The 57,671-nt window shown below is 35.8% G+C and carries 54 protein-coding genes and 1 riboswitch (2 of these 55 only partly in view); of the genes, 28 read left to right on the top strand and 26 right to left on the bottom strand.

The genetic code is table 11. The features are described from left to right. A protein-coding gene (locus GQR59_RS07705; RefSeq protein ID WP_160061404.1) for a branched-chain amino acid ABC transporter permease crosses the window boundary here: on the bottom strand, positions 1–124 show its start. It extends 746 nt beyond the left edge of the window; 124 of the gene's 870 nt are visible here — the first part of the coding sequence; its start codon is at positions 122–124; its stop codon lies off the left edge, out of view. A 45-nt stretch (positions 125–169) separates the two neighbouring features. Continuing rightward, entirely contained in the window at positions 170–1,354 is a 1,185-nt protein-coding gene (locus GQR59_RS07700) for an ABC transporter substrate-binding protein (RefSeq protein WP_160061403.1), read from the bottom strand. Positions 1,355–1,821: 467 nt separating this feature from the next. On the opposite strand from GQR59_RS07700, the gene GQR59_RS07695 reads away from it, so the two are divergent. After that, entirely contained in the window at positions 1,822–3,699 is a 1,878-nt protein-coding gene (locus GQR59_RS07695; protein ID WP_160061402.1) for a DUF294 nucleotidyltransferase-like domain-containing protein, read from the top strand. An 8-nt stretch (positions 3,700–3,707) separates the two neighbouring features. Continuing rightward, entirely contained in the window at positions 3,708–4,424 is a 717-nt protein-coding gene (locus tag GQR59_RS07690; RefSeq protein WP_160061401.1) for a 3'-5' exonuclease, read from the top strand. A gap of 570 nt (positions 4,425–4,994) precedes the next feature. Here the strand turns inward: GQR59_RS07690 and GQR59_RS07685 are convergent. Continuing rightward, the gene (locus GQR59_RS07685) at positions 4,995–6,575 is read right to left on the bottom strand and encodes a BCCT family transporter (RefSeq protein ID WP_160061400.1); all 1,581 of its coding nucleotides are present in this window, start codon (positions 6,573–6,575) and stop codon (positions 4,995–4,997) included. 741 nt (positions 6,576–7,316) lie between these two features. Here GQR59_RS07685 and epd point away from each other — a divergent pair. Beyond that, positions 7,317–8,336, top strand: a complete 1,020-nt coding sequence (gene epd, locus GQR59_RS07680) for an erythrose-4-phosphate dehydrogenase (RefSeq protein ID WP_160061399.1) — start codon at positions 7,317–7,319, stop codon at positions 8,334–8,336. 141 nt (positions 8,337–8,477) lie between these two features. On the opposite strand, the gene GQR59_RS07675 is transcribed toward epd, so the two are convergent. Both GQR59_RS07675 and ubiT read right to left on the bottom strand, forming a co-directional pair. Then, positions 8,478–8,780 carry a YkgJ family cysteine cluster protein gene (locus GQR59_RS07675; RefSeq protein WP_160061398.1) on the bottom strand — a complete coding sequence of 101 codons (303 nt, stop codon included), beginning with the start codon at positions 8,778–8,780 and terminating at the stop codon, positions 8,478–8,480. Between the two features lie 258 nt (positions 8,781–9,038). Continuing rightward, a complete protein-coding gene (gene ubiT / locus GQR59_RS07670; protein ID WP_160061397.1) occupies positions 9,039–9,575 on the bottom strand; it encodes a ubiquinone anaerobic biosynthesis accessory factor UbiT in 537 nt (178 codons plus the stop codon). Positions 9,576–9,784: 209 nt separating this feature from the next. Between ubiT and ubiU the strand changes: the two genes are divergently transcribed. Then, the gene (gene ubiU / locus GQR59_RS07665) at positions 9,785–10,798 is read left to right on the top strand and encodes a ubiquinone anaerobic biosynthesis protein UbiU (RefSeq protein WP_160061396.1); all 1,014 of its coding nucleotides are present in this window, start codon (positions 9,785–9,787) and stop codon (positions 10,796–10,798) included. A 36-nt stretch (positions 10,799–10,834) separates the two neighbouring features. After that, a complete protein-coding gene (locus GQR59_RS07660; protein WP_160061395.1) occupies positions 10,835–11,713 on the top strand; it encodes a U32 family peptidase in 879 nt (292 codons plus the stop codon). Positions 11,714–11,766: 53 nt separating this feature from the next. On the opposite strand, the gene modC is transcribed toward GQR59_RS07660, so the two are convergent. The 14 genes from modC to moaA all read right to left on the bottom strand — a co-directional run bounded on the left by modC (position 11,767) and on the right by moaA (position 22,742). After that, complete coding sequence (modC, locus tag GQR59_RS07655; RefSeq protein WP_160061394.1) at positions 11,767–12,846, bottom strand: molybdenum ABC transporter ATP-binding protein; 1,080 nt, start codon at positions 12,844–12,846, stop codon at positions 11,767–11,769. Continuing rightward, a complete protein-coding gene (gene modB, locus GQR59_RS07650) occupies positions 12,839–13,525 on the bottom strand; it encodes a molybdate ABC transporter permease subunit (RefSeq protein WP_160061393.1) in 687 nt (228 codons plus the stop codon). The genes modC and modB overlap by 8 nt, the downstream gene beginning before the upstream one ends. Then, positions 13,525–14,244 carry a molybdate ABC transporter substrate-binding protein gene (modA, locus tag GQR59_RS07645; RefSeq protein ID WP_160061392.1) on the bottom strand — a complete coding sequence of 240 codons (720 nt, stop codon included), beginning with the start codon at positions 14,242–14,244 and terminating at the stop codon, positions 13,525–13,527. The genes modB and modA overlap by 1 nt, the downstream gene beginning before the upstream one ends. A 289-nt stretch (positions 14,245–14,533) precedes the next feature. Beyond that, positions 14,534–14,986, bottom strand: coding sequence for a molybdopterin synthase catalytic subunit MoaE (gene moaE / locus GQR59_RS07640; protein WP_160061391.1), 453 nt, complete (start codon positions 14,984–14,986; stop codon positions 14,534–14,536). Continuing rightward, complete coding sequence (locus GQR59_RS07635) at positions 14,987–15,235, bottom strand: MoaD/ThiS family protein (protein ID WP_160061390.1); 249 nt, start codon at positions 15,233–15,235, stop codon at positions 14,987–14,989. It abuts the gene before it with no gap. 9 nt (positions 15,236–15,244) lie between these two features. After that, a complete protein-coding gene (gene moaC, locus GQR59_RS07630) occupies positions 15,245–15,727 on the bottom strand; it encodes a cyclic pyranopterin monophosphate synthase MoaC (RefSeq protein WP_160061389.1) in 483 nt (160 codons plus the stop codon). Further along, positions 15,727–16,245, bottom strand: coding sequence for a molybdenum cofactor biosynthesis protein B (moaB, locus tag GQR59_RS07625; protein ID WP_160061388.1), 519 nt, complete (start codon positions 16,243–16,245; stop codon positions 15,727–15,729). The genes moaC and moaB overlap by 1 nt, the downstream gene beginning before the upstream one ends. A 48-nt stretch (positions 16,246–16,293) precedes the next feature. After that, complete coding sequence (locus GQR59_RS07620) at positions 16,294–16,905, bottom strand: molybdenum cofactor guanylyltransferase (protein ID WP_160061387.1); 612 nt, start codon at positions 16,903–16,905, stop codon at positions 16,294–16,296. A 232-nt stretch (positions 16,906–17,137) separates the two neighbouring features. Continuing rightward, the gene (locus GQR59_RS07615; RefSeq protein WP_025563132.1) at positions 17,138–17,716 is read right to left on the bottom strand and encodes a NapC/NirT family cytochrome c; all 579 of its coding nucleotides are present in this window, start codon (positions 17,714–17,716) and stop codon (positions 17,138–17,140) included. A gap of 15 nt (positions 17,717–17,731) precedes the next feature. Continuing rightward, positions 17,732–18,199, bottom strand: a complete 468-nt coding sequence (locus GQR59_RS07610) for a nitrate reductase cytochrome c-type subunit (protein ID WP_160061386.1) — start codon at positions 18,197–18,199, stop codon at positions 17,732–17,734. A gap of 118 nt (positions 18,200–18,317) precedes the next feature. Beyond that, a complete protein-coding gene (gene napA / locus GQR59_RS07605; protein WP_160061385.1) occupies positions 18,318–20,813 on the bottom strand; it encodes a nitrate reductase catalytic subunit NapA in 2,496 nt (831 codons plus the stop codon). Further along, the gene (locus GQR59_RS07600) at positions 20,810–21,085 is read right to left on the bottom strand and encodes a chaperone NapD (RefSeq protein ID WP_160061384.1); all 276 of its coding nucleotides are present in this window, start codon (positions 21,083–21,085) and stop codon (positions 20,810–20,812) included. The genes napA and GQR59_RS07600 overlap by 4 nt, the downstream gene beginning before the upstream one ends. 35 nt (positions 21,086–21,120) lie before the next feature. Beyond that, the gene (gene napF, locus GQR59_RS07595; RefSeq protein WP_160061383.1) at positions 21,121–21,597 is read right to left on the bottom strand and encodes a ferredoxin-type protein NapF; all 477 of its coding nucleotides are present in this window, start codon (positions 21,595–21,597) and stop codon (positions 21,121–21,123) included. Between the two features lie 167 nt (positions 21,598–21,764). Next, on the bottom strand, positions 21,765–22,742 hold the full coding sequence (gene moaA, locus GQR59_RS07590; protein WP_160061382.1) for a GTP 3',8-cyclase MoaA: 978 nt from the start codon (positions 22,740–22,742) through the stop codon (positions 21,765–21,767). Beyond that, positions 22,733–22,883: riboswitch (molybdenum cofactor riboswitch) on the bottom strand. (Overlaps the previous gene by 10 nt.) A gap of 222 nt (positions 22,884–23,105) precedes the next feature. On the opposite strand from moaA, the gene GQR59_RS07585 reads away from it, so the two are divergent. The 6 genes from GQR59_RS07585 to GQR59_RS07560 all read left to right on the top strand — a co-directional run bounded on the left by GQR59_RS07585 (position 23,106) and on the right by GQR59_RS07560 (position 29,117). Then, positions 23,106–24,650, top strand: a complete 1,545-nt coding sequence (locus GQR59_RS07585; RefSeq protein ID WP_236546685.1) for a histidine kinase — start codon at positions 23,106–23,108, stop codon at positions 24,648–24,650. A gap of 107 nt (positions 24,651–24,757) precedes the next feature. Next, positions 24,758–25,393 carry a two-component system response regulator NarL gene (narL, locus tag GQR59_RS07580; RefSeq protein WP_160061380.1) on the top strand — a complete coding sequence of 212 codons (636 nt, stop codon included), beginning with the start codon at positions 24,758–24,760 and terminating at the stop codon, positions 25,391–25,393. Between the two features lie 162 nt (positions 25,394–25,555). Further along, positions 25,556–27,613: an ATP-dependent DNA helicase DinG gene (dinG, locus tag GQR59_RS07575; RefSeq protein WP_160061379.1), complete on the top strand. Its 2,058-nt coding sequence runs from the start codon at positions 25,556–25,558 to the stop codon at positions 27,611–27,613. Position 27,614: 1 nt separating this feature from the next. Next, positions 27,615–28,397 (top strand): TSUP family transporter, encoded by a 783-nt coding sequence (locus GQR59_RS07570; protein WP_160061378.1) that lies wholly within the window; start codon positions 27,615–27,617, stop codon positions 28,395–28,397. After that, a complete protein-coding gene (gene priC / locus GQR59_RS07565) occupies positions 28,382–28,945 on the top strand; it encodes a primosomal replication protein PriC (protein WP_160061377.1) in 564 nt (187 codons plus the stop codon). Before GQR59_RS07570 ends, priC begins: the two co-directional genes overlap by 16 nt. Next, a complete protein-coding gene (locus tag GQR59_RS07560) occupies positions 28,938–29,117 on the top strand; it encodes a DUF2496 domain-containing protein (protein ID WP_160061376.1) in 180 nt (59 codons plus the stop codon). The genes priC and GQR59_RS07560 overlap by 8 nt, the downstream gene beginning before the upstream one ends. Before the next feature lie 181 nt (positions 29,118–29,298). Here the strand turns inward: GQR59_RS07560 and cysS are convergent, their stop codons facing one another. Then, a complete protein-coding gene (gene cysS, locus GQR59_RS07555) occupies positions 29,299–30,696 on the bottom strand; it encodes a cysteine--tRNA ligase (protein WP_160061375.1) in 1,398 nt (465 codons plus the stop codon). A 286-nt stretch (positions 30,697–30,982) separates the two neighbouring features. Here cysS and GQR59_RS07550 point away from each other — a divergent pair, with 286 nt between their 5' ends. Both GQR59_RS07550 and GQR59_RS07545 read left to right on the top strand, forming a co-directional pair. Then, complete coding sequence (locus GQR59_RS07550; RefSeq protein WP_025563144.1) at positions 30,983–31,477, top strand: peptidylprolyl isomerase; 495 nt, start codon at positions 30,983–30,985, stop codon at positions 31,475–31,477. A gap of 5 nt (positions 31,478–31,482) precedes the next feature. Next, a complete protein-coding gene (locus GQR59_RS07545) occupies positions 31,483–32,223 on the top strand; it encodes a UDP-2,3-diacylglucosamine diphosphatase (RefSeq protein ID WP_160061374.1) in 741 nt (246 codons plus the stop codon). 158 nt (positions 32,224–32,381) lie between these two features. Here the strand turns inward: GQR59_RS07545 and GQR59_RS07540 are convergent, their stop codons facing one another. The 3 genes from GQR59_RS07540 to proQ form a co-directional block, all read right to left on the bottom strand. Further along, a complete protein-coding gene (locus tag GQR59_RS07540) occupies positions 32,382–34,043 on the bottom strand; it encodes an AMP-binding protein (RefSeq protein WP_160061373.1) in 1,662 nt (553 codons plus the stop codon). Positions 34,044–34,111: 68 nt separating this feature from the next. Beyond that, the gene (gene prc / locus GQR59_RS07535) at positions 34,112–36,106 is read right to left on the bottom strand and encodes a carboxy terminal-processing peptidase (protein ID WP_160061372.1); all 1,995 of its coding nucleotides are present in this window, start codon (positions 36,104–36,106) and stop codon (positions 34,112–34,114) included. A 12-nt stretch (positions 36,107–36,118) separates the two neighbouring features. After that, positions 36,119–36,748, bottom strand: coding sequence for an RNA chaperone ProQ (gene proQ / locus GQR59_RS07530; protein ID WP_160061371.1), 630 nt, complete (start codon positions 36,746–36,748; stop codon positions 36,119–36,121). Positions 36,749–37,015: 267 nt separating this feature from the next. Here proQ and trhP point away from each other — a divergent pair, with 267 nt between their 5' ends. The 13 genes from trhP to GQR59_RS07465 all read left to right on the top strand — a co-directional run bounded on the left by trhP (position 37,016) and on the right by GQR59_RS07465 (position 51,193). Beyond that, a complete protein-coding gene (gene trhP, locus GQR59_RS07525) occupies positions 37,016–38,359 on the top strand; it encodes a prephenate-dependent tRNA uridine(34) hydroxylase TrhP (protein WP_160061370.1) in 1,344 nt (447 codons plus the stop codon). A gap of 17 nt (positions 38,360–38,376) precedes the next feature. After that, the gene (locus tag GQR59_RS07520; RefSeq protein WP_160061369.1) at positions 38,377–38,625 is read left to right on the top strand and encodes a YfhL family 4Fe-4S dicluster ferredoxin; all 249 of its coding nucleotides are present in this window, start codon (positions 38,377–38,379) and stop codon (positions 38,623–38,625) included. Between the two features lie 2 nt (positions 38,626–38,627). After that, entirely contained in the window at positions 38,628–39,956 is a 1,329-nt protein-coding gene (locus GQR59_RS07515; RefSeq protein WP_236546684.1) for an MATE family efflux transporter, read from the top strand. Between the two features lie 133 nt (positions 39,957–40,089). Then, the gene (locus GQR59_RS07510; protein WP_160061367.1) at positions 40,090–41,694 is read left to right on the top strand and encodes an ABC transporter substrate-binding protein; all 1,605 of its coding nucleotides are present in this window, start codon (positions 40,090–40,092) and stop codon (positions 41,692–41,694) included. 1 nt (position 41,695) lies between these two features. Beyond that, the gene (locus GQR59_RS07505) at positions 41,696–42,673 is read left to right on the top strand and encodes an ABC transporter permease subunit (RefSeq protein WP_160061366.1); all 978 of its coding nucleotides are present in this window, start codon (positions 41,696–41,698) and stop codon (positions 42,671–42,673) included. Continuing rightward, the gene (locus GQR59_RS07500) at positions 42,660–43,550 is read left to right on the top strand and encodes an ABC transporter permease subunit (protein ID WP_160061365.1); all 891 of its coding nucleotides are present in this window, start codon (positions 42,660–42,662) and stop codon (positions 43,548–43,550) included. Before GQR59_RS07505 ends, GQR59_RS07500 begins: the two co-directional genes overlap by 14 nt. Beyond that, positions 43,550–44,560 carry an oligopeptide/dipeptide ABC transporter ATP-binding protein gene (locus GQR59_RS07495; RefSeq protein WP_160061364.1) on the top strand — a complete coding sequence of 337 codons (1,011 nt, stop codon included), beginning with the start codon at positions 43,550–43,552 and terminating at the stop codon, positions 44,558–44,560. Before GQR59_RS07500 ends, GQR59_RS07495 begins: the two co-directional genes overlap by 1 nt. Then, positions 44,560–45,342 (top strand): ATP-binding cassette domain-containing protein, encoded by a 783-nt coding sequence (locus tag GQR59_RS07490; protein ID WP_442966189.1) that lies wholly within the window; start codon positions 44,560–44,562, stop codon positions 45,340–45,342. The genes GQR59_RS07495 and GQR59_RS07490 overlap by 1 nt, the downstream gene beginning before the upstream one ends. A gap of 272 nt (positions 45,343–45,614) precedes the next feature. Next, positions 45,615–47,468, top strand: coding sequence for an EAL domain-containing protein (locus GQR59_RS07485; protein ID WP_160061362.1), 1,854 nt, complete (start codon positions 45,615–45,617; stop codon positions 47,466–47,468). A gap of 210 nt (positions 47,469–47,678) precedes the next feature. Further along, positions 47,679–48,608, top strand: coding sequence for a tRNA 2-thiocytidine(32) synthetase TtcA (gene ttcA / locus GQR59_RS07480; RefSeq protein WP_160061361.1), 930 nt, complete (start codon positions 47,679–47,681; stop codon positions 48,606–48,608). A gap of 172 nt (positions 48,609–48,780) precedes the next feature. Further along, positions 48,781–49,533, top strand: coding sequence for a triose-phosphate isomerase (gene tpiA, locus GQR59_RS07475; protein ID WP_160061360.1), 753 nt, complete (start codon positions 48,781–48,783; stop codon positions 49,531–49,533). Between the two features lie 236 nt (positions 49,534–49,769). Beyond that, positions 49,770–50,426: a Bax inhibitor-1/YccA family protein gene (locus GQR59_RS07470; RefSeq protein WP_160061359.1), complete on the top strand. Its 657-nt coding sequence runs from the start codon at positions 49,770–49,772 to the stop codon at positions 50,424–50,426. Positions 50,427–50,590: 164 nt separating this feature from the next. Continuing rightward, the gene (locus tag GQR59_RS07465) at positions 50,591–51,193 is read left to right on the top strand and encodes an arylesterase (protein ID WP_160061358.1); all 603 of its coding nucleotides are present in this window, start codon (positions 50,591–50,593) and stop codon (positions 51,191–51,193) included. 74 nt (positions 51,194–51,267) lie between these two features. Here GQR59_RS07465 and lolE read toward each other — a convergent pair whose 3' ends face one another. Genes lolE through GQR59_RS07450 form a run of 3 tightly spaced genes read right to left on the bottom strand, consistent with a single transcriptional unit; the run spans position 51,268 to position 54,411 of the window. After that, the gene (gene lolE, locus GQR59_RS07460) at positions 51,268–52,509 is read right to left on the bottom strand and encodes a lipoprotein-releasing ABC transporter permease subunit LolE (RefSeq protein WP_160061357.1); all 1,242 of its coding nucleotides are present in this window, start codon (positions 52,507–52,509) and stop codon (positions 51,268–51,270) included. Further along, a complete protein-coding gene (gene lolD, locus GQR59_RS07455) occupies positions 52,509–53,192 on the bottom strand; it encodes a lipoprotein-releasing ABC transporter ATP-binding protein LolD (RefSeq protein ID WP_160061356.1) in 684 nt (227 codons plus the stop codon). Before lolD ends, lolE begins: the two co-directional genes overlap by 1 nt. Continuing rightward, positions 53,185–54,411, bottom strand: coding sequence for a lipoprotein-releasing ABC transporter permease subunit (locus GQR59_RS07450; RefSeq protein ID WP_160061355.1), 1,227 nt, complete (start codon positions 54,409–54,411; stop codon positions 53,185–53,187). The genes lolD and GQR59_RS07450 overlap by 8 nt, the downstream gene beginning before the upstream one ends. 215 nt (positions 54,412–54,626) lie before the next feature. Between GQR59_RS07450 and GQR59_RS07445 the strand changes: the two genes are divergently transcribed. Beyond that, entirely contained in the window at positions 54,627–55,184 is a 558-nt protein-coding gene (locus GQR59_RS07445) for a PilZ domain-containing protein (RefSeq protein ID WP_160061354.1), read from the top strand. Positions 55,185–55,278: 94 nt separating this feature from the next. Beyond that, positions 55,279–57,671 carry the 5' portion of a transcription-repair coupling factor gene (gene mfd / locus GQR59_RS07440; RefSeq protein ID WP_160061353.1) on the top strand. 1,087 nt of this gene lie beyond the right edge of the window, so only the first 2,393 of its 3,480 coding nucleotides appear in the window; it begins with the start codon at positions 55,279–55,281; its stop codon lies off the right edge, out of view.

Raw genomic sequence — 57,671 nt, 5'->3', positions numbered from 1 at the left:
TCATTGCACTACCTTGAGCAAAATTAACGGTTTTACTAACGATATAGGTTATATGAAAACCTAAAGCTAACAGGGCATACATGCTGCCTAGCCCTAAGCCTGTGATAATAGCGGCTGATAACATAACTTCTCCTAAATATATAAATAGCGTCCCTGCTGATTTATAAAATTACTTAACTGGTACTATTTGGTTATCTACAAAATGTGTAAATAGATAATCATTTGCACCAATCGCGTCATGCTGATCTTTATCAAAAGGTTTGTTATAGTTTTTAATCAAACCGTCATATTCGCCAATAGCATAATATCCATTACGAATATCTTTACCTTTAGTACTTCCCGCTTTTTCAATCGCTAAAGCCGTTAAATGCATTGCATCATAAGCATTAGCGATACCAACCGCAGGCGTAACATCAGCTATAGATTTAATTTCAGGAAACTTAACTTGTAATTTTTTAAATATTTCACCACTTTTACCGCTTTGTGTATCAGTAAAAGTAAAGGTTTGAATGAAATGCACACGATCTGCAGTTGGCCCTGCTAATTCACCAAAACGACCTCCAGCGGGTCCCCAATGTGAAACAACTGGAACATCCCAACCCATTCGTTCAAGTGATTTAACAACTTGTGCAGAAGGGGCAACATTAGCGACCATAAATAATGTATCTGTCCCTTTTTCTTTTAATCGGCTTAATTGCGGAATAACATCAAGATCGCTTGACTCAATTCTTTCAATTCCTGTGTATTCAATACCACGTGATGACAGTGCTTGCTTTAATCCTTTTTCATTTGACTCACCCCAAGGATTATTAATTAAAATCATGCCTGGCTTTTTCATCGCATACTTATCAACGCTATATTGAACTAAAGCCTCATCAACCACTTCATCTACCGCAGAAACACGAAAGGCATAATTATCTTTTGCCCCATTTTTGGTAATAGGAGTACCCGCAGCCCACACACCCATAAACGGTATTTTTAATTGGTTAATTACCGGTACAATTGCCAATGAAACTGGAGTATCTAACCCACCAAATAGTACCGAGACTTTTTCCCTTTGAATCAATTCTCTTGATGCCAACAATCCTTTAGATGGATTACTCTCATCATCACGTCGTATTAACTCTATTGGACGACCCAATACGCCACCAGCTTCATTAATTTCATCTATTGCAATAGTAAGTCCACGAGTAATTGCTTCTCCTGACTTCGCAGATTGGCCTGATAAAGCGGCTACTAAACCAACTTTAATAGGCTCAACAGCTTGAACAGTGACGGCGCCCATAGTGAAGACACTATAAATGCTGATATAAAATCCTTTTTTTAACGCTTTATTAATGATTGATAAATTCATAAATTACCTCTTCCCTTTCATTGCTAAGACAAAACCCACACTGCTAGCTAAAAACGAACTATTGCTAGCAATCACAAGATAATAGCTAGCAATAACAATGCCAATCTCATATGCCTAGTTTTACTGGCTTTGTCATCAGCGTAACGCACTGCAAAAGAGCAAAAAGGTTAAAAAACGCACTTTAATTGTTCATTTATTGCTAGTTATGAATATAAATAGAGGCATGAAATAAATGATTGGAAATTTAAATTCAAAGGTTAAAAATAAGCTTTTATTTAGACGATTATAAATTTAGAGAGTAAAATACAAGTAACAAATACATTGATTTTATACATAACCTTTTTGCTATTAACTTATGTACTGAACAGCTGATAAAATGACTACATTTATTAATTCTCGACTAACATAGTCAATAGAAGTTGTGTAATATCAGATCATTATCTACCCACCTATATATCGAGCTCCTCATGGAAGTTGAACTATTAGAAATCCAAGATTTTATCAGCCAATACGCCCCTTTTGATGAGCTTCCTGAAGAAGCATTAATAGATGTTGTACGCAGTGTTGAAATATCTTATTACCGCTCTGACACTAATATTATTGACTTTAAAGATGATATTAATGAGCTGTATATGATTCGCAGTGGTGTAGTTGAAATTTATAGACGAAATGGCAATCTTTATAACCGTTTAGATCAAGGTAAATTATTTGGACAAATGGGCTTATTAACCAGTAATAAAGTTCGTTTCCCTGCAAAAACCACCAAAGATACGCTTTTATATTGTATTCCTGGATCGGTATTTTACGATTTATGTGATCGTTTTGAAAATTTTGCTGACTTTGTAGAAGCAGAAGATAGTACCCGACTGAAACAAGCAGTAGAAAATAAAAGCGATAATGCCAACGCACTAACAACCTCTAAAGTTAAAACATTATTAACGAGAGAGCCGCTAATATTACCTAGCGATAGCAGTATTCAATCTGTTGCAAAAATCATGGCGGAAGAAAGCCACTCAGCAGCGCTGATTAAAGACACGAGTATTGATGAAGAAGAAGGCTTTAGCTTTGTTGGTTTAATTACCGAACATGACCTTTGTGCAAAAGTGATTGCATCAGGTTTAAGTGTTGAAACACCGGTATCCGAAGTGATGTCTACTGAGCTAATGTCATTAGATCATAATGCTTATATCTTTGAAGCGATGTTGTTGATGTTACGTCATAACGTACACCATTTACCGATTATGAAAAATAAGCGACCAATTGGTTTAATTGAAGTCTCTGACATTATTCGTTATGAATCTCAAAATAGCTTGTTGTTTGTAAGCAGTATTTTTCAGCAACAAAGTACAGAAGACCTGGCCCAACTGTCGGTTCAATTAAAAGATTGTTTTGTACGTATGGTCAATGAAGATGCTAACTCTCATATGGTGGGACGAGCGATGTCTGAGATTGGACGCAGCTTTAAACAACGTTTATTAGAATTAGCAGAAGAGAAGTTTGGCCCGCCTCCTATCCCTTATTGCTTTTTGGCGCTCGGTTCAATGGCTCGTGATGAGCAACTATTAGTAACAGACCAAGATAATGGTCTCATTTTAGATAATAGTTATGATCAAAAGTTACATGGAGAGTACTTTGAAAAACTATCTCATTTTGTATGTGATGGTTTAGATGCCTGTGGTTATGTTTATTGTACTGGCGAAATTATGGCAACCAATCCAGAATACCGTAAAACGCAAATACAGTGGGAAACCTGCTTCACCGATTGGATTGATAACCCTAATCCTAAAGCATTGTTAAATTGTAATATATTCTTTGATTTAACCGGTGTATACGGCCGAGTTAAGTGGGCTGAACAACTTAATGCCTTTATATTACGTCGTGCAAAAAAGAATAATCGATTTTTAGCATGTATGGCACGTAACGCGCTAAATAGAAAACCACCATTAGGTTTCTTTAAAGATTTTGTAATGGAGAACGATGGTCGACATAACAATTCTATTAATCTTAAACGTCGTGGTACCGCCCCACTTGCCGATCTTATCCGTGTTCATGCTTTAGCGATTGGATCTCAATCTCAAAACTCCTTTGATCGATTAGAGGATATTATTGAAGCTGGCATATTACCTAAGTCTAAAGGTGCAGATTTAAGGCATGCAATGGAGCTCATCTCTTTAGTGCGTTTACGCCACCAATCATTGGATGTTGAGTCCGATATTGAGCCTGATAATAATATTGAACCAGAGAATATGTCTGACCTTGAAAGACGTAATCTTAAGGATGCATTTTTAGTATTAAGCAATGCTCAAAACTTTTTAAAATATCGTTACACAGCAAACAAGTTTTAAGGTTATAGATGCATAATTTCACTAATAAAAAAATCTTAAATTGGCATGCTTATTTACAATTACAAGCACAACATTGTAAAGATTCACGACTTAAGACCTTTTATAAAGCAGGTACTTATCATGATGATGCTCTATTAAAAGACGTAGAATTTGTTGCTTTAGATTTTGAAACAACAGGTTTAGACCCTAAACAAAATAGTATTATTAGCATTGGTTTAGTGCCTTTTACTTTAGACAGAATTTTCTGCAGTCGAGCCAAAAAATGGTATGTAAACCCACAGGATAATCTTGAGGAAGAATCAGTAATTATCCATGGTATTACTCATTCTGACTTGAAAGGTGCACCAGATTTACGACGTATTTTAAACCAGTTACTTGATGAATTAACCGGTAAGGTTGTGGTGGTACATTATCGTAATATCGAACGTGATTTTTTAGATTTAAATTTACGTGCTTTAATTAATGAAGGCATTATCTTCCCCGTCGTTGATACGATGCAAATTGAAGCAGAAATTCAGAATAAACAAATACAAGGCTTTTTTAATTGGTTAAAAGGTAAGAAACCTGGCTCCATTCGTCTAGGGAATAGTCGTCTACGTTATAATTTACCGGGTTATCAACCACATGACGCATTAACCGACGCTATTGCGACAGCAGAGTTATTACAAGCTCAAGTTAGTTATTATTACAGTCCTGAAACACCGATTAAAAACTTATGGTTATAAGCTTTTAATCGTACTGAATGTACTATTTACCTTATTGTAAATTGCGATAAGGTAATACTTTAAAGCCTGTGTGATGGGTATAAAGGTGAAATATCGTAAGAAGGAAGCACAAGCAAAGAGTCCCCATAATAAAACTCGTTAAAGTAAAGATCATCAACAAACCTGCCAATAAATAATCTCAATTTTGAATCCCCCTTCAGTTCATCACTCTTTGATTTATGGGTTTCAACTAAAAATCTTAATAGAGCTAAATTTAATCACTCAATTTTTGTAAGACTAATACCAACAAAATTAATAAGATGATCATTCTTGCTGGTTAAAATCCCCCCTAACTGCGTTGTGAGTTTTGAAGTGAGAACAACTATCTCCTACAACTCACGCCTTATTAGTGTTAATTTTTCCTGCGCAATCTATGATCACTTATTTAATTCCATTGGTATAAATCCCCTATTGTCACTTTTATAACTAAAGCATTAGCCATAAAAAAAGCGGAATCACTTTTAATGATTCCGCTTTAATACAACGAATATAACTAATATTGTAAGCTAATACTTGAAAGTAACAGCCAAACTAGTTTTTATTATGTTTTTCAGTACGCATACCCATCAGCAAGCTCACACACATTATTAACAGAATAATAGTGAATGGTAATGCCGTTGAGATAGCTCCTGCTTGTAGTGCCTGAATAGCGTTTGTTCCGCCAACCCAAAGCAATGCGATTGCAATAGCACCTTCAATTAATGCCCAGAAAATACGTTGTGGCACTGGCGCATCAACTTTACCACCAGCAGTAATACTATCGATAACTAGTGAGCCAGAGTCAGAAGAGGTAATAAAGAATACCAATACTAAGACGACTGCTAATAGTGAAAGAATGTTACCAAATGGTAATTGGTCAAACATTTGGAACATCGCAAGTGGTACTTCAGTTAACCCGTTTGCACCTAGCTCACCAACGTTATTAATGATTTGATCAATCGCGACACCACCAAACACTGACATCCAAAGAATCGTTACCACTGTTGGAATAATCAATACGGCAATCAGGAACTCACGAACTGTACGACCACGTGAAACACGTGCAATGAACATACCTACGAAAGGAGACCATGAAATCCACCAAGCCCAATAGAACACAGTCCAACCGTGCATCCAAGCTTCATCTTCACGACCAATCGGGTTACTCAGCGGGATAATATTTTCAATATACCCCATCACAGTAGTAGGGATAGTGCCCATTGAAACAGCCATTGTCACTAATGCAACAAAAACAATTAATACAATCGCTAGTAACATATTAATGTTACTGATGACTTTAACACCACCATCTATACCACGTACAACCGACACAACGGCTAACAGTGTGACGACAACAATAATAATGATTTGCGTTAATAAGCCATCATCAATACCAAATACATGATGGAAGCCACTTGCAGCTTGTTGTGCACCAAGACCTAAAGACGTTGCAAGTCCAAACAAGGTTGCGATAACAGCAAAGATATCAACAACATGACCAGGCCAACCCCATGTACGATCACCAAGAATAGGATAGAACACAGAACGCATTGAAAGTGGTAAACCTTTGTTATAAGCAAAAAAGGCTAATGACAATGCAACCACACCGTAAATGGCCCAAGGATGTAAACCCCAATGGAACATAGTTGCGCCTAATGCTAATTTAGCCGCTTCAGGTGTATTAGGTGTTACGTTCAATGGTGTTTCATACCAACCAGTGAAGTAAGCAACAGGTTCTGCAACCCCCCAAAACATAAGACCAATACCCATACCAGCAGCAAATAACATTGCTATCCATGACATGGTTGAGTAGTCACTTTTAGCGTCATCACCACCAAGGCGAATTTTACCAAATGGAGACACTACTAACGCTAAACAGAAAATAACAAATATATTAGCAGACCACATAAATAGTCCATCAAACATACCAATAATTTGCCATTTTAAACCGTCTAATGCTGCTTTTGAAACTTCAGGATCAACTAACATGATTGCAATTAAAAACAGTGCAATGAAGCCTGCACTAAACCCAAAAACAGGATTGTGAACATCAAATCCCCATTTTTGAACATTATCCTGACCTACAGTGTAATCGGTATTATCTATACTGTACTTATCTTTATTTAAACTCATCATTCCTCATTTAGAGCAAACCGCTCTTCATTGTTAATCCATTTGACCGAATTCATAATAATACCAATCACACTAATTAACTGATCTGTTTTCTTGGTTAAAATGACTGTTTTCTTCATTGTAAGTTTCGCAAAAGGAGCAACCGTTAAAGCATTAGCCTTTTTTGGTTAACTCCCCCGACAGACGTTAATCGTCGAAAGGCCTCAATTTACATCTTAAATTAAGCCATTGTTCCCACACAAAATTTAAATCACTTATTTAATATAGTTGGTATAACAAACATATGTCGGTAAAACATGATAGCAAAATCAATATCACATTTCAGTGGAACATTATCAATTAACTCATATTTACCTGAAATCAGTGTAAAAAGACCCTTTATAAGAGAACTTAAACAACGATCTTTTGTCATGATGTCTTTATTTAACTTTAATGAGTCAACATATTGAGATGCAAAGCCTTAAATTCAACAAAACAAAGGTGAAGCACTAACGTCTAACAACATAATAATCATTCTCTAGTTGAATCTGAATAACTCAACAGGGTCATAAAAATCATCACGTTTCTGCTGACTTTAACTATTTTCCTGATAAAGTAATTAATGCAAGTAACTCATTGTTATGATTATCTAATTAGGTTTTGTCATTAATATATCAGCACTGCTTTATACTAAGCTAAATGATAGATAATTAATTGTTTTGGCATTACAATACTTTTTTACCTTTTTTATGTGGGATGTTAATGGCACTTCGAATTGCAATAAATGGTTATGGGCGTATTGGACGTAGTGTTGTAAGAGCACTATTTGAAGGTCATCATCAAACACAAATCGATATAGTCGCGATCAATGAGCTAGCGACGCCTGAGGCGATTTGTCACCTCACTCAATATGACTCAACGCATGGACGCTTTCCTTTTGAAGTAACACAAAACCATGACTTACTTATTATTGAGCAGCATCCAATTCAATTACTCGCTTATAAAGAAATCAGTGAATTACCTTGGCAAGCACTGGATATTGATATTGTTATCGATTGTACGGGTATCTTTGGTTCAAAAGTTGATGCCGATGCGCATTTGTTGGCAGGCGCTAAGAAAGTTATCTTTTCACACCCAGCTGATCAAGATGTTGATGCTACGGTTGTTTATGGTGTTAATCATCAACAATTAACTGGCCAAGAAAAATATATTTCCGGCGCATCCTGTACAACTAATTGTATTGTGCCTGTGATTGCGATTTTAGATGCCGCCTTCAGTATTAAGTGCGGCACAATTACCACTATTCATTCAGCCATGAATGATCAACCGGTAATCGACTCTTATCACCATGATTTACGTAGAACACGTGCAGCAAGCCAATCAATTATCCCCGTTGATACAAAATTAGCCGCGGGTATAGAGCGAATATTACCTAAGTTTGCTAATAAGTTTGAAGCAATCGCAGTACGTGTTCCAACGATTAATGTCACAGCAATGGACCTGAGTATTACGGTCGATAAAAGTGTTTCAATTGCTGATATAAACCAATGTTTAAAGCAAATGGCAGAAGGTGAATTAAAAGGCATTTTAGGTTATACGGAAGCACCACTAGTATCAGTGGATTTTAATCATGATCCGCGCTCTTGTATTATCGATGGGACTCAAACGCGCGTCAGTGATGGTAATTTAGTTAAACTATTAGTGTGGTGCGATAATGAATGGGGCTTTGCTAATCGTTTATTAGATACTTGCTTACACTTAAAGAAATTATCAGAGCAGTAAGTTTCAGATTGGTCTTTATGGCATTGGTGAAGTCATGAAGTTGGTGTAGCTTAGGGTTGATTAATAATCGAAAAATCCTAAGCTGCATAAATTTATAACGTTATTGATACACGTTTAAGTCTTATTCGCACTCAATGCCTTCTATTTAGCTGCCACAAATTCAACACTACATTCGTAAGAGCCCATTTCAAATATTCGACACACCCAAGGTCTATTTTCATAGATAGTGCAGAGCTTTGTATCTCGGTCGACACAGATACACCAGCCATCATCTAAACGTTTCATGGTTTCACCGCCCCACTGATCATGTTCGATATACTGTTCAGGAACACCAGTATCCGTGATTAGCATAACTTCTAACTGGCAACATGCTGCATTGCATTTAGCACAGGTTAGGTCAGGACTATTTACTTCTTTTATTGCTATAGGGTTAGAGTCAGTCATTCATCCACAATGTATTAATTAAAATGTAAAGTGCTAAGCCTATAGCGCTATGCCTCTAAAAGATACTTTGTTTTAACCGACAGACTATTATTATACCAATCTGATTAAATAAACTGCCTATTTAGGGGTTAGGGAAAATGGATGCTGCAAGGCGTTGATTGCAGTAACTAGGTATTCTCATTACAAAATCAACAACGAAGCTAGCATTCATTTTAACAAGCATAAATGACGAGATAATTACTTAGATTGGGATTGCTATCAAATTTTAATATTGAGTGCTTCTGTATTTGGCAAAGCTTGTTTCGTTACCCCTATTTTCACTAAATCAGACAATGTTACGATCATCTTTTCAATTAATGGTGATAACTGATCAAACTCAATATTATCCAATAGATTTTTAACTTCTAAGCCTAATTCTGTATCGCCTTGTATGTTTAAACGTCGTTGAAAAAACAACGTATCTGGATCTTCTTTGCGCCCAGCAACTAAAATAAGATCATTCATCGTCGCACTGAATGACACATCAGTATGCGTCGTTTTATCTTTAACGATAATATGTTGGTCAAAACTGATAAACCACGTTAGCTTTAAATCAGTTACTGTCACTTTTAACCATTTCCCTTCTAAAAAAGCGAGATCTCCGTCTTCAATCGCCTCTTTAAAAATACTGCTTATGATTGAGTGCAAACATTTTTGTTGCACACTAAATGGAACAAATTGACTGGGTATCGCTAATAACTTAGGCGTAGTGACCACCAGATTTTGCAGTATCTTATTCCGTAATGAGATCAGCATAGTCTTCCTTTGGATAATCATGTGTTTAAATATAAAACAAATTATAAGCACTCGAAAAATTCACAACTTGGTTTAAATCAACATACATTCCATTATTAACGTTTATTTTCTTTAAATATCATGATGAATAAGAGTTGCATGCCCTACATCAATAAACAGTTTAGATAATTTTTTACAATAACGGCCATTAATAAATTTGGAGTTATTGTATGGAATTATTATGTCCAGCAGGCAGTTTACCCGCATTAAAAATGGCCATTGATTGTGGTGCAGATGCCGTCTATGTAGGATTAAAAGATGATACTAACGCACGCCATTTTGCAGGATTAAATTTTAATGATAAAAAGCTAGCAAAAGGTGCTCAATATGTAAGAGATCACAATAAACACTTACACGTAGCCATTAATACATTCGCTCACCCAGGTGAAGAAAAGAGATGGTTTAATGCCGTTGATAAATGTGTTGATTTAGGGGCGAGTGCAGCCATTATTGCTGATATTGCCACACTTGATTATGCCGCTAATAAATACCCTGATTTGGAGTTACATTTATCGGTTCAAGCTTCCGCTACTAACACTGCTGCTATCGATTTTTATCAAAAGAACTTTAATGTTAAACGAGTCGTTTTACCTAGAGTCTTATCATTACATCAAGTAAAACAACTATCACGTAATACCTCAGTTGATTTAGAAGTTTTTGCTTTTGGTAGTTTATGTATTATGGCTGAAGGCCGATGTTATTTGTCTTCTTACTTTACAGGCGAATCCCCCAATACGGTTGGTGCTTGCTCGCCAGCTAAATATGTTCGTTGGCAAGAAACAGACAAAGGCTTAGAGTCCCGTTTAAATGACATTTTAATCGATCGTTACCAGCCAAATGAAAAAGCCGGCTACCCTACCTTATGTAAAGGTAAATTTACCGTAGACAACATTGATAATGAAGAAAAAGCCCTTTATCACGCACTTGAAGAACCCACCAGTTTAAATACGTTATCTATATTGCCTGAATTATTTATGGCGAACGTCAAATCAGTCAAAATTGAAGGTCGTCAACGCAGCCCTGCTTATGTGGAACAAATAACCAAAGTATGGCGTGCAGCCATTGATAACTATAAACACTCACCAACAGATTATAAAGTCGAAGCTGATTGGGATGACGTGTTAGCGAATGTATCAGAAGGCAGCCAAACAACCTTAGGTGCTTATCACCGTGATTGGCAATAGCCGCCCTATTTTAACGCATCAAAGTTAGGAGCAAATATGAAATTATCATTAGGGCCTTTGTTATATTATTGGCCAAAACAAACAACCGAAGACTTTTATCAACAAGCGATGAGTAGCGATGCTGATATTATTTATTTAGGCGAAACGGTCTGTAGTAAACGCCGGGAATTGAAAGCGCGTGATTGGATAAATTTAGCTAAAGAGCTCAATCACCAAGGCAAAGAGATCGTTTTGTCGAGCATGGCCTTATTAGAAGCACCATCAGAAATCAAAGTATTAAAACAACTTTGTGAAAATGGAGAGATGTCCGTAGAAGCCAATGATATTGGCGGTATTCAACTATTATCAGAAAAGAAAGTACCTTTTGTTTGTGGCCCTGCTATTAATTGTTATAACGCGCACACGCTTAAGTTATTTGTAAATCAAGGTATGCACCGTTGGGTGATGCCCGTTGAACTTTCTCGCGACTGGCTAGAGAAAGCATTAACTGATGCCGAAAAAATGGGCATACGAGGTCAATTCGAAGTCGAAGTTTTTGCACATGGGCATTTGCCCTTAGCCTATTCCGCGCGTTGTTTTACCGCAAGGTCTGAAAATAAAGCCAAAGATGATTGTGAACTATGCTGTATCAAATACCCACAGGGAAGAGCCACTAGCACTCAAGAAGGCCAACAAGTATTTGTACTTAATGGCATACAAACCCAATCTGGTTATTGTTACAACTTACTCAATGACATTGAAAGTATGAGAGGTTTAGTGGATGTGGCGCGTGTTAGCCCAAGTTCAATTGACAGCTTAACGACATTACAACAATTCAAACAACGTATATTAGGTGTAGAGCAATATGTTAAGCACAATAATTTACAATGTAATGGTTATTGGCATCAAATTGCAGGCCTTTCTTTGCAAGGTTAGTACTAATTTAATTGGCAGAACATTGGCAAAATATTGGTAAGCAAAATTATTCGTTAATTAATAATGCTCATGGTTTTAACATGGGCATAAACACGACTTCCAACAGTGAGTTTAAGTTTATTGAATGAACGCAATGTAATGTAAGCATAAATACATTGTGATTGTACTTTTAAGGTTAAGACCACTGCTTTTTGGTTGTCCTGTGAATAGTCGACTATTTGTGCTAATAAGCAGTTTAATAACGAACTACCTTCAATAGGCTGGAGCGCAACAATCACATCGCGACTGTTTATTTTCACTTGTATTTGCGATGTGGTAGGTGCTTGTTCTGCGGAAACATACAATGTTTGACCGTCTAAGCACCCTTTTATCAACGCTTCTTGTTGATCATATTCTTTCACTAATACCGTTAAAATTAAGCCTTGTTGCGCAAACTTTATCAACGATAGATGACTATCTAAAAATAGCTTCTGTGGCTCACCGATCGCTTCAACTTCGCCATCATTAACCAACAACATCTGTTTACTAAGATAAAACAGCTCATGTTCTGAATGGGTTATATAAAGGATAGGTATTTGTTCGCTTATCTGTTTTAAAAACAGTAACAATAGTTGTTTACTATTAACATCTAACGACGAAAGAGGTTCATCCATTACTAATAGTTGTGGATTAGTCAATAACGCACGAGCAATAGCAATACGTTGTTTTTGACCTCCTGATAATTGTGTTGTTTGATGTGATAAAAGATCTGTAAAGCCTAACTTTTCTGCTAAATGGTTAATGGTAAAAGTACAACTTTTTGCTTTGCGTACTGCCAATTCTAAGTTTTGTTGCACATTTAAATGCGGGAATAACCTGGGTTCTTGAAATACAACACCGATATTTCGATCTTCTACTGCTAACGTATGGACTTTGTTATTAGCATCAGATCCTAACCACTGTTGCCCTTGAAAGGTAATATTACCCGTGCAGCTTTCTAATCCGATTAAACAACGTAAAAACGTCGTTTTACCTGCGCCAGAATCACCAAAGATCGTACATACTCCCGATAAGTCAACTTCACCTTTAAAGTGTAATTTTTTACTGTGTTTGTCTTGCCCTTTAAAGGATTTTTGAATATTAAATTTAAGCATTTAACACCCGCTGTTGACGCTTTTGCAGGAAGCCATATATCACCACCAGCAAGGAGATTGAAAAGGCCAATAATATAAAAGAGAGTTGATGCGCTGAACTGTATTGCAGAGATTCAACATGATCAAACAAAAGAATAGATAACACTTGGGTCTCCCCAGGAATGTTACCGCCAATCATCAACACCACACCAAATTCGCCAATGGTATGTGCAAAACCTAATGCACCAGCAATAATAAAACTAGGTAATAACATTGGAAATATTATTTTGTATAACCGTTCATACTTTCCATAGCCAAGTGTTGCACTGACTTCTAAATAGCTTTTGTCTAAATGCACAAAAGCACTTTGTAAAGGTTGGACAACAAAGGGTAATGAATAGATCACTGAAGCAATCACTAAACCGGTAAATGAAAATGCCAATGAAGTGTCGTTGAAACTCAACCACCATTGGCCTAAAAAGTGCTCAGGAGAAAAAGCGATTAATAAGTAAAAGCCTAAAACAGTCGGTGGTAACACTAAAGGTAAGGCCACAAGCGATTCTATTAGCGGACGTATTTTTGTTTGGCTACGCGCTAACCACCACGCCAAAGGAGGAGCAATGATCATCAGTAATAACGTAGTCAAACTCGCTAACTTAAGGGTTAGCCAAATAGCCTGGTAATCTCCCGAGGTTAGCATTAATTATAACCCTGAGATTTAATCTGTTGTTGTACTTCAGTGGACAGTAAAAAATCACGAAATAAATTCGCTTCTTTTAACTTTTTATCATTAAGCACGATACCTGATTGTATTAATGGCTGATGCCATGCAGTGGGTATTAGTAAATAATGCGTCTGATTTTTTTGCAGTACTGCGGCATACGATACTAACCCTGCTGTAACATTTTTAGACTCTACAAATTGATAGGCTTGATTGATGTTATTACCTTGTATGTACTGCAGAGATTGCCATTTATGTGTAAATTCCAGAGATTGTTGTGCGGCAATACCATAAGGAGCGAACTTAGGATTGGCAATGGCAAGTCTCCCTTTATACGCCATGAAATCCTCAATTGTTGGGTTACTTGAAGCGTTGGGTTGCCAATATACTAAACGACCTTGTGCATAAACAAAATCTTGTTGTGTTGTTTTACTTTCTGCTTTTAATAAATCGACATGCTTTTGATCTGCCGATAAAAATAGATCAAAGGGAGCGCCACGTAATATTTGTTGGTACAACGTGCCTGTTGAGGCGCTAGAGATATTAACGTCGATAGCGTATTTATCGGAAAATTGTTGTCCAATATCTAATGCCTGTAATTTAAAGTTGCTAGCGACTGCAACATTTAAAGCCGCATGACTTTGCAGACTCACTAAACCAGTGAACATAAAAATAATAATACAGAGGTATTTATTCATTAATACTAATAACCTTCATGGCAATGCCTAAAAACGGTTGAAATAAAGAGATAAAGAAAACTATGTTTTAATGTAAATATAATCAAAGACATAAAACCAATACTACACCGCTAGTGCAACAATAATACTGTCAATAATACCGTAGAATGAAAATACCTCATAACACCAAATAGACGAAAAAACTAAGCGGCGCCACTAAAAAGTGCAACTAAAAAGCACCACTAAGCGACACCACTAGAGCGCACCACCAAGTCATCAACTTAATGTTAGATTTAAGTAGTATACTTTTTTACTTCTCAACCCATTTAGACAACGCATCTTGGTCGACTTCGCGAGCATCTACCCACTGAGTTTGACCATCCGCCATGGTCTCTTTCTTCCAAAATGGCGCTTGTGTTTTTAAGTAGTCCATTATGAATTCACAAGCAGCAAACGCATCACCACGATGTTGGCTGGCAATACCAACAAATACAATTTGATCTGAAATAGTTAATTGTCCTACACGATGAATCACCGTCGATTCAATAATATTCCAACGTCGTTTTGCTTGTTCCACAATATCGACTAAGCACTTTTCAGTCATACCAGGATAATGCTCTAACGATAAATCACTGACACTTTGACCATTGTTCACATCACGAACTAAGCCTGTAAAGGTCACAATCGCTCCAATTGATGTTTTACATTTTAAGCGGTCGTATTCTTCTTGCTGATTAAAATCTTGTTCTTGAACACTGATCATTTATCCGCCTGTTACAGGTGGGAAATAAGCAACTTCGTCACCGTCTTTTAATAACACATTATCGTTAACCATTGCTTGATTAACGGCTTTCAAACAAAGCTGTGACGTTAAAATATTGCTCCATTCAGCTTTGTGTCCGATCAAGTATTTAAATAGTTGATCGGTATCTTCAGCAGCAGTCACTTCAACCTGTAGTTCTCGACAACCGAGTTGTTCACTCAGTTTTGCAAAAAAAAGTACTTTAATCATTTAATAACCTTATTCAACTGCTTTGAAGTGACCTGATTTTCCACCTGTTTTTTCTAGCAGCTTAACTGAAGAAATCACCATGTCTTTTTGAATCGCTTTACACATATCATAAATAGTTAATGCAGCGACCGATGCCGCGGTTAAGGCTTCCATCTCGACGCCCGTCTTCCCCGACAACTTACAAAGACTTTCAATACGCACTCTATTGTTTTCTGTTTCTGCGGTGATATTTACTTCGACTTTTGTTAATGCCAGAGGGTGACATAATGGAATAATGTCTGATGTTTTTTTAGCGGCCATGATACCTGCAATGCGAGCAGTGGCAAATACGTCACCTTTATGATGTTGACCATTAACAATTAACGCTAAGGTTTCTGCTGACATATCGACATAGGCTTCAGCAATAGCTTGACGGACCGTCACTTCTTTTGCTGTTACATCCACCATATTAGCTTTGCCATCTTGGTTAATATGGGTAAAAGTAGCAGACATTATTTAGCTCCTAGGTGCGGCATAAAGTTGCATGGCTTATGTTGAGCGTTGATTTGCTCTTCAATTATTTTAGTCCAAGCTGTTTTACAAGCACCAGTCGAACCAGGCATACAAAAGATCACAGTGTTATTAGCAAAACCTGCTAATGCACGACTTTGGATCGTTGAAGATCCAATTTCTTGATAAGAAACCGCACGGAATAATTCGCCAAATCCTTCTACTTGTTTATCAAATAACACAGACACGGCTTCAGGTGTTGTATCACGGGCTGTAAAACCAGTTCCACCAGTGATTAATACAACTTCAATTTTTTCATCTGCAATCCACTGTGAAACGACAGCTCGAATTTTATAAGGGTCATCAATAACAATTTGCTTGTCGACTAATTGATGGCCAGCAGTGGTTAATGCTTCAACTAAATATCCACCTGATGTATCAGTCGTTTCATTACGTGTATCGGAAACAGTTAACACTGCAATATTGGCAGCAGTAAATTCTTGGGTTGATAAATGACTCATATTAATCCTTTTGATCTGGTTCTAAAGTACCGGTTTTATTTGTCTTTTTTACTTTGATTGTTTCATCACCCGTAACATCGATAAACAGTGTTGCCATTGTTCGGGCGTATTGGTATTTTCAAATCTAAATGCATCAGTTTCTTTTTGATTAAACCCTTTTATATTAAGTGTTTCAAGCAAACGATATAAAGAACGATGTTTTTTATGTGTTGTAGTGACAACCTCTGCTAAATAATCTAGCAATGGCTCGTTTAATGTTAGTAACATTGGAAAGGTTGTTTGTTGATAGTAAACACCTGGCGGTATAGTTAATTTATCATTTGTCGTATTCAAGGTAAGAAAATACTGCAATAAATTACGACAATCTTGTATCGCTAATAATGGCATATCAACAGGGATAATAAATATTGCATCGTAATGACGATAAAGTTGCTTAGCACAAGCTTCGATCCCTGCAATAGGTCCTAAACCAGCTTGTTGATCAATAATACAATCAAAATCATCATAATGCCCACTCACGAAGCAATCTTCAAATCCGACATTTTGTAATAAGTTAACACTTCGCTCTAATAAGGTACGTTGCTCAATAGTTAGCATCGCTTTATCTTGCCCCATCCGTAAGGACTGTCCACCTGCTAAAACAACGCCTGCAATTTTCACATGCTCACCTTATTACTTTTAAAATTCAATGAATTAATATCAACTCTTTCTTTTAAACTGCAAAAGTTGATGTAAATAGTGTGATTAATTTGCCAGTTTAGTTAGCTTTATACAATAAAAAAGGAGCGATTAGCCCCTTTTTTATTATTTTAGTACGCAGTTTATTGAAAATGTAAATAATGATAGTCATTATTTTAATAAGATTAACAAACCATTACTTTAAAAACATACTTTACTGCCAGCCTTCAATACCTTTCATATCAGGTAGTTGATGTGCAATTCCTTTGTGGCAATCTACGCAGGTTTTATCTCCAGAGGCAAGCGCTGTTGAATGCTGGCTTACACTACGTTTACCTTGTTCACTGAAGTCCATATATTCAAATTGATGACAATTACGACATTCTTGTGAATTATTTTCTTTCATTCGTTGCCATTCACGATTTGCTAAATGGGCGCGGCGTGCTTTAAATTTCTCATCAGTATCGATTGTCCCCATTGCAAATGCGAACAACTCTTTTGATGCTTGTACTTTACGTACAATTTTATCAGTCCATTTATGTGGTACATGACAATCAGAACAAATAGCACGTACTCCTGACCGATTAGAATAGTGAATCGTTTCACGAATTTCTTTTACGATAGGTGCATGACAACCTGAACAAAACGCTTCTGTATTAGTCGCTTCCATCCCGGTATTAAATCCACCCCAAAAGATGATCCCACCTAAAAACCCGATCACTAGAATAAAGCCAAACGAGGCTGTTGAAGGTGACTTCATAATCACCCATAAACGCTTTAATAGTTTAAGCATATTTTGTGCTCCTGCTTAGCGTAATGAATCAACCGGGGTAAATGAATTATCTACTAACGGTTTAGCATCTGCTTGTGTTACGTGACACTGTAAGCAGAAGTAACGACGAGGTGACACATCTGACAATGTTGTACCTTCACGAGTAATAAAATGTGTGACGCTCACTTTAGTTGCGCCCATTGCACCGGCATTTTTAAAACTGTGGCATGACAAACATTTGTTGGCGTTCAAATTGACCTGATAACCTCGAATGGAGTGAGGAATTAATGGTGGTTGTTGCACATAGTTTCGATCAATCAAATGCTGCTCACGGGGTACTTTTTTTAAAGCTTCTGCTTTATTTACATCTGAAATTTCGACTAAACCACGTAATGAAGGTACGCCGCCATTATTAGTCAAAACAATCTCCTCTGCGCTAAACACAGTAGGTGAAGAAAATGCGATGATAGATGCAGTGAAAATCGCTGTTAATATTTTTTTCATACTCTTTCTCCATTTTGTTACAACTGATATGAATAAGTTATCAGCTATAACAAAGTGCGCTAAATTTAAATAAGTGCTGAATCGTTTAATTAAGCGACATTACAAATGCCGCATTTAATTAGGCTTTTTTTGTGATTTTAACGGCACATTTTTTATAATCAGTTTGTTTTGATAGCGGATCAGTTGCATCAAGCGTTATCTTGTTTGTTAACTGTTTTGCATCAAACCAAGGCATAAACACTAAACCTTTAGGTGGACGATTACGTCCACGAGTTTCAACACGAGAGGTTAATTCTCCACGTCTTGAAGCCATTACAATTTCATCACCGCGGCGCAAACCACGTTGCTGAGCATCATCTGGATGCATAAACACCACTGCATCTGGAAAAGCTTTATACAGTTCAGGTACACGTCGAGTCATAGAACCTGAATGCCAATGCTCAAGTACACGCCCAGTGCTTAACCATAGGTTATATTCTTCGTCTGGCGACTCAGCTGGTGGCTCATAAGGTAAAGCAAAAATAACCGCTTTTTTATCAGCATGCCCATAAAACTGATAACCTGTTCCTTTTTCTACATAAGGGTCAGAACCTTCTCTGAAACGCCATTGTGTTTCTTTACCATCCACTACAGGCCAACGTAAGCCACGTTCTTCGTGATATCTATCATAAGGTGCTAGATCATGACCATGACCTCGACCAAAACTTGCATACTCTTCGAATAAACCTTTGTGAACGTAAAAGCCAAAATGACGTGCATCATCATTTAATTGATCATCTTTAATTTCATCTAAGCTAAACGCATCAACATGACCATTTCGATACAGTACGTCGTACATGGTTTTGCCTTTCACTTCTGGCATTTTAGCGATCAAGTCTTCGCTCCAAACCTCTTCAATCTTGAAGCGTTTTGCAAACTCCATCATTTGCCATAAGTCAGACTGCGCGCCTTCAGGGGCTTTAACTTGTTGATGCCATACTTGTGTACGACGTTCGGCATTACCGTAAGCCCCCTCTTTTTCAACCCACATTGCGGTCGGTAAAATAAGGTCACCTAGTTGTGCTGTTACCGTTGGATAAGGGTCAGAGACCACGATGAAGTTTTCTGGATTTCTGTAGCCCGGTATAACTTCTTCATTAATATTGGCAGCTGCTTGTACATTGTTATTACACATCACCCAGTAAGCATTCAATTTGCCATCTTTTAACATGCGGTTTTGTAACACAGCATGGTATCCAGGTTTTGCAGGAATAGTCCCTTCTGGTAATTTCCATATTTTTTCTGCTATAGCACGATGCTTAGGATTATTAACAACTAAATCAGCCGGTAAACGGTGCGAGAACGTACCCACTTCACGAGCAGTACCACAGGCAGACGGTTGACCCGTTAGAGAAAATGGACCAGACCCAGGTTTCGATATTTTGCCTGTTAATAAATGCACGTTGTACATTAAGTTGTTAGCCCATACACCACGAGTATGTTGGTTAAAACCCATCGTCCAGTATGACGTTACTTTGATGTTTGGATCGGCGTATATTTTTGCCAGTCTAATTAATTTATCAGCTGATACTCCTGACATTTTCTCAGCATACTCAACATCAAACTCAGAGACATAATCAGCAAACTCTTCAAATGACATTGGCGTAGATGCGCCAGAATCTGGATTTTTAGCCGCCGCTTGTAATGGGTTAGTTGGACGTAAGCCATAACCAATATCTGTTGTCCCTTTACGGAAGTTAATATGCTTTTTAATGAAGTCTTTATCGACTGCATCATTTTGAATAATATAATTTGCAATAAAATTCAGGATTGCTAAATCAGTTTGAGGCGTAAATATCATGCCGTTATCTGCAAGTTCAAAAGAACGATGCGTATAAGTAGACAACACATGCACACTCACATCAGGGTTGCTTAAACGACGATCAGTTAAACGCGACCATAGAATCGGGTGCATCTCCGCCATATTTGATCCCCATAATACAAAGGCATCGGCATTTTCAAGATCATCATAACAACCCATTGGCTCATCAATACCAAAGGTACGCATAAACCCACCTACGGCAGACGCCATGCAATGACGTGCATTAGGATCTAAATTATTACTACGAAAACCTGCTTTTAATAATTTACTCGCTGCATAACCTTCCATTACGGTCCATTGACCCGAACCAAACATACCTACTGACGTTGGCCCTTTCTTTTTTAAAGCGTCTTTAAATTTTTCAGCCATGATCTCAAAAGCAGCATCCCAAGAGATTGGTTCAAACTCACCTTCTTTATCATATACACCATTGGTCATACGTAGTAATGGTGTAGTTAAACGATCTTTACCGTACATTATTTTAGAAAGGAAATAGCCTTTTACACAGTTCAAGCCTCTATTCACTGGTGCTTCAGGGTCTCCCTGTGTAGCAACCACTTTACCATTTTGTGTTCCGACTAAAACACCACAACCTGTACCACAAAAACGACAAGGCGCTTTGTCCCATTTAATTTTAGTGGCATCTTTACTGGCAATGATATTGCTCGCAGAAACAGGTAATGCAATACCTGCAGCCGTTGCAGCAGCCGCCACTGCTTGTGCTTTCATAAACTCACGTCTAGTAAATTTCATTGTCCTTCCTCGCTGTTGTTTTGCGTAGATTGTTCAAACTCATGGTAAACAAGACTCGTATGTACAACGCCGTCTATGTCATTAATATTGTCAATACACTTCATTATTTCTCGTTGGTTTGCAGCTTCTATCACCACTATGGCTTTGCCTTTTTCAGTGACTGTTACCAACTCCGCTTGTGGTGACTCTTGGATACAAGCTTTAAGATCCAATATTTTTTCAGGCCTCACATGTACAATTAAGCTCGATATGTGTAATTCATCTGTTCTCATCTACTTTCCTTATCGACTTTCTTCACCTACTTTTCTCATCTATTTTCCTCAATGCTAATTGCACTGGTTGGACAAGGTGAAAAGCAGGCTCCACAACCATTACATTTATCTAAATTTATTTCTGGAACGGCATTAATGCCAATTTGAAAACTTAACGCTTCCGCCGGGCAGCTTTCCCCGCAACTTCTGCAATAAACATTCTCAAATGCTAAACAGGCATGACTTATCACTGCTTTTTTATGCCAAGCTTGCTGAGTTGTTGCTACAAAAACATCTTCCTGACAACTTTCAGCACATTTGCCACAAAAGGTGCACTCTCCCAATGAAAAATCAATCACAGGAAAACCGCCATCTCCTTTAACAATAATATTTTCAGGGCAATTTGTTATGCAGCTTTTACATTGAGTGCAGTTATCTAAAAATTGTTGTTTATCATCAATCCAAGGCATTAAATTATTAATGATAAGCTCAGATTTTCGACGAAATAAATTACGTTTTTGTATATCAACCATAGGTATAAAATAAATGTTAAATTAATGTAAAATAAGATAAGTGTAACTGTAGCAGAACTATTTTTAGAAGTGAGGCTGATTGAATGTTGCTTGATTTGGATCAACAGAATTTATGAGGTTTTTAGACATCCTCCGCAAAAGCGGAGAATTTATAAGCAAATGAGTAACTAACCGCCAATAGATGCTAAGTGAGGGGTACCGCCAGTTAAGCCTAAATCAAGAAAATGAGAGGATTTTTTTTCTTTTAAAGCGGCTAAAATGGTTGATTTTAATTCAACTTTATCCGCACTATTTTGTAACAAATGACGAAGATCAACACCATCTTCCCCAAATAAACAAAGGTGTAATCGTCCAACAGCAGAAACGCGTAATCGATTACAATTATCACAGAAATCTTTACTATAAGGCATGATTAAACCAATTTCACCTAAATAATCAGGATGGGAAAACACCTCTGCAGGGCCATCATTGGCATGACGTTTTTTTTGAACCCATTGTTGACTTAACAATACATCTTTAATGCTTTGACCTGATAAATGATAACGATTAAAAAACTCGGCATTATCGTCTGTCTGCATTAACTCAATAAATCGGAGTTGTATTGGTTGTTGTTTTATCCAGGCTAAAAATGTACTCAGGTCATTATCATTTAACCCTTTCATTAATACACTATTCACTTTGACTTGTTCAAAACCAGCGCTAATACAGGCATCGACACCTTCCATTACTTTGTGAAAAATATTTTTACCGGTTATAAGGTTAAAAGTATTAGCATCTAGGCTATCGATGCTCACGTTAATAGCGCTTAATCCAGCTTCAAACCAATGCTCTGCATGTTTACTTAAATTAAACCCATTGGTTGTAGTGACTACCTTTTTAATACCGTCAGTAGTGGCTATCTGCTCGATGATATTGGGAAAATCTTTTCGTAAACTTGGTTCTCCTCCTGTAATTCTTACTTTACTTGTGCCTAGTTCCGCAAAAGCATTAATGAGGTTTTGTATTTCATTTTGTGATAGAAATTGTTTTTGATGAGTACGTTGGTAGCCATCTGGTAAACAATAATTACATTTGAAGTTACATTCATCAGTAATTGATAAACGTAAGTATTCAAATTTTCGATGATACTTATCTATTAATTGCATGGTCAGTTCCTTTCCAAACACGGGAGGCAAACCCATTTCTAGGTTTACCCTTCTTAACTAGTTGTAAGTTAAGCGGCATACATCGCATATTTAAAATAATATGTTAAAGTTAGCGATATATGCTCGGAGCTAAATTAAATATAAATGACTTAAACCTCCTTTTAAAGGAAACTCAATCAACATGTTAATCATTATTCTTAACTATTTATGAAAATTAATCTACTATTTCATTCACTTTCTATTACTAAGGTGATTACAACAATCGCTTTACTGATATTGATAATATCAGGGTCTCATATCTTTATTTTTCTGACCACAACTCATAGTCAAAATATTAATAGAGAGGCAATTAAAAACTTAGTTGTGCTTAAAAATGAAGCTCAAAGTTTTATCAATGCAAAGAAGCTTGATAGAGAGGCTATTGTTGTTTCATTTAATAAATTTTCTCCTACTCTTGCTAATAAATTATTAGAAAATAAATTCTTTGATGTTAGCCATATCTATACAGCAAATACAGACTTGAAATTTGAGTTGTTAACCCTTCAAGAAAAATTTCCAGAACTTTCTGACCAACAGTTATCTGCAAAACTGGCACTATTAGTTGGTAATATTATGTTAGCAGTTCAACAATATAATATTTTATTAGAGAAAGAAGCTTCAGTTATCTTCATTTCTGAAATAGTTGTATTTTTGTTTATATTACTTATCTCATTATTTTTATTAGTTTATTGTAGGCGCTATATTGTTACGCCATTAAACCAACTAGAAGACAATGTCAGTTCAATTTCTAACCACCATTTTAATGTTGAGTTTTTAGATCATAGTAATGAAATTGGAGTATTGTCCACTGGTTTAAAAAGCATGTCAGCCGAACTTGAATCTTTAATTGCTGCAATGCAAAAGAAAGTATTTGATAAAAAAACAGAATTAGAAAGTGCCAATGAAAGCATTCAATTTCTATTCAATATTTCCCAAAAATTAAGTACGGTTAAATTAACACACCCTATTATCATAGAAGCATTAAATGCTTTAGCAAAACAGACTACTTTAACCAAGTTGTGTTTAGAGTTAGTTAATGGCGTCCAGATAGACAGTGATTATGGCTGTGCAACTGATGATAAAAATTGTAAACGTATCCCTATCATTATCAATGGCGAACCTTATGGTTATTTAAATTATATTCAAACGGTATCAACAGATGAAAATACCTCGATTATTGTTAGCTTTAGTAGTTTGCTTGCTCGCGCTTTATATCAAGAAGAATATAGTTTACAAGAACAGAAGTTATTATTGATGGATGAACGTGGGGTTATTGCTCGTGAACTTCATGACTCTATTGCACAAGCACTGTCTTTTCTTAAAATTCAATGCACTGTTTTAAATCGTCAAATCGATTCAAATACAGACAGTGAACAAATTAAAAGTTCAGTTAGTAATATTAAAGAAGCCGTCACAGATGCTTATGTACAGCTTCGTTCTTTATTATCTACTTTTAGATTAAATATTAGCGTATCTGATTTTAAAGAAGCGGTATTAATTATGATATCTCAGTTACAAAAGCAAACGACGGCAAAAATTCAGTTGGGTTTGTTTGAATCTAATTTCCAAACTCATGCTAATCAACACATACATTTGTTACAAATAATAAGAGAAGCCATAATAAATGCGATGAAACATGCAAATTGTGACAATATTGTTGTTAATTGTGTGGTTATAGACCAAAAACTTATCACACAAAAAGTTATCATTACTATTTGCGATGATGGCGTAGGAATAGAAGAAAAGCCTGGTAAAGAGAATCACTATGGCATAGAAATTATGAATCAACGCGCAAATGAACTTAATGGTGTATTAGAAATCAAAAACTTACCCATTGGTACAGAAATCAAACTTATATTTGAAATTTAGCTTTTTACCAAAAAATCATTTATATTTCACTTTTATTATTACTTTTAATTTACATTAATACTAAGCAGTATATGTAATTTAACTATCACCCAGTAAAGGAATCACAAATGAGCAATGTATCTACCGTTATTGTTGTTGATGACCATCCCCTTATGCGTAAAGGCATTACACAACTATTAAGTATTGATCCGAACTTTGTTGTTATCGATGAAGCAACCAATGGCATTGAAGCTGTCAGTATGGTGAAGAAGCAACATCCAGACATGGTGTTATTAGATTTAAACATGAAAGCCGTTTCCGGTTTAGAAACGCTTAAAGCGTTACGTAATGATGGTATTACTAGTAAAATTGTTATCTTAACTGTATCTGATGCGAAACAAGATGTTATTTCCTTAGTTAATCAAGGCGCGGACGGTTATTTATTAAAAGATACCGATCCTGAAATTTTACTTGAAAGCTTGCACCGTATTCAGCAAGGTAAATTAGTGGTAAGTGAAGGCCTAACACAGTACCTAGACTGTTTGGATCAAGAAAATAATATCAGAGAAAAAATAGCCACATTAACGCGTCGTGAAAACCAAATTATGGAAGAAATTTCACGCGGGTTAAGCAACAAAGAAATTTCTGAAAATCTCAATATTTCAGAAGGCACTGTAAAAGTACATGTTAAAAGCTTACTTAAAAAATTAGCGATTAAGTCTCGTGTTGAAGCGGCCGTTTTATTCTTAGAACAACCTAAGTAATAAATGCTCAACATGAAACAGTAAATCTGTTTTATGAAATAACATATAGCGATATTGTCGCAGATAAATAACCTTTATTTTGGTAAACTTCCGAAATAAAGGTTTTTTGCTTTTGTTAGTTTACTACTCTGCTTGTTAATGCACCGAGAACACAAAAAATTTATGCTTTCAGACTCACTAAAAAAAGAAATTCGCACTAATTATGAGCTTATAACTCAAGCATTACCGCAATTTAAAGCGCGTAAAGCTCAAAACTATTTAGTTGCCGAAATAGCAAAAGTATTAGCGGGTAACTATGATAAGTCACGTCGAATTTTAGTCGCGGAAGCTGGAACAGGTATCGGTAAGTCTTTGGCTTATATATTAGCGGGTTTACCTGTCGCATTACGACTCAATAAAAAACTTGTTATTTCAACGGCTACCGTTACATTACAAGAACAGCTAATTAGTAAAGAACTTCCTTTCTTTCTTCAGCATAGCGATTATAAATTTACCTTTACGCTCGCAAAAGGCAGGCAACGTTATTGTTGTGAACATAAATTACTAAACCTACAAGCTAACGATCCTGAACAAACGCTACTTTTTACTGAAAAACCACAAATCGGTGATAGTGAATTATTAGCTAAATTAAAAAATGCTTATTTAGATGGAAAATGGAATGGCGATCAAGATAGTTGGCCTACACCTATTCCTCGACGTATTTGGCAACAAATCATTTCAGATAAACACAGTTGTAAAAAAGCATTAGCAAATCACCGACAATGCCCTTTTCATCGCGCTCGAGATAACATCAACAAAGCAGACGTTATTGTGGTTAACCATGCTTTATTGTTAGCGGATTTAGAATTAGGTGGCGGCGTTATTTTACCCGATCCAGATGCTTGTTTTTACGTATTAGACGAAGCACATCATTTACCAAAAATTTCACGTGATTTTTCAAGTGCTAATGTCAATATTAAAACCAGTCAGGATTGGCTGAAAAAAATTAAACAAGTTAGCACCCATGTTAATCGCGTAGTACACCGTCAAACGACCATCACGCCAGGTATTAATATGCTAGAAAGTGCTAACGAAATGGTTAATGACTTAAAAAGTATCGAGTTATACTTTAGGAATAATCCTCCTAATTACAATAAATCAAACCAATACCGTTTTTCGATGGGTGAAGTACCACAACCAATTGTTAATGCGTTAATTAGTTTAAAAGAAGAAACTAAGAAATGTTTAAGTGCGGTTAATAAGTTATCTAATATTACGTCTGAAGAATTAAAAGATGCTAGCATTAAGTTATCAGATGCTGAACCCATTTTAATTGAAACTGGGTTTTATATTCAACGCTTAGAAAATCTGGCTGCATTATGGAAAATGTTATTAAAAGACCGCGCAACAAATCAAGCGCCTATTGCTGCATGGATAAATAACGAAAATGATGGATTTACACTCTGTGCTAGCCCATTAGAAGTGGGTGGTTTATTAGAATATATGCTCTGGTCACAAGCCGCTGGCGTTATTTTATGCTCTGCAACGTTAACCTCATTAAACAGTTTTGATTACTTTATGCGTCAAGCCGGTTTAAAAAACAATGATGGCACTCAATACTTACGCTTAAAGTCGCCATTTGACTACCCTGCTATCTCATTAAATGTGGCGAAAATGAAGTACGACCCAACAGAGAAAGGGTTCGATAATGAATTAATCGATAATATTGCCCAACGTGTGGAAGACAAAGCCGGTAATTTAGTGTTATTTGCTTCTTATTGGCAAATGAACTTAGCCGCTGACAAGTTACGTCGAAAGTTTCCAACGTCTTTGTTAGTACAAGGTGAAACATCCCGTACTAAAATGATCACAACGCATAAAAAGAACTGTGATCAAGGATTAACCAGTATCTTATTTGGTACAGGTAGTTTAGCTGAAGGTTTAGATCTTCCTGGCCATTACCTAACCAACCTAATGATTACTAAATTGCCCTTTGCTGTCCCAGACTCACCCGTCGAAGAAGCACACGCAGAATGGATAACCTCAAAAGGAGGTAATCCCTTTATGCAAATAACTATCCCAGAGGCCAGTAAAAAATTAATACAGTCTTGCGGTCGATTAATTCGTAAAGAAGAAGATACAGGAAAAATTACTATTTTAGATAAGCGAGTTATTACCAAACGATATGGCAAAAGTTTAATTGATGCGCTTCCTCCTTTTGCTTTAAACGTAGAGAAATAAAATGACTGAGTTTGCATTAGATCCAAGTAGTTGGATGCTATTAGCATTAGTAGGGCTAGCAGCAGGATTCATTGATGCCGTTGTAGGCGGTGGTGGCATGCTAACCGTTCCTACTTTATTAAGTGTTGGTTTACCGCCACACTTAACCCTAGGCACAAATAAACTATCTGCAAGCTTTGCATCAGGCACCGCTGCTTTCACTTATTTTAGGAAAAAATTATTTGATCCCGCATTTTGGAAACAATGTTTTTATAGTACTTTTATTGGCGCATTATGTGGCACAATTTTAGTTAATTATATTTCAACGGCATTTCTTAATAAATTTCTACCTTTGGTTATTCTAACGGCTGCTATTTATACTTTATTTAGTCGAGTCAAAGAAATTGATAATTCAGTACTACCCGAGCAAAATACTTTACTGAGAATTAAACAACGAATCCAAGGGTTTGTTTTAGGTTTTTATGATGGCATATCAGGCCCAGGTACTGGTGCATTTTGGGTTATTTCTAATATGCGCTTGTACCGTTTGAATATTTTGTTATCCAGTGGTATTGCGAAAGCGATGAACTTTACCAGTAATTTTGTTTCACTGTTAATTTTCATCTACTTTGGTCAAGTCAATTGGTTTATCGGTTTAACCATGGGTGCCTGTTTGATGTTAGGTGCTTTTATTGGCGCGCATTCAGCTATCTATTTCGGTGCTAAATTTATTCGCCCATTGTTCATTATTATTGTGTTAATAATGGCTATTAACCTTGGATATAATGCATGGTTCAGTCAATAGACTTAAAACATTTAAACGCTTTGTTTGAACAACTGGAAACGCTGAGTTCACGTTGTCGGGAATGGGATAATAAAATCACTTTATCAGAAAATAAGTCATTTCGTTTTGAAGTACATTTATTCAATGCGAGTAGTTTAACCTTGTCTGGTTACTGTCAACAAATCCAAACCACTTTTGAACATTTAACACATGTTATTACCAAAGAGATGGGTAATACTATTATCAACTATGAATGTGAAAAGTTCATTAATCAGTTTTCAGCTTTATTAAATATTGTTAATCAATTAGATGCAGGTAAAGCAGAGGGATTGTATAAACGCTACTCCACACAGCAAGAAAAAGTATACCAACAGTTACAACGCCAATACCAATATGAAAAAAGGTTGTTAGCCATGATAGATGAAGAAAATACCCTTTATCGAGATGCAACGAGTGCACACAAAGAAATACATAAAACCAGAGTGGGCGTACTCAAAGAACGTTATCAAAAATGTAATGAGTTTACACAATCCTTAGAGTTTAAAATGGAAGCATTAGATAATGACTAATACCCAACAAGAAACATTAAGTGGCTTAGAAGCTGCTCCTAATGAAATAAAACTAGCAGTAGATTTAATACAACTACTGGAAGAAAATGAATTACCACTAGAAACAACGATTCAAGCATTGGAAATTGTATTAGCAGACTTTAAAAATAAGCGAACTATTCAGAATAAATGAAACGTTTAAAGCGAGACTTAGAAAGTAGTCATTAGAAATTAAAAGCTAAAGCTAAAACTAAAAGTAAAAGTAAAAGTAAAAAGGAGAACTATTGTTCTCCTTTTTTATAGGCTTACCGTTATTACAGTCACTTATTGCAAGGACTTAATTGGTAGTGTCCTAGGCAGGTTCAAGCTGAAGCTTAAACTTTACGCCAAGTTGTGCCGTTAGCACCATCTTCAAGTACTACATTTAACGCCGCTAATTTATCACGTGCATCATCTGCACTAGCCCAATCTTTATTGGCCCTTGCTGTATTACGTTGAACGATTAACGCTTCTATTTCAGCTGCTTGATCGTCTGAGCCACTATCACCTTGCAAAAATTGATCGGGGTTTTGTGTTAATAATCCCAGTACGTTAGCAAATTTAACTAACATACTTGCTAACTGTATTGCTTTGTCTGCGTCGTTAGATTTAACTCGGTTAAGCTCTTTAGCAAGGTCAAACAATACAGCCAATGCTTCAGGTGTATTAAAGTCATCGTCCATTGCTTTAACAAAACCTTGATAAAACTTACTCTCTTTAACGGTCTCATCTGACGTTGTAATGTCAGTAACATCAACATCGCGTATTGCAGTGTACAGACGCTCTAGGCTTGCTCTAGCTTGCTTTAAATTATCTTCAGAGTAATTTAATTGGCTACGGTAATGACCAGAGATTAAGAAATAACGCACTGATTCACTGTCATACACATCTAATACATCTTTAATCGTAAAAAAGTTATTAAGAGATTTAGACATTTTAACTTTATCGACTTGTACCATACCTGAATGCATCCAAGTATTAACGTATTGACCGTGATGTGCACAACATGACTGTGCAATTTCATTTTCATGATGTGGGAAGCTTAAGTCCGAACCGCCACCATGAATATCAAAGACTTCACCTAAGTGTTTTTTATTCATTGCAGAACATTCTATATGCCAACCAGGACGCCCTTCTCCCCATGGAGATGACCACGCTGGTTCACCAGGTTTAGCCATTTTCCATAAAACAAAATCAAGCGGATCGTGTTTACTGTCTTCTACTTCAACACGAGATCCAGCTTGTAGCATTTCTAGATTTTGTCCGCTTAATTGACCATATTCAGGAAAAGATGAAACAGAGAAAAGTACATCGCCCGATTCAGCAACATACGCATGATTTTTAGCAATCAATGCTTCTACCATTTCTATGACTTCAGGCATATGGTCAGTTACACGAGGTTCAATATCTGGTCTGATCATATTTAATGCATCAAAATCGGCATGCATTGCATCAGTAAATCGAGCGGTTAATTGGTCGCAAGTTTCACCATTTTCATTTGCACGTTTTATTATTTTGTCATCAACATCGGTGATATTACGAATGAAATTTAAATCGTATCCACTGAAGCGTAAATAACGCGCAACGGTATCAAAAGCGACAAACGTACGGCCATGACCTATATGACAATAATCGTAAATGGTAACACCACACACATACATCCCCACTTTGCCTTCAACAAGGGGTTTAAATTGTTCTTTACTACGGGTTAGTGTGTTATATATTTTTAACATTTTCCATCCAATGCGATTACTGTAAAAAGGTTTATTCTAACCTGCTAAAGTAACAAATTCACGCTTTGTATTTGTGAATTAACAGCTTAAATAAAATGAAAGCATCAACTGCTCAACTATTATGCTACAAAATTAATATTAACCAAGTATGAAAGACAAAAGTTAACGATTTCCCTTGAAAAATCATCACTCAATTACGATTAATTTTAACAGGTAGGATTGACCATCTTTTTAATTTCATTGGTATTAAGGTACAATAAGGCTCTTTTTAGGATAGGATTTTATAATGATTACTTTACATACAAATTTTGGCGACATCACATTAGAAATGAACGAAGAAAAAGCACCTAAAACGGTTGCTAACTTTATTAAATATGCAACAAGTGGCCATTACGACAATACCATTTTCCACCGTGTCATCGATGGTTTCATGGTTCAAGGTGGCGGTTTTGCACCAGGTATGGAAGAAAAAGATAGCCAAAAACCAATTAAAAATGAAGCAAATAACGGTTTATCAAATGTGAAGTATTCTGTTGCAATGGCTCGTACGATGGAACCACATTCAGCTTCAGCACAATTTTTCATCAATGTTGGCGATAACAAATTCTTAGATTTTAAATCAGAAACGACTGATGGATGGGGTTACTGTGTATTTGCTAAAGTAACCGCAGGCGAAGATGTAGTAGATAAAATCAAAGGTGTTGCAACAGGTAACGCACATTACGTACATCAAGATGTGCCACTAGATGATGTTGTTATCACTAGCGTTACAGTAGCGTAGTTATTATGCGCACTTTATTCATTGCAGATTTACATCTCAGCGAGAATCATCGTCATATAACCGATGCCCTTTTTGCTTTTCTCGAAAAAGAAGCAACCAATGCAGAAACACTTTATATTTTAGGTGATATGTTTGAGGTATGGATCGGAGATGATGAACATACACCTTTGATGGATGAAGTTGCGCAAAAGCTCACTAGTTTTGCTAAAAAGAATAATGCGAAGATATTCTATATACACGGTAACCGTGATTTTATGATCGGTAAGCATTATGCAAAACAAGCTTCAATGACATTGTTACCTGAACACACTGAAATAGATTTGTACGGTACAAAAACATTAATTATGCACGGCGACACGCTTTGTTTGTTCGATAAAAACTATCAACGTATGCGCAAAGTGATTCATAATCCCATATTACAATTTATATTTAACTGTTTACCGTTAAAGTTGCGTAAACGTATTGGATGGAAAATTCGCACGGCCAGTCAATCTAAAAAAGTGTATAAAAATACTAATATGATGGGGGTAACAGAGCAAGAAGTTACTCGCTTAATGGAGTTTCATGGAGTACAACGTTTAATACACGGTCATACCCATCAAGCTTTTGTCCATGACTTTACCGTCAATGAACAAGCAGGACAGCGTTTTGATGTAGGCGATTGGTATACAAATTTAAGTTTTGTTGATGCGAATTCTGAGGGAGTCGGGTTAGTAATTCTACCGATAGATTATTATCAACAATAAAAGATTGAATAATTTTATCTTGAATAGCTCATTACTAATGCTGTAAAAAAGTTGTTTTAAGAGTTAATTTATCATCAATACAAATTAACTCTTACGACACTTTTCCTTAATATAGTCCTTTAATATAAGCCCTTAATATAGGTCCTTTAATTAAATACTTATCTTTCTTTTAATAAACGACGTAATACTTTTCCGACATTATTTTTAGGCAACTCGGTAACAATTTCTATTTGTTTAGGCTGTTTATAGCGCGTTAGATACTTAGCACAATGTGTTTTAATAGTTGTAACAGTCACTTTATGATCATTTAATACAACGAACAATTTAACTCTTTCTCCCGTTGCTTCATCTTCAATACCAATAACTGCCGCTTCAAGTACTCCGTCCAATTGAACCACTATATCTTCTATTTCATTAGGGTAAACATTAAAACCAGACACTAATATCATGTCTTTTTTACGATCAACCAAATACAGTAGCCCATCTTCATTAAACAAGCCTATATCACCACTTTTAAACCAACCATCATTAAATGCATCGTCGGTTTCGCCAGGGCTATTCCAATAACCGACCATGACTTGCGGACCTTTAATTTCGATTTCACCGACACTATTAACGGTATCGACAATCTCATTTTTATCATTTATTAATCGTAAATCAGTCCCTGGCATAGGAAGCCCGATAGACCCATCATGTACATCGACATTATAAGCATTAACACTAACCATCGGTGCACATTCAGTTAATCCATATCCTTCAATCACTGTACTTCCTGTGACTTCTTTCCATTGCTTAGCAACCTTTGTTTGAGTTGCCATCCCACCCGCTAACGTAATTTTTAAATGAGAAAAATCAACGGTATTTATTTTAGGGTGATTTAATAACGCATTAAACAATGTATTAAGCGCAGTAAAGTAAGTAAATCTATATTTACTCAAGGTTTTAATGAAGGTATCTAAGTCGCGTGGATTGGTAATGAGTAAGTTGGTAGCGCCTCTTTTAATAAAGAACAGGCAGTTCACGGTTAACGCAAAAGCATGATAAAGAGGTAATGCAGTAACAATCATTTCTGTTTCTTGCTCAATGGTTAAGCCAAAGACTGCATCTGCTTGTGCAAGGCTTGCAGCCATATTTCGATGAGACATTACAGCGCCTTTAGATAACCCAGTTGTGCCACCGGTATATTGTATAAATGCGATGTCATCCAAGTTAATAACAGGACGAATATATTGACCTTTTGCGCCCTCTTTTAATGCATTCCTATAACTCTTTGCACTTGGTAACTTAAATTTAGGCACCATTTTTTTTACGTAAGCGACGATAAAGTTAACAAATTTACGTTTCATCAATGGCAATGCATCACCAATTTTAGTTAGCACCACATGTTCAATGTCTGTCTCTTTAACAATACTTTCTAATGTCTGTGCATAATTAGAAACGATAAATATGGCTTTAGCACTGGAGTCGTTAAGTTGATGTTTTAATTCTGAGGCGGTATATAAGGGATTTACGTTAACAGCGACTAAGCCTGATCTTAATATTCCGAGTAGAATAATAGGGTATTGTAAAAGGTTTGGCATCATTACTGCAACACGATCACCCTTTGATAATTGAGAGGTCTGTTGAAGGTAAGTCGCTATATCGCGGGATTGTGACTCTAATTCTCTGTAAGTTAACGTTTCATCCATATTGATAAAAGCAATGTGATCTGCATATTCATCGAATGAGTGTTCAAACATATCAACCAAGTTGATCAACGTGTTTTCGTTTATTTTGCTATTAATACCAGGTGGGTATTTATCTAACCAAGGTTTAAACATAATCAATTCCTACTAAAATAAAAAAGCCGACTATAGAAGTCGGCTTTATTTTAATACCGAACAATTATCTATAGATTGGCATAATCCAAAGTGATGTGGCCAGCTTCAATTAAAAATGAATCAACAGGTTCAAAATCATCAGGAAGATCATCTAATGATTTAACTTCTTTGAGTCCAGCACGTTTAAGACGCTCGTTAGTTCGTTTTAAGTTATCAGTTTCATTTGCTTCTCGTTCAGCAACACGGTCTTTTTCAACTAATGAAATACTCGTTTTATCTTTTTCAAGTAAATATTCATTGATATCATTCGCTAAATAACTAAATTCAATTTCGTTTTTAATACGTTTCTTATGATCTAATGTTAACTCTTTTATTTTTTCTTGCAGATCATCTACTTTTTTGTATTTTGCTGATTTAACATTATCCCACGGTAGCGCGTTCTTCGCTAAACTTTCACCTGTATCTTTAGGGTCGATCGCAGTTGGGAAAGTAATATCAGGAATTACCCCTTTATTTTGTGTACTTCCGCCATTAATTCGATAAAATTTTGCAATCGTATATTGGACTGACCCTACAGCATCTTGATTTGTATCGTAATAACGAGCGATACGACGATGTTGTTGCACAGTACCTTTACCATAACTTTGCTCACCAATAATAATAGCTCGACCGTAATCTTGTAGTGCAGCAGCGAATATTTCAGAAGCAGATGCACTATTACGATTAATTAATACGGTTAAAGGACCATCGTAAGAAATGGAATCATCATCATCAACTTGTACTGATATTTGTTGGCGACTGTCTCTTACTTGTACAACAGGGCCTGTTTTTATGAATAAGCCCGTTAACAATGTTGCTTCACTTAATGCGCCGCCGCCATTGTTACGTAAATCAATCACAATACCTTTAACGTCTTTTTTCGCTAATGCTGCTAATTCGCGGTCAACATCTTCACTGAGGTTAATATAGAAACTTGGGATAGTGATAACACCAATATTCTCACCATCAATCACTTCAACTGATGATTTAGCTTCTCTATCTTCAAGATGAATTTCTTCTCGAACAATATTGATTACTTTATTAATATCACCGGCTTTTCCCGATAAAATTTGTAATTGCACTGTCGTGCCTTTTGGCCCTTTAATCAGTTCAACGATATCATCTAAACGCCACCCAACAACATCAACAATTTTTTCGCCTTTTTGGCCGACACCAATTATTTTGTCATTTTTTGACAATAGTTTAGATTTATCCGCAGGACCTCCAGGTACTAGGCTGCGTACAACAGTGTAATCATCTTCAAGTTGTAAAACGGCACCAATACCTTCCAAAGAAAGGTTCATTTCCATTTTAAAACGTTCAGCATTACGAGGAGATAAGTAACTTGTATGAGGTTCAATTGTGTAAGCATAGGCATTCATGAAGGTTTGAAAAACATCTTCACTTTCTGTTTGCGTCAAATGCTTAAGTGCATAATTATAACGTTTAGTTAATAACGTTTTAATTTCTGGCCATTTTTTACCCGACAGCTTTAATGTTAGCGCATCTGACTTAACACGAGTCTGCCATAACAAATCAAGTTCAGCTTTGTCTTTAGGCCACACGGCATCACTTCGGTCATATTGATACTCTTCATCTGTATCGAACTTAATCTCATTATCTAATAAAGATAATGCATAATTAAAACGTTCAAAGCGACGAGTTAAATTAAGTTGGTAAATTGAATAGATAGAATCCAATTGACCAAATTTCAAATTATCATCAAAGGTAAATTGATATTCTTTCATATCATCAATATCACTTTGCATAAAAATTTGTTTATTAAAATCTAATTGTTCAATGTAGCGGTCAAATACCTTGGCAGATAATTCATCATCCAAAGGAATATATTTGTAATGAGAGCGACTGAATAAGTCACTCACTCTTTTCGCCACTTTTGCATGTTGAGATTCTTGCTTCAACTGTGGGATATCTTTTATGGAGATACTATCGGCGGCGGAAAATGCCACCCCAACAAAACATAACTGAGAGAGAATTAATGCATGACGAAAGAGTTTTTTCATTAAAAAGACCTTTTATACGATTAAATGCTTAGCTTTAACTTTCACAACCATTCCTGAGTCTAGTTGTACTTGTACTTCTTCTTTTAAAATTTCTACTACGGTTGCTGAAACAGGTGATTTACCTAAAAGAACTTTGACTGACTGTGCCACTTTTAGTTCATTATGATTAGCTTCTTTATATTGGCTTAAGTCGATTTCAGGCTTTTTAGCTGCTTTTTTAGGAGCCTCTTTTTTACGGCTTGGAACAGAGACTTTCTTAGCAGCACGGGCTGGTGCTTTATTTGCATCTGTTTTCTTTTTATTAGCAAATGCTTTTTCTTTACTTTCTTTTAACGATAACTGAGCGTGATCAGCATGTTCTTGAGAAACTTCATCACCTTCGACGCCATCTAAGTCAACACGTTTAACACCTGCTTTAACACAGTGAAGATAACGCCAGCTCATCGTATATTGACGTAAGGCACCTCTAAGCTGTGTTTTACTTACACGTGGTTCGTTTTCTAAACGAGCCGCTAATTCTTGGAATACACCAATTTTTAATGGTTTTGCAGATTCTGAACCAGCGATGAAGCAAGCCGGAAATTGTTCTGTTAAGAAGGCAATGATTTGTTTGTTATTTGTAAACTTTTCTGTGATTTCCATGTAAAACCTAATATTTAAAAACGATGTTGAAAGATATCCAGAGTAAATCTCTGATTATCATTAAGAAAATTACTGGGTAGTATAGTGTTGCGTTTATTAAATGTGAACCGAATTATTGTCATAGGAACCTATTCACGTCAATTTATTGATATTAATTATGAATAGTTAAGGTTTATCAGCTTCTTCTACACCTTTTTTATAAAAACAAGTAGTATATTTACTTCAATTTTTCGATATTACGCCTTCATTATTACTTAAGAGAGACAGATGAAACCAGAATTATTATCGCCAGCGGGCACTTTAAAGAACATGCGGTATGCTTTTGCTTACGGAGCTGATGCCGTTTATGCAGGTCAACCACGTTACTCTTTACGCGTACGAAATAACGAATTTAATATCGAAAAACTACAGATTGCCATTAATGAAGCGCATGCTCAAGGTAAAAAACTGTATGTAGTTTGTAATATACAGCCTCATAACTCTAAATTAAAAACTTTTATTCGCGACATGAAACCTGTTGTCGATTTAAAGCCAGACGCTTTAATTATGTCAGACCCAGGATTAATCATGATGGTACGTGATGTTTTTCCTGATATACCCATTCATTTAAGTGTACAGGCTAATGCTGTCAATTGGGCAACGGTTAAGTTTTGGTATCAACAAGGTATTGAACGCGTTATTTTATCACGTGAGCTTTCATTAGATGAAATCGAAGACATTCGCTATCACTGCCCTGAAATTGAAATTGAGGTCTTTGTACATGGCGCATTATGTATGGCTTATTCAGGACGCTGTTTATTATCTGGTTATATTAATAAACGCGACCCAAACCAAGGTACTTGTACTAATTCATGTCGTTGGAAATATGATGCGCATGAAGCCAAAGAAAATGAAACGGGTGATATTGTCGCCATCCAGCCTGCTGAGCCTACGTTAGGCAGCGGACAAACAACAGACCAAATGTTTTTATTACAAGAACAAGGTCGTCCTGGTGAATATATGCCAGCATTTGAAGATGAGCACGGCACTTATATTATGAACTCAAAGGATTTGCGTGCTATTCAACATGTCGAACGTCTTTTGAAGATGGGAGTTCATTCCTTAAAAATCGAAGGCCGTACTAAGAGTTTTTATTACTGCGCACGTACCGCTCAAATTTATCGTAAGGCAATGGATGATGCGATAGCTGGACGCCCTTTCGATCCATCATTAATGAGCTCTTTAGAGAATTTAGCACATCGAGGGTACACTGAAGGCTTTTTAAGTCGTCATACACATGATCAATATCAAAATTACGATGTTGGTTATTCAGTGAGTGATACACAACAATTTGTGGGCGAAATAATGGGACGTAATGCTCAAGGGCTTGCTGAAGTTAACGTTAAAAACAAGTTTTTAGTGGGTGACAAACTAGAATTAATGACACCACTGGGCAACATCAACTTTAAACTAGAAGAGTTACATAACCGTAAAGGTGAATTAGTCGATGTCGCACCAGGTTCTGGCCACACTTTATATATTCCAGTGCCAAAAGAAATTGATTTAAACCACGGCTTGCTAATGCGTAATCTTGTTCAGGGTAACGACACCCGTAACCCACATTCTAAATAATATGGTTTGGTTATAAAATGGCACTGCTAATAGAAGATAGCTGCATCAACTGTGATATGTGTGATCCAGAGTGCCCCAATGAGGCAATCACCTTTGGTGCAGAAATATATGAAATAAACCCAGACTTGTGTACTGAATGTGTGGGTTTTTATGAAAAGGCTACTTGTGTTGCTGTTTGCCCCATTAACTGCATTATCGTTGATCCAAACAATAAAGAATCACAAGAACAGTTGTTAGATAAATTCGCTAATTTATACGTCAATTAACTGTGTCGTTAGCTGCTAAATTTACACAAGGCGATATCTCCGAACATATTATAAAGATGGCACTTACCAATGTTATTGGATTGAGTGTCTTTTTTGTCGTTGATCTGGTGGATATTTATTTTATTAGTTTATTAAATCAACCTCTCCTTTTATCAGCAATTGCATACGCTGCTGCAATTCTGTTTTTTACCACCTCTATAACCATCGCCATGATGATTGCAAACTCAGTTGTAGTAGCAAGGTTGATTGGTCAACAGCATTATCAACAGGCTAAACAAGCAGCAATGACCTGTTATATGATCACCTTTGCTATTAGTTTGTTGGTTAGTTTTATTATTTTTTATAATGCTAATACATTATTAACGTTATTAGGTGCCCAGGGAAACGAATTACAATCAGCAAAAGATTATTTAAACATTACTCTTATTGCTACCCCCATTGTTGCACTAGGCATGCAAATAAATGCAACATTACGTTCGCTAGGTAAAGCTAAATTAGGCATGTATTGCACCATCACTGCTGGTGTGGTGAATATTATGCTTGACCCTTTATTCATTTTTTATTTTGAGCTTGATCTTAAAGGGGCTGCTTTCGCTTCATTAATTGCTAAAAGTACAATGTTATTACTGGCAATATATTATTTATTGGTCAAAGCCAAATTTATAACTCGGATTGGATTAGTCGATATAAAAAAACATAGCCGATTTATTTTTAAGGTAGCTATTCCGGTTTCGCTAACACAGATTGCAACACCCCTTAGCCAACTCTACATTACCTATGAAATAGCTAAATTTGGGGCAAGCTTTGTAGCAGGTTGGGCTATTATCAGTAGATTAATACCTGTTGTATTTATGATGTTATTTGCAATGCCCGGTGCAATTGGTCCAATTATCAGCCAAAATATTGGGGCAGCACAATTCAAACGTGTCAGAACAACATTAAATCAATCTCTTAATTTTATTATTAAATATGTGTTTGTATTAGCCTTAGTACTTTCTTTGTTGCAAGAATATTTGGTTACATTATTTAATGCGCAGAATGGGGCTGCCATCATGATTCGATTTTTCTGCCAATACATTAGTATTAGTTTTATTTTTGTCGCCATGAATTTAGTCGCGATGTCATTTTTGAATAATGTTGGATCCCCCAAATTAGCCAGCATGCTTAACCTCGCTAAATTGTCCTTGGGTACTATCCCATTTGTAAGTATTGGCGCCTATTATTATGGCGCACAAGGAATACTGATAGGACAAGCATTAGGTAGTGTTGTATTTGCTTTAATTGCAATTATGCTATGCTATCAAATACTGCGTAAATTAGATTATAATTAACTCAACTGTCATGCATTTGTTGTGTTAGTTTCATTAAATAACAGAGTTAACCTATCCTTCTGATATTTAATATTTTATTTCAGCTTATCAAATGTTAAATTAACCTTATTATCCTAATGGAATAGCAAACACTATGCGTTTAATATGCTTATTGTTCTTAATTGCCAGCCTCAGTGGTTGTTACCAAAATAAAGCGCTGACACAAAATACGCTTATCTATTGTACTGATAGTCAGCCAGCGTCATTTAACCCTCAAATAAGTGACGATATCGCCAGCTTAGATGCAACAACACATCAAATCTTTAGCCGATTGGTCAAGATTGACTCTAAAACCAATGAATTTGTACCTGATCTAGCAAAAAGCTGGGAACGTAGTGATGATAAACTCCGATACCGCTTTACATTACGTAACAATATTAGTTTTCATAATACAGATTACTTTAAACCAACAAGGTTCTTAAATGCTGACGATGTATTGTTCAGCTTTAATCGTATGCGAGATGTAATGCATCCTTATCACACTGTTAATAATCAAGCCGTTAATTATTTTTATAACCACCCTTTTACTGATTTGTTATCAGCAATAAACAAAATTGATGAACATACTGTTGAATTTGTTTTATCAAAACCAGATGTAACTTTGCTAGCTAATTTAGCTGCACACTACGCAGTTATTCACTCTAAAGAATACGGTAAACAATTATTAAAAGAAGGACACCCAGAAAAAATAGACTTTCAGCCTATTGGTACTGGACCATTTAAATTTAAGAGTTTTGATAATAACGGTACTATCCGCTATACAAAAAATGCATTGTATTGGCAATCAATGACCAATATTGAAAACTTAATTTTCTTTACTAACCCTAGTGCAACAAAACGTTATACCAAATTATTATCCGGTGAATGTGATGCAATTTCATACCCTGCAGCCAGCCAGTTGGAAACTATCAGTCAAAATAAAAAAATCACTTTAAATAGTAAATCCACCGCTAATATTTCACTGTGGGCATTTAATACTAAACAAGATAAATTAAAAGATGCGCAAGTTAGACAAGCTTTAGCTCAAGCGGTAGATACCGAAACGATTTTAAATGCGGTTTATTTCCAAAGCGCAATTCAAACAGAAACATTGTTAAGTAAACAATCATGGGCGTTAAAGCCTCGTTTTGATAATGATCTGTATAACCCGGAACAAGCAGAGCAAACCTTACAAAGGTTAGATTTTGACTTTACACAAACATTGCGTATTTTATTACCAAACGGGGCAGATGTATTTAACCCTAACTTCCATAAAACAGCTGAATTAATTCAAGCTAATTTATCTGCTATTGGCGTTAAAAGTAGCATCAATAATTTAAGTGAAACAGCAATAAAAAATAAATTACACAGTGGCGATTATGATACCTACTTAACTGGTATAAATGTCCATATTAACGATCCTGATAGTATTTTCAGACCTTTATTAAGTTGTAACTCTACTCCAGAAACAGGTAATAGTAGTAATTGGTGTTCTATTAATACGCAGGTATTATTAGATCAATCATTAACTGAATCTAACTTTGCACAACGAATAAAGAATTATTACCACATTCAAGATGAAGTTTTTAAGGAACGCCCATACCTGCCTATTGCACACGTTTTAAGATTAGATGCTATTTCAAAATCGATTTTGAATGTAGAAGTGAATCCATTAACCGGTATTAATTTTCAAAATGCCATTAAACAAGATTTGAATTAATATGCTGTCATTTTTAATAAGACGTTTAAACCTACTATTAATCACTGCGTTTATTTTAACTATTATCGCTTTCATGATTGATCGCACGGTAACTATTAATCATACGACTGAAAAATTAGCCCAAGGAAATTTTGTTTTACAATATTTTTCATATTTATGGCAGATTTTGAGTGGTAATTTCGGTTATTCCACTATTGATCAACAAGGTTTATTGAAACGCGGGCTTATCTTTTTTGCTTCAACATTAGAGCTATGTTTTGTTGCTTTATTATTCTCAAGTCTAATGGCGATTCCACTTGGATTACTTGCGGGATTATTCAGAAATACAAAGCTTGACTACATAATCATGACTATTGCGATCATTGGACTTGCATTACCCGTCTTCTGGGTCGGCGTTATGGCAGTATTACTACCAAGTATAGGGGGTGATATTTTACCAGTCGATGGTAATTTAAGCTTAGTTTATGATATCCCAGTGGTCTCTGGTTTTTTATTAATTGATACTTTATTAGTAACTGAACAATACGGTTTTTTTGCATTTATTGATCGCGTGGCTCATTTAATCTTACCGGCTTTGGTTTTATCTTTTTTCTTAGTGGCTGAAATAGTCCGCTTGACTCGTCACTCGATGACCATGGTGATGCGCAGTAACTATATACAAACCGCTTACGCTAAAGGCTTTTCAAGAACTAAAATCGTTTTTACTCATGCAATCAAAAATGCATTACCACCAATTATTCCTCAATTACGTTTACAATTAAGTACCATTATTTCCTTTGCAATGACCATTGAAATTGTATTTAACCTAAATGGTATTGGGAAGTGGCTTTTTACTTCCTTAAAATCAGGGGATTATTTAGTGCTTCCTGCTGGCATGCTTATTATCACAGGCTTTATTTTAATGTTCAGTATTGCCACAGAGGTCTTTATGGTTATCATTAGTCCACTAAGAAGAGGTTCGTTATATGTTGATAAATAACGGGTTCAATGAAGATAAAATTCAATCTCCATTACGTTACATTTGGGCTATTTTTAAAGGTAAAAGTATTGCTGTTGTTGCAATGTGGCTGATGATTATATTAATCATGACTTCTATTTTCTCTCCTTGGTTTATGCCTCACTCCCCCTTAGCACAAGATCCTGAAAGTATGCTTCTGCCTCCCTATTGGGCCGAAGGTGGCAATATAAATCATGTACTTGGAACTGATGATTTAGGAAGAGACACTCTATCTCGTTTATTTCATGGATTACAATTCACTTTGGGTGGTGCATTAACCATCACCTTTTTTGTTGCATTTTTAGGAATGGTCGTCGGAGCAGGCGCAGCGTTAACTAAAGGTGTTAAAGCCAGTGTTTTACACCATTTATTAGATGCACTGTTAGCGATTCCCTCTTTGCTTTCCGCATTCATCTTAATCACGATTTTTGGACCTAGTTATTCGAATTGTTTAATTGCTATTGGACTATCACTATTACCTCAATTTATACGAGCCAGTTATATCGTTATTGAGCAAGAATTAAGTAAACAATATATTGTCGCCTTGCAATTAGATGGAGCAACAAAAACACGACTCTTTCGTTATGGTATTTTACCGAACATTTTAGAGCCAACCATTACTATTCTTAACCGTTTATTTACAATGTCTATTATTGAAATTGCGACATTAGGTTTTTTAGGGTTTGGTGCACAATTACCACAAACAGAATTAGGCTCATTAATTGCCAATAGCATGGAACTTATCTACCTATCTCCTTGGTTAGTCACCTTCCCTGGTTTAGCTATTTTCCTCGTGATCATTATTGTAAATGTTTTTGCAGAAGGTCTTCGCCATGCTGTTATTGAAGGAGAAGAGTAATGGCTTTATTAGATATCAGAAACTTAAGCATTGATATAGATACAGCACAGGGCAAAATTCGCGTTATTGATAAAGCATCATTAAATATTGTCGATGGCTCTATACATGGTTTAATTGGTGAATCAGGTTCTGGAAAAACACTGATCGCTAAAGCCATACTAGGTTTACATAACAGCAACTGGACCGTTACCGCTGATCGCATGTTTTTAGGTAAAACAGACCTATCAAAGCTATCACAAAAAGAACGACGTCAGATCCTCGGTACCGAAATATCAATGATTTTTCAGGAACCTAGCTCATACTTAGACCCTAGCCAAAAAATACATACTCAAATAGAATCAGTCTTACCAAAAAAAACAATGCAACAACGCTTTAGACGTATTTTAAGTAAAATAAAACGTGTTCATATATCGTCAAGACGTTTACAAATTAAAGAATTACTGCATAAAGTGGGTATTCAAAATGATGTGGCGGTTTTAAATTGTTATCCACATCAATTATCTGAAGGCGTATGTCAAAAGGTAATGATTGCAATGGCGATTGCAAATAACCCTCGATTAATTATTGCAGATGAGCCAACAACGTCGATGGAAGCAGTCACGCAGTCACAAATATTTCGTTTACTGTATAAACTAAATCAGCTTAACAATACAACGTTGTTAATTTTGAGTAATAACTTTGCTAATACAAGTGGTATATCTGATTACATGACGTTAGTTTATTGTGGGCAAACAGTTGAGTCTGGTTCATATAAGCAGATTATGGGTTCAGCGATGCACCCTTATACTCAAGCGATGCTCAAAACAATGATAAATAATGAAGAAATTCATGAACATAAAGCTCAACTTTACACATTACCGGGCAACATTCCTTCTTCAAATCAATTACCTATAGGCTGTCGATTAGGCCCGAGGTGCCCTAGAGCACAACGTATTTGTGTTAAAAACCCTACTTTAACGATCAAAAAAGGTCATAGTTTTCGCTGTCATTACCCAATTAAACTGAGCTAATTATGCCGTCATTATTAAAAGTCACTAATCTTTGTAAAAGTTTTAAGCAACCTTCAGGTTTATTCACTACACGTGAAAAAGTAGCCTATGGTCCAGTTAGTTTTACAATAGAAGCAGGAGAAACATTAGCCATAGTAGGAGAAAGTGGTTCAGGGAAAAGTGCGTTAGTTAGGACCATTGCAGGTGTTTTGAAAGCCACTTCTGGTGAGATTTTTATAAAAGGTCAACCACTAGAGTCACTGAGTTCTCAACAACGTTGTTTATCTCTTCGCATGATTTTCCAAGACCCAAGCAGTTCATTGAATCCTAAAATGACCGTGGGAAAAATCTTAAACGCTCCATTAGAGCTAAATACCAACAAGAATGCAAAAGAACGCTCTCAAAAAATTATTGAAACGCTTAAATTGGTTGGTTTATTACCCGATTACTTAGCCTTCTTTCCTAATATGTTATCAAGCGTACAAAAACATCAAGTAGCGATTGCACGTGCGATGATATTAGATCCTGATATCATCCTAGCGGATGAAATTTTAACAACCTTAGATATATCGCTAAGATTTAAAATCGTTAATTTATTACTTAAAATTCAGAAAATTAAGGGTACAAGCTATATTTTTGTAGCTCATAACATGCATTTAGTAAAACATATGAGTGATCAGATAATGGTATTACATCAAGGTAAAATTATAGAAAAAGGTTCAACTGAAACTATTTGTGAGCATCCTCAGCAAGAACAAACAAAATATTTACTATTAACGCATCAACCGGATTACAGAAAGTAACTTATAGTTGACAAAATAATCATAAAAAATGATACTTTACTTATTATTATGGTTACACTTATCAATCTTTACTTTGATTAACCTGTTTGTTATTAATTGGAATAAAATAAAAATTTTATTTGTAACCAATTGTAAATTTTAAGAAAAATAAAACTTAACTAATACTGATAAAGTTAAGTAAGTTAATATAAACTAAGTTAATTGATAAAAACTAAAACACAAAATAGTTAATCAACTACTTTAGGATCTAATCACACCAAGAGGCACCCTACTTGAATAATTTCAAACACAGCCTTTGGGCCTCTAGTCTATTTTTCATTATTATTGCACTTGCATTAATTGTAGGTATTAAAGCAATGTTTAATCCTAGTTTATTAGAGCAGCAGAAATTATTAAGTGAAAATGAACAATTAACTTCTTTAGCGAATATCACCTCTTTAAATCAGCTTACTGAAGCAGTCGATATTCGTAAATTTAATCATATCAAAATAAATAATGAACAACTTACATCTCCATTAACATTTAGTAATGAGTCAGATATTGACTTGTTACTCCAGAATTTATTACCAATAGAAGATTCACTAGCAGTATCTGAAAGTACCAACCAAGTTATTGAATATTCGGCAGCTAACACTAACCTGTACCAATTATATGAATACACAATGTTATCTATACTTGGTGGATTATTACTAACCTTTTTATTCTGTAATATTATTTATTTTAAATTACTGAAATACATTGAACTTACTATTGTTGGTGAGATTATCAATAATAAAGCTAAAAAATCACCTTTTACAACAGTATCAAAACACTTAGAAGATAAAAAGCATCTATCTGAAATACAGCTCAAAATAAAAGATGAAAAAATCACTAAATTAACCAACCAAGCCAACAAAGATAATTTGACGGGGTTGAGTAACCGACATGCATTCCGTAAAGAATTAACACAATTTTTATCCGATGAGTATGAGCAACAACACGCAATTCTGTCTATTATAAGAATATTTGAGTTATCCGCGGTTAATGTTAGCCGAGGTTCACAACAAGGTGATCAATATATACTCAGTATCGCCAATATCATTCGCGAAGTAGCGAGCAAATTTAAAAATATAAATGTATTTAGAATCAGCGGTTCAGATTTTGCCATTATAGCGCACGATATGAGCATTACTAATGCACAAAAATTGAGTAATGAACTAAAGGTAAAATTCGATCAATACCAATCTATCAATGATTTAGAAAGTGTTGCTTTTAATGGTGTGACATCGATTTCATCTAACCAATTACCTGAACATGTATTAGCTCGTACAGATATAGCGTTAGCTAAAGCACAAATTAGTGGTTCGAATGCATGGGCATTTGAAGACAGTAAAAATAACAATCAAGAATTTGAAGTAGGCGAGAAGTATTGGCGCACTGTGATTATGGACATCATGGAAAAACGTTCATTTTCTTTTTTACAGCAGCCCGTTCAAGCGGTGCACCGCAACATGAAAGGTTACCAAGAAATATTTACTCGATTCATTGGAGAAAATGATAACACTATTCCAACGAGTACTATTTTTTCAATGGCGCAAAGAACAGATACTATTATCAAACTTGAAAAGTTAATTCTTGAAAAAGTCATTTCTAATTACAGACGTAAAGCCAAACCAAATACACGTTGGGGAATCAATTTAAGTTCCACTGCGATACAAAATAGTAGTTTCGTTATTTGGTTAGAACGTTTGTTATTAAGAGAACCAGATATTGCATGTTCATTATTTTTCGAAATACAAGAAAAGTTACTAGACAGCAATTTAGCTTCTAGTAAACGCTTTTTTGATATGCTGAAAAGAGTCGGTAGTCACTCTATTATTTGTAATTTTGGCAAAGGTATCGGTTCATTTAGTTTATTTAAAGAATTAAAACCAGATTATATAAAAATCGATGCAAGCTTAATTGCAGACCTTGAACATGATAGTTCAAACCAACAATTTATACGTATGATCATTGACGTTGCACAGCGAATGGAGTGTCAAGTCATCGCAGAAGGAATAGAAAGCCCTGAACAGAGACAAATACTAGAAGGGATGTACATTGACGGCGTACAAGGGTTTTTAATAGCACGTCCGACAGAGTTATAAATTCATTTATACTCATTGAATGAAGGTTTTTGATTGATTTTATAAAACAAATCATAGAACACAATACTAATTACATTGCATAGATAAATTATTTTCAACAATAAAATAGATGTGCTATTTATGCTGATTGGCATTAGTCAGCTCTTTACATCCACTCCCCACTTTTTATACAATGCGCCTTGTTTTTACTCTCTCTAAACAAGGCCTACCATGACGCAACAACTTTCAGAAAAAGAACAATTCGATCTCAAAAAATTAAATAAAGTGTTGCGCAGACAAACCGGTCAAGCTATCGCAGATTATAATATGATCGAAGATGGCGATAAAATTATGGTTTGTTTATCCGGAGGGAAAGATAGTTACACTTTATTGGAGATATTGGGTCAATTAAAGAAAGTAGCGCCGATCAATTTTGATATTATTGCCGTTAATCTAGACCAAAAACAACCAGGTTTTCCTGAACATATCTTACCCGAATACCTTGATCAACTTGGTGTCGATTATAAAATAGTTGAGCAAGACACTTACAGTATTGTGAAAGAAAAACTAGAGCCAGGTAAAACAACATGTAGCCTTTGTTCTCGTTTACGTAGAGGTATTTTGTATAAAACAGCCAAAGAACTAGGCGCAACAAAAATTGCACTAGGCCATCACCGCGATGATATGTTGGCGACTATGATGCTGAACCTATTCTTTGCAGGAAAAATGAAATCAATGCCAGCAAAGTTGGTATCAGATAATGGCGAACATGTCGTTATCCGACCTCTTGCATACTGCAAAGAAAAAGATATTGAAGTCTTTGCCAAATTACAACAATTCCCTATCATTCCATGCAATCTATGTGGCTCTCAACCTAATTTGCAACGTCAATTAACCAAAGACATGTTAAATGAATGGGATGTTAAATATCCTGGTCGTTTAGAAACCATGTTTACTGCAATACAAAATGTCGTTCCTTCTCATCTAGCAGATACTAGTTTATTTGATTTTAAATCTATCTCTAAAGACTCCGGCATCATTGACGGTGGTGATATTGCATTTGATAAAGAATCTTTTGCTCAATCATCGACAGTTGATGAAGATTTAAACAATGATTTTTACAAACAACAGCTAGCAGTGCAATTTACTGAAGTAAATTAATAGATAATTGATTGAACACAATAAATATAAGACTTTCAGTCAACGCTTGCTTGTATTTAGAGTAGATAACAGATAATTTACTCGGATAGATCAAGTAATGGTAAGTGAAGTCATTTATAATTACCAAAATATCAGAAAAGCATTCAATTTTAATAAAATAATGGAGTCAAACATGAGAACACCTCTTGTAATGGGTAACTGGAAACTAAACGGTACAAAAGAATCAGTTTCTACGCTAATTAAAGGCATTGAAAGTGCTGCAGACGCTGCTACTAACGTTGAAGTAGCTGTGTGTCCGCCAGCTATTTTCATTGAGCAAGTTGCGAACCTAACTACAAACAGCAGCATTGAATTTGGTGCGCAAGATGTAAGCACGAATGTTGCAGGCGCATTTACAGGTGAGACTTCACCAGTAATGGTTAAAGAGTTTGGCGCTAAATACAGCTTAGTAGGTCACTCTGAGCGTCGTCAATACCATAACGAAACAGATACTGTTGTTGCAGCTAAATTCGTAGCAATTCAAGAAAATGGTTTAGTACCTGTTTTATGTATTGGTGAAACACTAGAAGAACGTGAAACTGATAAAACATTTGCTGTTGTAGAAACTCAACTTAAAGCAGTTGTTGACCTAGCTGGTATTGATGCTCTTGAAAATTCAGTGATTGCTTATGAACCAGTTTGGGCAATCGGTACTGGTAAAGTTGCAACATCTGAGCAAGCACAAGAAGTTCATGCACATATCCGTAATTGGCTAAAAGCACAAAGTGAAGTAGTTGCAGAAAAAGTGCAAATTCTTTACGGCGGCAGCGTTAAAGCTAACAGTGCAAAAGAGCTATTTGCTCAAGCAGACATCGACGGTGGTTTAGTGGGCGGTGCAGCACTTATCATTGAAGAATTCGTAGGTATCATTGAAGGCGCTAAATAAGCTCTTTTATAAAATACCCGTAATAAAAGGCACTTTATGTGCCTTTTTTGTTTTAACTCTTCCAGTCACTCTCCTATTATAAGCATTAGCGTCATCCTAACTCTTTCTAAAACAAGCAATATCACAACCATCCGATAAAAATCACAACTATTTTAGTATCTAAAACAAAAACACTGCACAAGCTAAAATCTGATGTTATGATGTTGTTAATTATAATTCATCAACTGGAGTACATTATGAATTCTTCAATTAACACTAACGCCCAAGGTGTTGGCGTTTCAATTAACAAAGTATTAAAAAATACGTATATGTTATTAGGCATGACACTTGCGTTTAGTGCTGTTACAGCAACTATTGCGACAATGGTTGGTATTGGCCCAATAGCATCATTAGTTTTAATGCTAGTTGGTTTTGGCCTTTTGTTTGTTGTTTCAAAAACGGCAGATTCTAGTAAAGGGTTATTCTGGGTATTCATGTTTACAGGAGTGATGGGAGCATCGCTTGGTAATATGTTGAACCACTACTTAACTATGGCAAACGGTCCTGCGTTAATCATGCAAGCGTTAGGCACAACTGCGATTATCTTCTTTGCTTTATCTGCATATGTATTAACTACACGTAAAGACTTCTCATTCATGAGCGGCTTTTTAATGGCAGGTATGATTGCTGTGATTGTTGCAATCATCGCCAACATCTTCTTACAAATTCCAATGCTACAATTAGTCATCAGCAGCGTTGTTGTTATGATCATGTCTGGTCTAATTTTAGTTGATACAAGCCGTATTATTAACGGTGGCGAAACAAACTACATTCGTGCAACAGTTTCTTTATACCTAAATATCTTCAACATCTTCGTACACTTACTAAGTATTCTTGGTATTTTAGATGATTAATCATTAGTTTTATAAAAAACTGATAACAAATAGCGTACTGTAAAGTGCGCTTTTTTTTGCCTATATTTTGCTGTTCATTTATTAATACCAGTTTTATTAGAAACTGACCTCCCAACCTAATGAGCAATTAGGGGAATGAAATAACTATTACGAGACACTCATCAATGAAAAAATTACTTTGTATATCCCTGATGCTATTGCTCGCTGCTTGTAGTGATTCTGAGCGACTTAGCCCTCTTGATAATCAACAACCTATATTAGCCTTTGGAGATAGCTTAACCTATGGATACGGAGCACCTAAAGCACTAAGTTATCCAGAACAACTTAGTCAACTCTTAAACATGGAAGTAATCAATGCCGGGATCAGTGGCGAGAAAAGTAAACAAGGATTGCAACGATTAGGCGCTTTGTTAGATAAGTATCAACCACAACTATTACTTTTATGCCATGGCGGTAATGATGTACTCAAAAAGCAAAGTTTAGATAAAATGAAAGCCAATTTAGGACAAATGATTGAAATGGCACAAAATAGGGATATACAAGTAGTGCTTATTTCGGTACCAGAAGCCTCTCTATTCTTACCTAATATCAAACAATACCAAGAACTTGCAGAACAATATAACATTCCATTAGAAAATAATATTATTAAAGAAGTATTAAAGAAACCTTCACTTCACAGTGATGCCGTTCACCCTAATGCACAGGGTTATCGATTAGTTGCAGAGGCTATTTACGAATTATTAGAAGATAACGGAGCGTTAAAATAGGCTCATAAATTCGTCAATATAAATGCGCATAATGCATAGAACATGAATATTCTATGCATTTCTAAAGCAATAGATTAATGGCTATAACCTAACTCTTTGGCCGGTTCAATATTACTTGCAGTCCAAGCAGGATAGATGGTTGCAACGACACTCATAACAAAAGCAACGCCTGTAATAATCAGTACTTGTTGATAGTCTAGTTGTGATGGTAGGTAATCAATAAAATAGATATCACCAGACAGTAGTTTACGACCTAATAATTCTTCAAAAACACTAAAAATACTGCTTAAGTTCATGGCTAAATACACACCAAGTAAAGCACCAAAGATACATCCGACTAAACCATTAAAGGCACCTTGAACAATAAAGATCGCGCGTAAAGACCATTTATCAGCGCCCATTGTTTTTAGGATAGCAATATCTCCACGCTTTTCGTTAACCGCCATCACTAAGGTCGAGACAATATTAAAACAAGCAACTGCAACTACCAATAATAAAATTACGTACATCAGTGATTTTACCATTTGAATATCTTGATATAAGTAACCTTGGCTGGTGATCCAACTCTTTATATACATATAAACAGGGATACTATAGGCCACTTCTCTAGACAATACCTGAGCTTGCAATACATCATTCACCTTAAACGCAATGCCTGTAGCGTGATTAAGGTTAAGCATTTTTTTGGCTTTATTAATGTGGATAAAACCTAATGTACTGTCGACTTGTCCACCCATTTTAAAAGTGCCAGTCAATGTAAACATAAATTTACGTGGCGCTCTTAATTTATCGCTACCGGTTTGTGGCAACAATAAAGTAACATGCTCACCAACAGCTAAGCCAAGCTGTTTAGCAACAGGCTCTCCTAAAATAATGCTACTGTCTGTTGTTGACAATAACTCCCACCCACCCTGTTTAATATACTTTTCAATCGCTGTTACTTGGGTTTCTGTTTCAGGAGTGATCGCCCTCATTTGTAAGGCTTTCATTTTAATATTGTTTTGTAATAATGCATTCATCACAATATAAGGGCTTGCACCTGTCACACCGGGATGTGATCTTACTTGAGCAAGAATATTGGTTTCATCCTCAAAATCACCTTTCACCACTTCTAATTCAGCATGAGGAATAACAGATAACAATTTATCCCTTAATGCATTCTCAAAACCGTTCATGGTCGAAAGCCCAACAATTAAAACAGCAACACCTAATACAATACCGAAAATAGAGGCTATTGAAATAAAGGAAACAAATTTATTCTTATGCTTGGCTTTGCTATAACGTAAACCAACAAATAACGATAAAGGCCTAAACATTATTGCGTATCCTTTAAAATGCCATTACTCATATATAACTGTCTATCTAATTTATTCGCTAACTGTTGATCATGTGTGACAACAATAAACGCAGTACCAAATTCAGTATTTAACTCTTTTAATAATTGATAAACAGACTCAGCACTTTTAGCATCTAAATTACCAGTGGGCTCATCTGCAAGCACCAATGACGGTTTATTAATTAATGCACGAGCAATAGCAACACGCTGCCTTTCTCCCCCTGACAACTCAGAAGGTCTATGCTCAATCCGTTCACTTAGCCCTACTCTTTCTAATAATTCAGTGGCCTTTTTTTGTGCGGATTTTATTGATTCGCCCGCAATCAATAACGGCATAGCTACATTTTCTAATGCACTAAACTCCGATAATAAGTGATGAAATTGGTATACAAAACCGAGCTCTTGGTTACGCCATTTAGACTGCAACTTTGAAGACAACTGATGTATATTTTTACCATTAAAAAGAATATTACCTGTTGTAGGTGCATCAAGCGCACCTAATAAGTGTAAAAGTGTACTTTTACCTGAGCCAGATGTCCCTACTATCGCGAGTAGTTCACCTTTATCAACAGATAAGTTCACTCCCTGTAGTACCGGTGTCGCTAAACGCCCTTCTTGATAAACTTTACTTAAATCATCACATACTATTATTGAATTATTCATATCTTAATGCCTCTACTGGGCTCACTTTACCTGCACGATAAGCAGGATATAAAGTAGCTAATAAACTTAAAAACATAGCACCAAACATGATTGAAACTATTTGTATTGGTTCATGTACAACGGGTAATATGCGTGCGCCTCCTGAGGCATTTGCTAATAAATGTAAACCTAAAAATGTCATAACTTCATTAATATAAGTACTTAATAACAAACCTAAACCTGTTCCTATTAAAGCCCCAATAATACCGCTGAAAGCACCTTGAATAATAAAAATGAAATTAATGGTAGAAGCTTGAATGCCTAAGGTTTTTAAAATCGCGACTTCTGCACTTTTATCTGTCACCACCATAACTGACGAAGATAATATGTTAAAAGCTGCCACAGCGATGATTAAACATAACAATAACCAAATCATGTTTTTTTCCATTTTTACCGCAGCAAAAAGTTCACCATGAGTGCTACGCCAATCTATAATCATTTCGTTATCATTAAGTGCAGGAGGCTGCCAAGACTCAACGGCAAAAGGATCGTTAAAATAAAAACGTAAATCTGTCACTTGATTAGTGTTGATTCGGATTAATCGAGCAGCATCTTCAGCATGCATTAACACTAGATATTGGTCGACATCTGAACCAACGTTAAAGAAACCTGCAATAGTGAAGTTACGTTGGCTAGGAACTTGGCCAAGTGGTGTATAACGAACACCTCGCGTTGAAGTCACTCTAACTTTATCTCCTAAACGAACACCTAATTTATTTGCTAATTGATCACCAATAATGATGTTGTATTCACTGGCTTTTAAGTCATCAATACTACCGATAATGATATTATCTTGTACTGTTTTACTTCCGTATTTTTCTGGATAAATACCTTCTATTTTGACACCTTGCAATCCTGTTTTACTTTGTAAAATCGCTTCAGCATTAATCATAGGCTCAATACTTACAACTGATGACTCAGAAGGTATCAAATCAATACGTTGTTGCCAGTTATCAATCGTTTGAGATTGATTAGTTAGTTTAGCGTGGGGAATAGCACCAAGAATTCGTTGCTTTAGTTCACCTTCAAAACCATTCATCACCGACAAAACAGTAATTAAGGCTAAAACACCTAAAATAATGCCGCCAGTAGAAAATAAAGAAACAAACGAGACAAATTGATTATTACGTTTAGATTTTGTATATCGCAAACCGATAAATACACTTAAAGGATAAAACATAGTTACCTTTTATTTTTAGTTGTCTTAATAAAGCAAGATTGTTATTAAAATAGCGTTATCCGCCAACAATCAACATTAATAGCGCTAAATCTAGACTTAACTTATTGATTACATTTTAATGCAGGCCATTCTAATGTATCTTTATTCGCTAAGACAGACAAAACGCCTACAATAAGGTGTTTCTGTATCATTCAATAACAGCTTGGTTTGTAGATATGAACAATAATGAATATTTTTTAGTAAAGCATGTACTATCAATCAATTTAAAATCAATTGATAAAAGCGATTTACCACTTAATCAACTCGCTTTTGAAGAAGAGATCCCCGGGCCATTTAGAATGGCAAGTGATCTTGCAAAAGCCGATGCGAGCATTTTAGCGCCGTTAAAATTAAACAGCGATAATACACAAGCACTATGGAATTATCTACAAGCACAGAATCAAAAAATCAATACACTACTAAGTTATGTACTGACGCAACAAGATGATGAAAAATCTCGTCATCAAACGATTAAATTTAGTGCTGGTAGTATTATCATAAAAAATAGCAACACATTGAAAATAGATGATAATGTTCGTCTTAAAATATTTTTACCTGAAGAGTCATCAGCCATCTACTGTTATGCTAGCGTGTCTGACATTAATGATACAGAGTGTACTTTTACATACAGCTTTATACGCGAACAAGATCGAGAGCTATTGATTAGAGCAAGTCTACATGTACAATCACAACAGCTAAAAAACAGAGCTAAACAGCGTGAATTAAATACCTAAACTCATAACTATATTTAACTGTTCGCTCTGTATCGAATAGTTAAATAAACACATTCTATAATTAGCAAAAAAAAAGTGAAAATAAGTCAATAATATGAACAGCTTACTTAATATACCGCCTTTAAAATCTTCTAGTGACACGCAACAACTTGCTAATTTAGTTGGCAGTAGTCAAAGCTTTGTTATTAACCAATGCGCTGAAGCTAATCCTCAAAAGTCCCCTTTAGTAGTTGTGGTTAATGACACGCCTAGTGCTATTAAGTTGCACCAAGAGCTGCTTTATTTTGCTGAAGGTAAGTTTGAAGTAAAATTATTCCCTGATTGGGAAACTTTACCTTATGACCATTTTTCACCTCACCAAGATATTATTTCAACCCGTATAGAAACCTTGTATCAATTACCATCCATGACAAATGGTATATTGATAGTCCCAGTCACTACTTTACTATTAAGATTAGCGCCTCCAAGTTATTTAAAACAACATACGTTAGTGGTTAAAACAGGGCAAAAACTAGAACTACAAATATTACGTGAACAGCTTCAAGAAGCTGGTTATTACGCAGTAGACCAAGTACGTGAGCACGGAGAATTTTGTGCTAGAGGTTCATTGTTAGATATTTATCCGATGGCCAGTGATACGCCTTATCGTATTGACTTTTTTGATGATGAAGTTGATTCGATCCGTCCTTTTGATACTGAAACACAACGTTCATTACCAACGATAAAAGAAATTAAAATGTTACCTGCGCATGAATTTGCAACGGACAAACAGGCTATAGTGAATTTTAAAACAGCTTATAGTGAAAAATTTCCTTCGAAATTATCTACAAGTGCGGATTCTATTTACCAGCAAATTTCTCAATCAAACTTACCAGCTGGTATTGAATACTACTTACCGTTATTTTTTAATGACACTGCCACCTTATTTGACTATTTTCCTAAACAAACGCGCCTTTGTATTGTTGGTGATATTAATAGTGCAATTGATAACTTCTGGAAAACCATAGAACACCGCTTTGAAGAACGAGGAGTTGATTTATTACGCCCTCTATTGCAACCTATTGCCCTTTATTTACGACAAGAACAATGTTTTAAACGCTTAAATGAGTTTCCTAAGTATCAATTACAACAAGATTCTTTTGCAGCGCCTAAAGCAGGTAAAACGAATTTACCACTAACAACCCTACCAGATATAAAAATTCATCATAAAGATAAAAATCCACTGGCAAATGTTGCTGCGTTCATTGAAGGTTTTCCTGGTAAAGTCTTATTAAGTGTTGAGTCTGCTGGGCGTAAAGAAGCGTTATTAACCTTATTAAGTCCCCTTAAACTATCCATCAAGTCAGTTGCTAGCATTAGTGAATGCAATCAAAGTAAAAACAAAGTTTCTATTACCGTTAGTCGTGTTGAGAACAGCTTTTTAATCATCGACAGTCAATTTGCTTTTATTACTGAAACGGAATTACTTGGCAGTAAAATTACTCAACGTCGACGTCAAAATAAAGAGAACCAAAGCGAAGAAAGTTCTGAACACATAGTACGTAACCTTGCTGAATTAAAAGTAGGTCAACCTGTTGTTCATATAGACCATGGTGTTGCACGTTATTTAGGGTTACAAACGATTGAAGTATCAGGCAGCATTAATGAATTTGTAACACTTGAATACCTACGTGGTGACAAGTTATATGTTCCAGTCACCTCCTTACACCTTATTGGACGCTATAGTGGCAGTGATGTTGAAACAGCACCTATTAGTAAATTGGGTAACGATACTTGGGCTAAAGCTAAAAAACGTGCTGCTGAAAAAGTACGTGATGTCGCCGCTGAGTTACTTGAGATTTACGCACAACGAGCGGCGAAAAAAGGTTTTAAATACCAATTTAATCAAGCTAATTACGCCGCCTTTAGTGATGACTTCCCTTTTGAAGAAACGCATGATCAGGCACTTTCTATTAATTCTGTGATTTCAGATATGTGCTCATCACAACCAATGGACAGACTTGTTTGTGGCGATGTAGGCTTTGGTAAAACAGAAGTTGCAATGCGTGCTGCATTTATGGCCACTGATAATGCACGACAAGTTGCTTTGCTCGTCCCAACAACGCTCCTTGCACAGCAACATTTTGAGAATTTTCGTGACCGATTTGCTAACTGGCCAGTTAAAATAGAAGTTTTATCTCGTTTTAAAACAGCAAAAGAACAGAAGCTTATTTTACAAGAAGCGGCTGAAGGTAAAATCGATATATTAATAGGCACACATAAACTATTAAGTGATGGCATTAAGTTTGCCGATTTAGGACTATTAATCATCGATGAAGAGCATCGTTTTGGTGTTCGCCAAAAAGAAAAAATCAAACGTCTTCGCGCCCAAATTGATATTCTAACATTGACTGCAACACCTATTCCACGAACATTAAATATGTCGATGAATGGTATGCGTGACTTATCCATTATTGCTTCTCCACCCGCTAAACGTTTAGCGGTAAA

The sequence above is a fragment of the Psychromonas sp. L1A2 genome (assembly GCF_009828855.1).
Lineage (GTDB): Bacteria > Pseudomonadota > Gammaproteobacteria > Enterobacterales > Psychromonadaceae > Psychromonas.
Note: the sequence above shows the minus strand (reverse complement) of the source record. Positions and strands in the feature narration are given on the sequence as shown.

What these genes read in the sequence shown, in the direction of transcription:
- GQR59_RS07700 (WP_160061403.1), bottom strand. Translation starts at nt 1,354, where the DNA reads ATGAATTTATCAATCATTAATAAAGCGTTAAAAAAAGGATTTTATATC.
- GQR59_RS07695 (WP_160061402.1), top strand. Translation starts at nt 1,822, where the DNA reads ATGGAAGTTGAACTATTAGAAATCCAAGATTTTATCAGCCAATACGCC.
- GQR59_RS07690 (WP_160061401.1), top strand. Translation starts at nt 3,708, where the DNA reads ATGCATAATTTCACTAATAAAAAAATCTTAAATTGGCATGCTTATTTA.
- GQR59_RS07685 (WP_160061400.1), bottom strand. Translation starts at nt 6,575, where the DNA reads ATGAGTTTAAATAAAGATAAGTACAGTATAGATAATACCGATTACACT.
- epd (WP_160061399.1), top strand. Translation starts at nt 7,317, where the DNA reads ATGGCACTTCGAATTGCAATAAATGGTTATGGGCGTATTGGACGTAGT.
- GQR59_RS07675 (WP_160061398.1), bottom strand. Translation starts at nt 8,780, where the DNA reads ATGACTGACTCTAACCCTATAGCAATAAAAGAAGTAAATAGTCCTGAC.
- ubiT (WP_160061397.1), bottom strand. Translation starts at nt 9,575, where the DNA reads ATGCTGATCTCATTACGGAATAAGATACTGCAAAATCTGGTGGTCACT.
- ubiU (WP_160061396.1), top strand. Translation starts at nt 9,785, where the DNA reads ATGGAATTATTATGTCCAGCAGGCAGTTTACCCGCATTAAAAATGGCC.
- GQR59_RS07660 (WP_160061395.1), top strand. Translation starts at nt 10,835, where the DNA reads ATGAAATTATCATTAGGGCCTTTGTTATATTATTGGCCAAAACAAACA.
- modC (WP_160061394.1), bottom strand. Translation starts at nt 12,846, where the DNA reads ATGCTTAAATTTAATATTCAAAAATCCTTTAAAGGGCAAGACAAACAC.
- modB (WP_160061393.1), bottom strand. Translation starts at nt 13,525, where the DNA reads ATGCTAACCTCGGGAGATTACCAGGCTATTTGGCTAACCCTTAAGTTA.
- modA (WP_160061392.1), bottom strand. Translation starts at nt 14,244, where the DNA reads ATGAATAAATACCTCTGTATTATTATTTTTATGTTCACTGGTTTAGTG.
- moaE (WP_160061391.1), bottom strand. Translation starts at nt 14,986, where the DNA reads ATGATCAGTGTTCAAGAACAAGATTTTAATCAGCAAGAAGAATACGAC.
- GQR59_RS07635 (WP_160061390.1), bottom strand. Translation starts at nt 15,235, where the DNA reads ATGATTAAAGTACTTTTTTTTGCAAAACTGAGTGAACAACTCGGTTGT.
- moaC (WP_160061389.1), bottom strand. Translation starts at nt 15,727, where the DNA reads ATGTCTGCTACTTTTACCCATATTAACCAAGATGGCAAAGCTAATATG.
- moaB (WP_160061388.1), bottom strand. Translation starts at nt 16,245, where the DNA reads ATGAGTCATTTATCAACCCAAGAATTTACTGCTGCCAATATTGCAGTG.
- GQR59_RS07615 (WP_025563132.1), bottom strand. Translation starts at nt 17,716, where the DNA reads ATGCTTAAACTATTAAAGCGTTTATGGGTGATTATGAAGTCACCTTCA.
- GQR59_RS07610 (WP_160061386.1), bottom strand. Translation starts at nt 18,199, where the DNA reads ATGAAAAAAATATTAACAGCGATTTTCACTGCATCTATCATCGCATTT.
- napA (WP_160061385.1), bottom strand. Translation starts at nt 20,813, where the DNA reads ATGAAATTTACTAGACGTGAGTTTATGAAAGCACAAGCAGTGGCGGCT.
- GQR59_RS07600 (WP_160061384.1), bottom strand. Translation starts at nt 21,085, where the DNA reads ATGAGAACAGATGAATTACACATATCGAGCTTAATTGTACATGTGAGG.
- napF (WP_160061383.1), bottom strand. Translation starts at nt 21,597, where the DNA reads ATGGTTGATATACAAAAACGTAATTTATTTCGTCGAAAATCTGAGCTT.
- moaA (WP_160061382.1), bottom strand. Translation starts at nt 22,742, where the DNA reads ATGCAATTAATAGATAAGTATCATCGAAAATTTGAATACTTACGTTTA.
- narL (WP_160061380.1), top strand. Translation starts at nt 24,758, where the DNA reads ATGAGCAATGTATCTACCGTTATTGTTGTTGATGACCATCCCCTTATG.
- dinG (WP_160061379.1), top strand. Translation starts at nt 25,556, where the DNA reads ATGCTTTCAGACTCACTAAAAAAAGAAATTCGCACTAATTATGAGCTT.
- GQR59_RS07570 (WP_160061378.1), top strand. Translation starts at nt 27,615, where the DNA reads ATGACTGAGTTTGCATTAGATCCAAGTAGTTGGATGCTATTAGCATTA.
- priC (WP_160061377.1), top strand. Translation starts at nt 28,382, where the DNA reads ATGGTTCAGTCAATAGACTTAAAACATTTAAACGCTTTGTTTGAACAA.
- GQR59_RS07560 (WP_160061376.1), top strand. Translation starts at nt 28,938, where the DNA reads ATGACTAATACCCAACAAGAAACATTAAGTGGCTTAGAAGCTGCTCCT.
- cysS (WP_160061375.1), bottom strand. Translation starts at nt 30,696, where the DNA reads ATGTTAAAAATATATAACACACTAACCCGTAGTAAAGAACAATTTAAA.
- GQR59_RS07550 (WP_025563144.1), top strand. Translation starts at nt 30,983, where the DNA reads ATGATTACTTTACATACAAATTTTGGCGACATCACATTAGAAATGAAC.
- GQR59_RS07545 (WP_160061374.1), top strand. Translation starts at nt 31,483, where the DNA reads ATGCGCACTTTATTCATTGCAGATTTACATCTCAGCGAGAATCATCGT.
- GQR59_RS07540 (WP_160061373.1), bottom strand. Translation starts at nt 34,043, where the DNA reads ATGTTTAAACCTTGGTTAGATAAATACCCACCTGGTATTAATAGCAAA.
- prc (WP_160061372.1), bottom strand. Translation starts at nt 36,106, where the DNA reads ATGAAAAAACTCTTTCGTCATGCATTAATTCTCTCTCAGTTATGTTTT.
- proQ (WP_160061371.1), bottom strand. Translation starts at nt 36,748, where the DNA reads ATGGAAATCACAGAAAAGTTTACAAATAACAAACAAATCATTGCCTTC.
- trhP (WP_160061370.1), top strand. Translation starts at nt 37,016, where the DNA reads ATGAAACCAGAATTATTATCGCCAGCGGGCACTTTAAAGAACATGCGG.
- GQR59_RS07520 (WP_160061369.1), top strand. Translation starts at nt 38,377, where the DNA reads ATGGCACTGCTAATAGAAGATAGCTGCATCAACTGTGATATGTGTGAT.
- GQR59_RS07510 (WP_160061367.1), top strand. Translation starts at nt 40,090, where the DNA reads ATGCGTTTAATATGCTTATTGTTCTTAATTGCCAGCCTCAGTGGTTGT.
- GQR59_RS07505 (WP_160061366.1), top strand. Translation starts at nt 41,696, where the DNA reads ATGCTGTCATTTTTAATAAGACGTTTAAACCTACTATTAATCACTGCG.
- GQR59_RS07500 (WP_160061365.1), top strand. Translation starts at nt 42,660, where the DNA reads ATGTTGATAAATAACGGGTTCAATGAAGATAAAATTCAATCTCCATTA.
- GQR59_RS07495 (WP_160061364.1), top strand. Translation starts at nt 43,550, where the DNA reads ATGGCTTTATTAGATATCAGAAACTTAAGCATTGATATAGATACAGCA.
- ttcA (WP_160061361.1), top strand. Translation starts at nt 47,679, where the DNA reads ATGACGCAACAACTTTCAGAAAAAGAACAATTCGATCTCAAAAAATTA.
- tpiA (WP_160061360.1), top strand. Translation starts at nt 48,781, where the DNA reads ATGAGAACACCTCTTGTAATGGGTAACTGGAAACTAAACGGTACAAAA.
- GQR59_RS07470 (WP_160061359.1), top strand. Translation starts at nt 49,770, where the DNA reads ATGAATTCTTCAATTAACACTAACGCCCAAGGTGTTGGCGTTTCAATT.
- GQR59_RS07465 (WP_160061358.1), top strand. Translation starts at nt 50,591, where the DNA reads ATGAAAAAATTACTTTGTATATCCCTGATGCTATTGCTCGCTGCTTGT.
- lolE (WP_160061357.1), bottom strand. Translation starts at nt 52,509, where the DNA reads ATGTTTAGGCCTTTATCGTTATTTGTTGGTTTACGTTATAGCAAAGCC.
- lolD (WP_160061356.1), bottom strand. Translation starts at nt 53,192, where the DNA reads ATGAATAATTCAATAATAGTATGTGATGATTTAAGTAAAGTTTATCAA.
- GQR59_RS07450 (WP_160061355.1), bottom strand. Translation starts at nt 54,411, where the DNA reads ATGTTTTATCCTTTAAGTGTATTTATCGGTTTGCGATATACAAAATCT.
- GQR59_RS07445 (WP_160061354.1), top strand. Translation starts at nt 54,627, where the DNA reads ATGAACAATAATGAATATTTTTTAGTAAAGCATGTACTATCAATCAAT.